Genomic DNA, 56,989 nt, shown 5'->3' with positions numbered 1-56,989 from the left:
GGCGCTGGGCCTCGGCCGGCTTCAGGGTGCTGATCAGCACATCCGGACCGCCGTGCGTCAGGGGCACGTTGGAGAGGTGGCTGAAGCGCTGGACCTGGTGCAGACCCGCGAACACGATCTTGAACCGGCGATCGGTGCGGTCCATCAGCCCCTTCAGGCGCAGCACGTTGGAGAAGGTGGCCTCCCCGCCCCGCCCGCGGACGGCCTTGGAGTCCGCGGTCAGGAAGGCGTCGGCCTCGTCGGCGAGCACCAGCACCCGGCGGTCGTGGCTCTCCTCCAGCCACTTCTCCACCTGGGCGAGCATCGCGTCCGGAGTACGGCCGGATTTCGGGGCCTCGCCCAGCACGCCCACCCGCTTCAGCTCGTCCTCGAGTACCGCCCAGATGCGTTCGGCCGGCTCGGCCTCGCCCACCCCGCGCGCCTTGAGGTCGACGTAGATGGCCTTGCGGCCGGGGGTGCCCGGGAACGACGCCTGCACCTTGCGCAGCAGAGCGGACTTGCCCAACTGGCGCCCGCCGTAGAGGAACAGGGCGCCGAGCGGGTCGGTGACGGCGGCGATTTCCTCCTGCCGGCCGTAGAAGACCTCCGGCGGTACGAGCCCGGCCACGAACGGCGTGTACGGGTTGTACGCGGTCCAGGGCAGGGTCACCCGCTGAGTGGCCCGGAAGGATCGCGGGGAGCGTGCCGCGACCCAGCCGAACACGGCCGGGTCCACCACCAGCGCCTGCTGGGACGAGGCGGTGCGTGCGCGGGCCGCCATCTCCCGGCGCCCGTTCAGGCCGAGCGGGTACAGATAGAGGATCAGACACGCCCCGGAGTCACTGCTGTCCAGCAGTTCCAGCGGGCTGCGGCCGCGCTGCTCGTCGGAGACCACGAGGATCGTGTACGAGGACGCGGCCGACCCGAGAGCGGCCACGTAACCGGGAGCGGTCTCGCTCGCCCGTGCCCGGGCGCTGAGCCGCAGAACACCGCGCACCTCGTGCTGCTGGTCCCGGACGGGCGTTTGCGAGCATTCCAGCCCGAGCACGCGCAGGACCGACGGGATGTGCCGCTGCCACTCCGAGCCCCGGGTGGCGGGGCGGCACAGGGCGTCCCACGACTCCAGCCCGCTCCGCGCGCCCTCGGTGAGGGGCTCCCCGTCCAGGTAGAAGTCCGCCCAGGGGCGGGCGGAGTACCCCTGGGCGCCGGCGGCCTTGCGCACCCCCGAGAGCTCGATGCCGGCGGTGAAGCGGTCCAGCTCCGCGCCCGAGTCCGTGCCGCTCCAGTCGGGGAGCGGCTTGCCCTCCCGCAGCAGCGCCAGGCACTCCTCGGCGGTGACCGTGTCGCCCGCGTCGAGCAGCGAGGTCAGGCGTTGCTGCTCCTCGGCCGTGGGGTTCAGCGCGGCCAGGCTCTCGTGGAGGTGTTCCACGTACTCCCGGACTTTCGCCCGCATCTCGGCCTCGAGGGCGGTGATCCCGGTGCAGGCGTGGCCGAACGCGCCTTCCGGCTCGGGCCGGCGCAGCTCCTCGAGGCGGCCGACGAGTTTGCGCTCCGTCTGCATGTCCAGCTGCTGGGTCCGCAGTTCGGCGAGGAGCGTGAACGCTTCGGCGTGGGCCTTGCGGTGTACGGCCGTCCAGCGCGCCCACTCGGGCTCGCGCAGCTGCCGCCAGTCGCGCGGCACGGCGTCGAGGCCCGCCGGGAGGGCGGGGACGCGGTCCTGTTCCAGCGCCGAGACGAGGGCGTCGGCGAGATGAAGGTCGCCCCGGTCGAAGTACCTCCGGAGCACCGTGCGGGCGTCGACGGGCTCCAGCAGCGTGAGTACCGCCCCGCCGAATCCCTCCTCGTCCGGCAGGGGCACGCCCTCGGCCGACCGCGGGAGTTCCGGCGCCGCGAGCAGGGCCTCCGTACCGGGCTGGTCCGTCACGCGCACGGCGTCCGGGTCGCGCGCCGGGACGGCGGTGCCGGGCGACCGGTCGCCCCCCAGCAGCCAGGTGCGCAGCCGCAGCAGCGCGGCCCCTTCGACGCCGGGCGGGGGCGCTTCGTCGCGTACCTGGTCCAGGGCGTGCCGCAGGGCGGTGGCGGTGTCCGCTCGTTCGTCGACGGCGGGGGCGGCCAGGGCCCGTGCGCGGGACAACAGGTCGGACACCTGCTCGATGCTGCGCAGCAGAGCGCGTTTGGCAGCGGCCTCGATCGGTTCCTTCGCCTGCTTCGGCGTGCGGATCTCGGCGTCGGCCTCCTCGATCATGCGTTCCGCCGAGCCGCGCTTGCGGAAGAGCTCCCAGATCCGGTCGAGGTCCGCAGCCCCGACGGTGCCGGAGGCCCAGGCGCTGACCCCGTCCAGGGCCTTGCCCAGGGGCTGGTCCGAGCCGATGAGCCGGGTTCTGACATGGGTCGCGCGGGTGTAGCCGATGCGCTGGCGGCGCAGTGCGTCCCGCAGTTCGGCGGCCTCGGAGGAGAGCTGGTCGGGGGTGAGTCCCGGGATGTTGTCGGTGGTCAGGCGGGTCGCACCGAGGTCGAGCCGGTGGTAGCGGCGCAGCGCGTCGACGGCCCGTTCCAGGAGCTTGCCCCAGTTCCCGGGCACGGCGGAGGAGAGGTCCGTCTGGATCAGCAGGTCGTTGGGCCAGCCCGCCAGCAGGCCGGCCCGCAGGGAGGCCACGGCGGCGAGCACCAGGGCGGGCCGGTCTGCCTGGAGCAGCTGGATCTCCGGGTCGAAGCCGGTCATCACGGCGACGGCCTCCTCCTCGTCGCCGCAGGCGAAGGCCGCCTCGGCGAAGGCGAGGCAGGCGCCCCGGTGCGGGGGCTCCGCCGAGCCGGCCGTCGTCCAGTACGCCTCCTGGAAGCGGCCCTGGGCGATGAGCCGGGCCACCGGGGCCTCGCTGTCGCCGTCGCCGGTCGTCGCCGGCGGTTCCCAGGGCAGGAAGTACGGCTTCGTAGCCGCAGCCGCAACGAGGTCCGGGGTCGTCGTGTCCAGCGAGATGTCCGGGGCATCCGGGGCGTCCGGGGCGTCCGTGAGGGTCTGTTCCGGCCGCGGGGCCGGCACCTCCGCCACGCGTGGCCCGGCTCCGGCCTTCAGGACCGGCTCGGGGTTTGCCTCCGGCGCGGGCGCCGGGGCGGATCCCACGGCCGGTGACGCGGCAGGTCCGGGCTCGGCCTTCCGGGCCAGGGCCGGCTCCGCATCGGGGGCGGCCTCGACGTCCGGCTCGGGAATCAGGCCGGGTGCGGGATTCGGCTCCGCCGCGAGAGCCGGCTTCGGCTCCCCGGCCGGGCCGGCTTCCGCGGCCGGCCTGGCTTCCGCGACCGGTTCGGGCGCCCGATCCGGTGCGGACACGGGGACGGGCGGGGCGACGTCCGGCGGCGCCGCGACGGGCCGGGACGCCCCCGCCCCCGCCGCCACGAGTTCACCCATGCGCGTCTCCACCATGGTCAGTGACTGCTGCAGCGGAATGCGGTGCGGCGCGTCGGGTGCGGCCTTGTCCAGCAGGGCCCGGAGCCCCTCGCGGTGCTCTTCCAGGCTGAGCAGTTCCTCGGCGTGCTCTGCCGCCGTGTCCCTCAACTCCTGCACGATCGCGTCGAGTTCGGCGAAGCCGGCATCCGCGGACCACTCCCGGCCGCCGACGGCGAGCCCGCTCGCGATCACGGACCGCGCCTGCTGCCATGCGTCCAACTGCTCGGCCAGCAGATCCGGAACGGCCCTTCCCGCTCGGACCTGTCCGCCCGCCGCCTCCAGCACCCGGCCCAGTTCCGCCGACCGCTCGCTCAGCACCCGCCGTGACGCGAGCAACTGTTCCTCGGTGATCCCCTCGGTCAACGGGTCGCCCCCTTCCCCTCGCATGGCATCCGTCTCGACTGCTTCCCCGTACGCATCGGATCGGGCATCGGATCCGGCATCGGCACCGTCCGCCGGACGGCACGGCCCCTCGCCCCGCTCGCACCTGCACGGTGTCCCGGGAGTCGAGGCCGCGGCCCACAGGTCGTCCCAGCGGTCCCCGACCAGCCCGCCGTCGGCGACGGGACGGTCGGAGAGGTCGTACAAGGTGATCTGCGCGAGCACCGGGTCGATCTCACCCAGCATCTGCCGCAGGTCGTCCGCGGCGGGCGCCGAGAGCCGCTCTGCCGGATGCCCGTAACACCGGTCCCAACGGTGCCTCGTCCAGTCCGACGCGTAGTGCGCGATCGCCGCGAGGTTGCCCGGAGTCGTGCGGTTCAGCCACGTGCGCGCCGCCAGGACCTCGCGGCGCCGCAGACGCGGCGTCGGACCCTTCAGGGTGGCGCCGATCCCCGGTATGTGAGCCAACATGCCCGGAATCATGAGCAGTTCTCGGAGCGCGCGGTCGTCCAGCCCGGTCACCCAGGCGTGGAGTCCGTCCCCCTTGGTGTACATGGAAGGATCTTGCCAGAGGCACGGGCGGCCGCATGGGGTTTCCGGCGGATTCGGCAGCTTCGGTGCAAACCGATGAGAGGCCGCCGTTCCTGTGGGGATCCCCGCCGTGGAGCGGGCGGCCTCATCGCGGCCGGTGATGCGGTTCGGGCAGGGTGAAGGAGCCGCCGACGTAGCGTGCGTCCACGTGGTCCGCAGGGAGCTCGCCGTGCGTGGCGAGCAGTGCCCGGGCGTGTACCTCCGCGTCGTCGCGGGGCTCGTAGCCCAGGGCGCGGGCCGCCGTGAGGTCCCACCAGGCGCGGGTGTTGGCGCTGATCCCGTTCACCACGGTGTGGCCGACCCCGGGCGCGGTCAGCGCGGCGTGGATCAGGCGGGCGCAGTCGGCGGGGCTGAGCCAGGTGGCCAGCATCCGCACGGTGCGGGGCTCGGCGAAGCAGGACCCGATCCGGATCGAGACGGTCTCCACCCCGTACTTGTCGGCGTACAGGGAGGCGAGGTTCTCCCCGAAGGCCTTCGACAGGCCGTAGTACGTGTCCGGCCGGGTGGGGATCGCGCTCGCTATCGGGGTCTCCCCGCCGAGCGGCACGTACCCGACGGCGTGGTTGCTGCTGGCGAACACGACCCGGCGCACGCCTTCCGCGCGCACCGCCTCGTACAGGTGGTACGTCCCGCGGACATTGGCTTCGAGGACGGCCTCGAAGCGGTCCTCCAGGGAGATTCCGCCGAGGTGCACGACCGCGTCGACCCCCCGGACCGCGGCGCGCACCGCGTCCGCGTCGGCCAGGTCGAAGACCAGGGACCCGGCGCCGTCGGGTCCTTCGACCGGCTTCAGGTCCGCGAGGCGCAGCGTGTAGCCGTAGCCGGGCAGGCTCGCGCGCAGGAAGGTGCCGATGCCACCCGCGGCGCCGGTGAGGAGGAGGGTGCGGGGCTGGTTCACGAGCGGAACTCCTTCGCCAGATCGGCCAGTAGCGGCAGCCGCCCTTCGGGCAGCAGACCGAGGTGGTACAGGCTCAGCCGGCTCGCCCCGGCGGCGCGCAGCCGCCGTACGTGGCCGGGCAGCAGGGCGGGGTCGGCCGGCGGCTGGGCGGTGACGTACGCGTCCACGGGCACCCCGTGCCCGGCGGCCCGGCGGACCAGTTCCGCGGTCGGGGGCCCGGTCGGCCAGCAGGGCACCAGCAGGGAGTCCACCTCCGCGGCGGCCCGGTCGGTGAGGCCCGGCGAGGGACCGGTGGCCCACGGGTCGGGATGCGCGTGCAAGGTGACGGACACCTCGGGGAGGGTTTCGCGCACGGCGGCCAGCACCGCACCGCGCAGCGCGTCCGCCGCCGCGTGCCGGAGCCGCAGCAGTGCCTGCGCGACCTCCCGCGGGAGGCCGGGGCCATCGGTGCGCGCCGTCCGCCGCAGCAGGACGAGCACCTCGTCCGCGTCCAGGCCGGCCTGCCGCCATCCGTCCCGGCACGCGCCGCAGCAGCACACGGACAGGGCCCGCAGCACCGCCGCCGGGTAGGCGCCGTCGGTCTTCTCGTGGCACCCCGCGTGCACCGCACCGAGCTGACCGGCGGACTCCAGCGACACCGCGTGCACGGCTCCCGGCGGCAGCCCGTGCAGCGCCTCGGCGGCGAGGGTCGCGCAGAACTCCCGTACCTCCCGTTGCCCCGGGCAGAGCGCGTAGGGGTAGGGCTCGCCGAAGCAGTTGGTGACGGCGAGGGCGGGGTGCAGGATGCCGAGCCGGGTGTTGTGGGCGAGCACCAGCCACGCGCTGACCGGGATGTCTTCGGCGGCCAGGGAGGCCAGGGCGGTCCCGGCCGGATCGGGCCCGTCCATCCAGTCGGCGCCCGCCGGCACCAGCCGCCGTCCGTGCCACGGTCCGGGCCGGACCGGCCGGTAGAGGGCCGCGTGGCGGGCGTGCACGAAGCGGCGATCGGGGTGGAGGGGGGTGGCGGCCCGGGTGGAGTGGTAGGTGACCGCCAGCGTCACGGAGTCGATGCGGGCGGCCCTCACCCGGTCCGCGAAGGCGGGGTCGCCCAGAACGTCCCAGGGGTAGGCGTGGGCCGAAACCGACGGGTCGCCCGTGTTCACCATCGGGGGCGCCTCTTCTCGTAGGAGGGGTCGAAGGTCCGCATGTACGCGGTGTCGTCGCGCTCCCGGACGCCGCAGCGCAGGTAGTTCTCGTGCAGCCGGGCCAGGGCATCGGGATCCAGCCGCACCCCGAGGCCCGGCCGGTCGGGAACCGCCACCGCGCCGTCCTCGATCTCCAGCGGCTCGGTGAGCACGTCCACCCCGCACTGCCAGGGGGTGTGGGTGTCCGCCGCGTAGGCCAACTCCGGTAGCGAGGCGCCGAGGTGGGTCATCGCGGCCAGGCTGATGCCGAGGTGACTGTTGGAGTGCATGGACACTCCTACACCGAACATCCCGCAGACGGCCGCCAGTTCGGCCGACCGGCGCAGACCGCCCCAGTAGTGGTGGTCGGCCAGCACGACGCCGGCCGCGCGCTTTCCGAAGCCCTCCGGGATGTCGCCCGGCCCCACCACGACCATGTTGGTGGCCAGCGGCATGGACGCCGAGCGGGCCACCTCCGCCATGCCGGGGATCCCGGGCGTCGGATCCTCCAGGTACTCCAGAAGGCCGGCGGTCCGCGCGGCCACCTTCACGGAAGTCTCCACACTCCAGGCCTGGTTGGGATCCAGTCGCAGGGGGTGCTCCGGGAAGGCGTCCCGCAGGGCCCGGACCGCCTCGATCTCCTCGCCCGGCGGCCGCACCCCGCCCTTGAGCTTGATCGAGCGGAACCCGTACGTCTCCAGCATCGCCCGGGCCTGCGCGACGATGCCGTCGGGGTCGAGCGCCTCCCCGTACGGATCGGAGCCGGCCCGCTTGTAGAAGAGGTACGCCGCGTACGGCACCCGGTCCCGCACCCGGCCGCCCAGCAGATCGACGACCGGCCGCCCGGCGAGCTGTCCCTGGAGGTCCAGGCAGGCCACCTCGAAGGGGCTGAGCACCCGCAGGGTGGTCTTCCGCGGGCTGGACCCGCCGGTCAGCCCGTGCCGGTCCGGGGCGTCGGCATCGCCCAGGACGGCCCGGATCCGGCGCAGCAGCCCGTGGGTGTCGTACGGGTCCAGCCCCACCAGGGCCGGGCCGGCGGCCCGGAGCAGGGCGAGGTGCGGCGCGTCCCCGTACGTCTCGCCGAGCCCGACCAGGCCGTCCCCGCAGCGCAGTTCCACGATCGTCCGCAGCGCCCACGGCTGGTGCACCCCGGCGGAGTTGAGCAGCGGCGGATCGGGGAACGCCACCGGGGTGACCCTGACCTCGGCGATCTCGGCCGTCCCGGCGGCCTCCTCGATCCGCATCACACCGCCAGCCCGGCGAGCGCGGCCCGGCCCCGGGCGATGATGCCGGCCAGCTCCCGCTCGTGCTCGGGGGAGGCGTCCACGAGCGGCGGCCGGACGGGGCCCATGGCCAGGCCGGCCAGCCGGGCACCCGCCTTGACCAGGGAGACGGCGTAGCCGGGGGCGGTGTCGCGCAGGGCGACGAAGGGCAGGTAGAACTCGGCGAGCAGCACCCGCACCGCCTCGGAGTCACCGGCGCGCACCGCGCGGTGGAAGGCGGTGGCGATGTCGGGGGCGAAGCAGAGGACGGCCGAGGAGTAGCACTCCACGCCGATGGCCGCGTACGCCTGGACGGACAGCTCCGCCGTGGGCAGGCCGTTGAGGAAGCCGAACTCGGCGGCGCGCGGGTGGCCGCTGCTGCGGATGGCGGTGATGAGCCGCAGCATGGCGTCCACATCGCCCAGGCCGTCCTTGATGCCGGTGACGGTGGGGATGTCGAGCAGGGCCAGGGCGGCGGCCTCGTCGAGGACGGCGTTGGCCCGCTGATAGACCGTGATCGGCAGCCCGGTGCCGGAGGCGACGTAGCGGATGTGGCCGACGAGGCCGGCGGGCGTGGAGGCGATGAGGTACGGCGGCAGCAACAGCAGCCCGTCGGCCCCGCATTCGGCGGCGGTCACGGCGAACTCGCGGGCCATCCGCGGCCCGCCGCCGCAGCCTGCCACGACCGGCAGCCGGCCGGCGGCCACCCGTACCGCGGTGGCGACCACCTCGCGGTACTCGTCGAGCGACAGCGCGGTGAACTCGCCGGTGCCGCAGGCCACGAAGAGGCCGGCGGGCCCGGCGGCGATCTGCTGCTCCAGGTGTGCGGCGAACACGGCCAGGTCGACCTTGTCGTCGTGCGCGTCGTGCGCGTCGTGCGCGGCTCGGGCGGCGAGGCCGTCGTGGCCGCCTTGGTCGCCGTCGGTGCCGGTGAACGGGGTCAGTGGAAAGGACAGCAGCCCGTGCAGGCGCATGAGTTCCCCTCGGGAGTGGGTGGGTGGGCAGGTCAGCCCTTGACGGCGCCGGAGGTCAGGCCGCGCATGAACTGCCGTTGCATGACGAGGAAGGCGATGACGCTGGGCAGCAGGGCGAGCAGCGCGGAGGCGAGCAGGACCCCCGTGCCGACCTGTTCGTCGGCGCGCAGGGTGCGCAGTGCGAGCGGCAGGGTGAACTGCCGGGCGTCGGTGGCGACGAGCAGCGGGAGCATGTACTGGTCCCAGATCATGGTGAAGCCGAAGATGCCGATCACCCCGAGCGCCGGGCGGCACAGCGGCAGGATCACCGACCAGAAGATCCGGAGGTCGCCCGCCCCGTCGAGGCGGGCGGCTTCCTCCAGCTCGACCGGGATCTCCTTCATGAACTCCGCGGTGACCAGGATCGAGAAGGCCCAGGCCCCGACCGGGACGATCATTCCCCAGAGGCTTCCGGTCAGGGACAGGTCCGAGAGGACCAGGGACAGCGGGATGGCGAGGATCTCCTCGGGCAGCATCATCGTGGAGAGGATCAGCAGCAGGACCAGCCGCAGCCCGGGGAAGCGTTTGCGGGCCAGGGCGTAGGCGGCCGAGATGCTGACCCCGATCTGGAGCAGCAGTCCGCCGCCCACCACGAGGAAGGAGTTGAGCAGGTACCGCAGTACGTCGCGTTCGAAGGCGGCCCGGAAGTTCTCCAGTGTCGGCCGGGTCGGCAGCAGGGTCAGCGAGGTGGGGTCGGTGGTGCGGTTGAAGGCGCTGGCCAGCAGGGCGAGCAGCGGCCCGGCGAAGACCGTCAGGAGCAACGCGTACAGCACCACCTTGCCGACGGCCGTGGCCGGGCCGCGCCGCTGCTCCAGGCCGAGGGCGGTGTCGAGGCGGCTCATCGGGTCGCCTCCTTCCCGGTTCCGGTCCGGGCCATCCGGACGGTGAGCGTCAGCGTGACCGAGCCGGCGAGCAGCACCATCGACCCGGCGGCCGCGACGCCCAGCTCGTTCCGCTCCAGGCCGAGCTTGTAGATCAGCGTCATGAGCACCTCGGTGGAGCCGTCGGGTCCGCCGTTGGTGAGCAGGAAGATCTCGGTGAAGACCCGCAGGGAGCGGATCGCCGCGAGGGTGAACAGGATGGTGAAGGCCGGGCGCAGGGCGGGCAGGGTGACGTGCCACAGCCTGCGCGGCACCCCGGCGCCGTCGGCGGCCGCGGCCTCGTAGAGGGTCCGGTCGACTCCGGCCAGCGCCGCGAGGAAGATCATCATGTCGTAGGGGGCTCCACGCCACACGCCGACCGCCATGACCGACCACAGGGCGCTGTCGGGACCGTTGAGGAACTGTGAGGGCCCCACCCCCAGCCACCCGAGCAGGGTGTTGACCGCGCCGTCGGCTGCCGGGTGGTAAAGGATCCGCCAGACCTCGGCGACCACCGCCATCGCGGTCACCGTCGGCAGGAACACGGCCGTCCGGAGGATCCACAGCCGGCGGGCCGTGCCCTCCAGGAGCAGCGCGAGCGCCAGCCCGAGCAGTACGGAGCCACCGGTCTGCCCGATCGCCAGTACGACCGTGTGTCCGATGGCGGCGAGGAAGGCCTCGTCCGTGACCACTTGTGCGTAGTTGGCCCCGCCCACCCACCGGTCGCCCAGGTAGGGGCGCACATCGTGGAAGCTCATCTCGACCGCCCGCCACATCGGCAGGAACTTGAAGAGCGCGAACAGCAGCAGCGCCGGGGCGAGGAAGAGCCAGGGAGTCGCCCGTCCCCGCCCCGGCAGCCGCATCAGGACCCCGCTCCCTGCTTCTCGAGCTCCGCGGAGAAGGTGCCGGCGAGCTTGCCGAGAACGGCCTCGGGGTGTGAACCGCAGTCGGCCACCATGCCGTTGAGGGCCTCGGCGGACGCCTGGCGGAAGGGCGTCCAGTCCTTCACGACGGGGGAGTAGCGGCCGGACTCGCGGTACACCTTGTCGAAGACCTGCCAGCGGGTGTCCTGGCGCACCGCGGACAGCTCGACGGACGGATTGACGGGCAGCCGGACCACGTTGCCCGCGGTGTCCCCGGCCATGCCGGTGGTCTGCCCCTCGGTGCCGATGAGGAACTCGGCGTACTTCACCTGCCCCTTGGGGTTCCCGGAGCCGGCCATCAGGTACGTGTTCTCGCCCTCGGCGAGTACGGAGCTCTTGCCGCCCGGTCCGGCCGGCAGCGGCAGGATCTCGTACGCGTCCTTGCCGAGCGCCTTGTCGAAACGGGCCATGTTGTAGGGGCCGGTGAGGTAGATGCCGCCCTTGCCGGATTCGAACAGCGGGTGGGCCTGGGTGGTTTCGGTGGTGACCGCGCCCGGGACGACGCTCTTGTCGGCGCAGAACTGGTCCTTGAGCCGCCGGGCCGCCAGCAGGGCGCCCGGACCGTCGACGGCCGGCTTCAGGTCCTTGCCCGTGCCGGTGAAGTAGTCGCCGCCGGCCGACCACAGGAAGCTGGAGAAGTACCAGTCCAGGTAGCCGCGCTTGGTGGTGCCGGGGATGACGTAGCCGTAGGTGTCGGCCTTGCCGTTGGCGTCCGGATCCCCGGTGGTGAAGGCGGCGGCCAGCGCGTCGAGCTGGTCCCAGTCGGCGGGGGGCGCGATGCCGAGCTTCTCCCGCCAGTCCTTGCGGACGAAGAGTGCGAAGGTCTGGGCGGAGAACGGCACGCCGTAGTACTTGCCGTCGGCGGCCTCGGCCGCCTCCCAGGAGCTGGGTATGAGCTGTTCGCCGCCCTTGATCTCCGACTTGCGCACCTCGCGGACGAGGCCCTGCTTGACGAGGGTGCCGAGCTGGGCGGTGTCGTTGACGATCAGGTCCGGGAGCCTCTTCTGCGCTGCCGCCTGCTGGAGCTTGGTCTCGAAGTCGTCGAACAGGGCGGTCACCTCGGCCTCGATGCCGGTGGCCTTGGTGAAGGCCGCGGCCAGGTCCTTGTGGGTCTTCTCGGTCGGGGAGCCGGGCGGCTTGCGGACCCAGATCTCCAGCGGTGCCTTGTCGTCGCCACCGCCGGAGGCGTCGGATCCGGAGTCCCCGCCGCAGCCGGTGAGGGTGGTCAGGGCGAGGAGGGCGGCCAGAGAGGCGGCCAGGGTGGTGGATGCGGCTCTGCGATGCATCGGATGATGATTCCCGTCTAGATATGTGGACAGGATCTGAGGATCTGGTTGCTCTGCAAGGGGAAGTTAGCGTCCGCTACCATGCCGGTCAACAGCCGCGCAGAATCTGGAGGGTTCACATGCCCGGACCCGCGACGGATGTCGCCACCGTCAAGTCCGCCGAGCGAACGGTGCGCATTCTGGAGGCACTTGCCTCCTCCGAGGACAAGCTCACGGTCACCGAGCTGCAAGAACGCCTGGGTTACCCGCGCAGCAGCCTGCACGCCCTCGTCCGCACCCTGCGCGAGCTCAAGTGGGTCGAGGCGGACGAGACCGGCTCCGCTTTCGGCGTCGGACCGCATGCGCTGCTCTCCGGCACCGCCTACCTCGACCGCGACCCGGCCCTGCCGTACGCGCACGCCGTGATGGAGGACCTGCGCGAAGAGACCGGCTACACCGTGCACTTCGCCCGCCTCGACGACGCGTACGTGCTCTACCTCGCCAGTCGCGAGGCCCGCGGCAGTGCCCGCGCCGTCTCCCGCGTCGGACGCAGGCTGCCCGCCCACCTGACCGCGCTCGGGCAGGCGCTCCTCGCCGACCTCACCACCGAGGAGGTGGACGGCGTACTGCCTTTGAAGCTTGAGGCGTTCACCCCGAACACGGTCACCGAGCGCGCCGCGCTGCACGAGGAGCTGGCGCGCGTACGGGACCGCGGCTGGGCGCTGGAGCGGGAGCAGGGCACCCCGGGGGTCGCCTGCCTGTCGGCGCCCGTCCACTACCGGATCCCGGCCTCGGACGCGATCAGCTGCTCGATGCCGGTGGACGCCGCCACCGAGGAGGAGACGGAGCGCGTGGCGCGGGCCGTGGTGGCGCACGCCACCGCCCTCGCCGCGACGCTCCGGCGCCACGGCATCAGATAGCCCCGCGCAAGCCCCACCCGGCCCGGTCCCCGTGGGGGGCCGGGCCGGGTGGGCCAGCGGATGGGCGTGCCGGTGGATCGGTCTGCCGGTGGATCGGTGTGTCGGTGGGGCGGCGGGTCAGGGGGTGACGGGAACGTTCGTCAGGCCCGTGCCCGCGTGGGTGACGGTATTGCCGGAGTGCACGACGTTCGGGTCGGCGGTGCACTTCGAGACCGAGGTGATCTTGATGGCGTAGGCGCCCGCGCCTCCGAGATCCGAGGTGTTGCCGCGCCAGACGTTGCCGCAGCCGTTGGCGAACGAAGGGGTCGTCGACGGGTTGTGCGTCTCGTAGCCGTTGGCGAAGGTGCCGGGCGGGGCGAAGGTCCCCGTGTTGTTCTCGATGAGGTACCCGATGCCCTTGGCGTCGACCCATGAGTCGGCCGAGTTCTCCCCCGAGATCCCGGTCCCGTCGAACCTGTTGCCGCGGATCACCCCGCCCGTGGTGCCCTCCTTGACGTCGATGTGCTCCGCGGCCACGTTCGGGCCGATCCGGTTGTTCAGCACTTGGACCCGGTCCGAGCGGTCCACCCCGCCCTGGTTGCCGTGGCAGCCCCAGTTGGAGCCGGCCGAACCGATGTAGACGGCCTCCCCGTAGCCGGGCTGGACCAGTCCTGTGTGCGTGATCGTGGAGTTCCGGATCACGCCGTCGGAGGACGAGCGCCGGAAGTGCACCGCCTCGTCCTCGACGTGGTGGACCGAGAGCCCGTCGAGGGTGACGTGGTGCGAGTTGTCGAGGACGATCCCCTTCTTGGAGTCCTTGACGGTGAAACCGGTCAGGTTCCAGTACGGGGCGTCGTACAGCCACAGTCCGTACCCCGGGTCCCAGCCGCCGCCGGGGGCCGGACAGGCCGGCGCGGTGCCGGAGGGACCGTCGTTCACCAGTACCGCGGCCGCCGGCCCGGTGAGCGTGACCCGCGCCGCGGACGTTCCCGCCCGCCGGGTCACGAAGGCGCCCCGGTACTCCCCGGCCGCGAGCCGGATCGTCTGCCCGGGCTGCGCCGCCGCCAGGGCGCTCTGCAACTGGGCCGCGGTCGACACGTCCACGACCGGCCCGCCCGGGCCCGACTGGGTGGTGGCGCTCACCGCGCCGCTCGCGCCGGAAACGTTCCCGGCCGCGTCGCGCGCCGTGACGGTGTAGCCGTAGGTGGTCGAGGCGGCCAGCCCGGAGTCGGTGTACGAGGTCCCGCCGACCGAACCGACGAACGTGCCGCCCCGGTGGATGTCGTATCCCGTCACGCCCACGTTGTCGGTGGAGGGGTTCCAGGCGAGCGAGACGCTGTTGGCGGTGGTGGCCGTCGAGCGCAGGCTGCCCGGGGTGCTGGGCGGGGTGGTGTCGGTGCCGCCGTTGGCGGGGTTGCCGTAGACCTCGAACTCCCAGAGGGAGTAGCCGTAGGCGGTGGCTCGTGCGGTTCCGTACATGCGGATGTGGCGTCCGGTTCCGGTGACGGTGAGGTCGTCGGTGGCGCCGTTGCCGGTGGTGGTGGAGTAGATGTCGGTCCAGTTGGTTCCGTCGTTCGAGGTCTGGATCTTGTAGGTCTTGGCGTACGCGGCTTCCCAGTTGAGCTTTACGCGGCTGATGGTGTGGGTGGCTCCGAGGTCGATGCGGACCCACTGCGGGTCCACCCCCTCCGCGCTGGCCCACCGTGTCGAGGCGTCGGCGTCCACCGCGAGCGAGGCCGGGAAGGCGCTCGTCTCCTGGGAGGAGGCCGTCGTGGGCTTGCCGGCCGAGACCAGGCCGTCGGCGGCCCGCGCCTGGGGGAGGGTGATCAGGGAGGCGGACAGGAGGCCGGACAGGAGCAGCAGGACCGTTCCTCTTCTTCGCATGGCAACTCCTTCTCGGGTTACGGGACCCAGTGGTTGCCGGAGGCGGTGATCATGACCTGGAGCTGGATGCTCGCCGAGAAGTAGCTGCTGGTGTCGATCGGGGCGGCCAGCATCTTGTTCCACAGCGCGTCCAGCCAGGCCTGGCTGCCCGGGTCGGTCATGGCCGCGAGCGCGAACGGGGCGAAGTACGCCGCCTCGCTCCCGGAGGAGAGCTGCGTGCCGTCGAGCTTGTAGCCGATGGCGATCTTGTTCGGGTCGCCGCCCGTCTTGCTCTTGATCCAGCTGTTGACCTTGCGGGCCGACGCGAGGGACTTGGCGTCTCCGCTGGTCACCGCGTCGTCCGCGATGCGCCACGGGGTCCGGCAGGCGTTCCACCAGTAGGCGCCGTCGTTGGGGTCCTCGAGGACCTGACCGGGGGCGGGCTTGGGGGTGGTGTTGGTGTTGACGACGAAGTCGGGCAGCAGCCCGGTGTTCGGCGCGTAGGAGGCCTGCAGGTTGGTTATCTGGTTCTGGTGCGCGCTGCGGACGGTGTCCCAGGCCGCGTCGCCGGTCGCGCTCCGGAAGGCCCGGAAGTGGTCGACCATCCAGTCCGAGGTGCGGGAGATGTAGTAGTACTGGTCGCCGGAGCTGCTCCAGTCGCCCAGCTTCAGCAGGTTGGTGGACGGGTTGAGCTCGTCCTTCTTGATCGCGTTGATGTGCTTGACCGCGAGCGCCTTGTAGTCGTACGTGCCCGAACTGCCCCATTGCTTGTCGGCGAGCAGCAGTCCGTAGGCGACGTCCATGTCGCCGTCGGTCGCGCCGTCACCGCCGTTGACGCTCCGACAGGCGGTGTCCTGCTCTGCCGCGAGCAGGTTCGGATTGACCGACGAAGGGTGGTCGATCATCCACTTGGTCAGCCCGTCGAAGATCTTCTTCGCGTCCGGGTCGGCGCCGGCCATCGTCGCGGCGATCACCATGCCGTACCCCTGCGCCTCGGCCACGTACGGGTGGTCGGCGTCGGGGGAGATGACCTGGTACCAGCCGTTGCCGCAGTTCTGGCGGACGAAGGCGGACTTCCAGTTGGTGTAGTAGTCGACGGTCTTCTGGTCGAGGGTGCCCTGGGTGCCGGTCGGCTTCAGCGTGCCGGGGGCGTAGGGCCGGGTGTGGCTGCCGAACGGGACCGCGGGACCCGAGCCGCTCGCGGGCGGGGTGGTGACGCCGAGCGTGTTGCTCGCCGCGGAGGCGTTGCCGGCCGCGTCCCGTGCCTTGACGGTGTAGCCGTAGCTGGTGGAGGCCGTGAGACCGGTGTCCGTGTACGAGGTCCCGGTGGCCGATCCGACGCGTGTGGCGCCGCGGTAGACGTCGTATCCTGTCACGCCCACGTTGTCGGTGGAGGGGTTCCAGGCGAGCGAGACGCTGTTGGCGGTGGTGGCCGTCGAGCGCAGGCTGCCCGGGGTGCTGGGCGGGGTGGTGTCGGTGCCGCCGTTGGCGGGGTTGCCGTAGACCTCGAACTCCCAGAGGGAGTAGCCGTAGGCGGTGGCTCGTGCGGTTCCGTACATGCGGATGTGGCGTCCGGTTCCGGTGACGGTGAGGTCGTCGGTGGCGCCGTTGCCGGTGGTGGTGGAGTAGATGTCGGTCCAGTTGGTTCCGTCGTTCGAGGTCTGGATCTTGTAGGTCTTGGCGTACGCGGCTTCCCAGTTGAGCTTTACGCGGCTGATGGTGTGGGTGGCTCCGAGGTCGATGCGGACCCACTGCGGGTCCACCCCCTCCGCGCTGGCCCACCGCGTCGAGGCGCTGGCGTCCACGGCCTTGCCGGCCTCGAACCCGCTCGCCTCGACGGAGGAGGCGGTCGCGGGCTTTCCGGTCGACACCAGCACCGGGGTGGCCTCGGCCGGGCCGGGGACCTTGCCCGCGGACTTCAGGAAGGGCGAGCCGGGGGCGTTCGCCGCGGCGGCCGCGGCGGCCGGGGCGCTGAGACCGGCGAGACCGGTGAGGCCCGCCATGGCCGAGGCGGCGGCGACGAAGCCCGCCAGCGGGCGGTGCCAGTGGGGGTGGCGGCGGTCTCTGTGGGTGGAACTGGGCTGGTGTGCTCGTGACATCGGGCGTCCTCGGGTGAGTGCTGCGCGAGTGGGGGGAGTGCTCGGTTCGAAGCATCGGCCAATGGTTAGGAACTATTCCTAACCATTGGCCGGGAGAGTAGGAACGGAACGGGGTATCGCGCAAGACCCTGGGGTCAATCCATCAATGCGATGTGTATCCACATATGTGGATGAAGGCCCTTGTGGGGGTGGGGAGTTCGAGGTGGGGCGCGCGATACCCGGTGCCGATCGGCGGGACTCCGGCCCGGGCCGTGGGGAATCCGGGCGCCCGGACCGCTGAGATCCATCGCCGTTCCTGTGCCGAGTCTGCGGGCTTCCTTAAGGGACCTTGAAGAACGCCTCCGGGCGGCCGTTTTCGCTGGTCATCAGCCTACGCTCGGGGGCCCGTCCTTCCTTCTCGCCGAGAGGTGCCACAGGCATGAGCCGCAGCCGAACCCCCGGAGCCCCGTCCCGCATCGAGGCGCGACGGAAGAAGACGGTGCGCACGCGCATCCTGCTGTCCCTCACCACGGCGGCCGCGGCGGTGGCGGTCGGGGTCGCGGTGGCCGACTCCGACGACGGCGCGCGTGCCACCGGGCCCAACTCCGCGGCGGCGGGTTCAGGTCGTGAGGAGGCGACGGCAAGCCCCTCTCCGGCGGATCCCACCCTCTCCGCCGACGCCGCGTCCGCGAAGGGCGCGATGCCGTCCGCGTCGCCCACTGCCGGAGCCACGGGATCCGCCGCCCCCACGAAGCCGGCGGCTGCGAACAGCCCGGCCCCCGCGGCATCGACCGGGGCCGCCAAGCCCAAGCCCCCGGCCCGTACGCCCGCCGCGACCACAGGAGGCGGTTCGGGTGGTTCCGGCAGTTCGGGAGGCTCGGGAGGCTCGGGCGGTTCAGGTGGTTCGGGCGGCTCCGCCGGTGCTTCCGGTACGGAGTCCGCGGTCCTGTCCCTGGTCAACAAGGAGCGCGGCGCGGCCGGTTGCGGAGCGCTGAAGGTGAACGCCAAGCTGAGCGCCGCGGCGCGGGCGTACAGCGACACCATGGCCCGCAGCGGGGTCATGTCGCACACCGGACCCGACGGTTCCACCATGACCAGCCGCGTGGAGGCCGCCGGATACGGCTGGTCCCGCCTGGGCGAGAACATAGCCCGCGGCCAGTCGGACGCCGCCGCGGTCATGAAGGCGTGGATGAACAGCCCCGGTCACAGGGCCAACATCCTCAACTGCGGGTTCCGGGAGATCGGCATAGGCTTCCACAAGGGCGACGGCGGCCCCTGGTGGACGCAGGACTTCGGAGCGCCGAGGTAGGAACTCCCGCCCGCCACTGCCGCGCACCCACACGCCGCGCACCCACACGCCGCGCCCCCACACGCCGCGCCCCCACACGCCGCGCCCCCACGCGTCCCCCACCCACCGTGCTCGGCACACGTCCTCCGGCTCGTACACGGGCCAGGAGGGCGTCGGCGTTTCCGGCGGATCGGGGTCGGAGGTCCGGGGGGCGGGGACCGGGCCCGGCCGGCATTCCGCGGTCCTTCGGGGGGAGCCGGTGACGCGCGGGCCGGAGGGTCGGCCACTATGGGGCCGTGCCAAGAATTCCGCGCTACCTGCTCATATGGCTGTCGTGCACGGCCGCCAGCGTGACCGCCGTGCTCGCCACGGTCCAGTTCGTGGTCGGTTCGACCAGGCATACGCCTCCGGTCGCGCGGTCCGCCCCCATGGTCGTCGACACGCCGCCGGCCTGGCAGGCGTCGCAGGGGCAGTCGCCGAGCCCGCAGTCCCCGAGCGCCACCCCGTCCGGTTCCCCCTCCGCGACCGAGCGGCCGTCACCCCCTGCCTCGGCGGCCCCTTCCGTGAAGGCCCCGACGGGAACGCCCCGGACGAAAGCACCCGCACCCCGCGTCGACTGCGAGGAGGGCGGACCGGGCCTGCACACCGTCCCCTCGGAGGGCGGCAAAGTCACCGTGCGCTACGGCAGTCGCGGCGTGTGCCTGATCTCGGCCGTACCCAGCCGGGGGTACAAGGCCGGCACGTCGCAGACCGCGGACGACACCCTGACCGTCACGTTCACCAGCTCGGACCACCGCTCGGTCATCACGGCGACGATCGACCCGTCGGCGAGGGCCAGCGTGCGCGAGACCTCCTTCTGACCGGTCCGCGCCACTCGCCCCCCTGATCCCCTTGACGCATTTCACCCCTTCTGCGCGCTCATCACCCGAACCCCGGTGAAGCGGAAGGTGAGCGGTTCCTTAGGGGAACCTCAAGATCACGCCGATCCGGTTCCGGCGGCCTCCGGCGGTCCTATGCTCGCGTCAGCCGAGCGGCCTCCGGCGCCCGGGCACGACTGCCCGGAGCCCCGTGGATCCGTCGCGCCATCGGCTCCACCGATCCGGAAGGCGTCTCGCGCCTCCCGTAGTCCGAACCGTGCCTTGGGGTGTCTTCGTCATGACTTCTCGCATACTCCGACCCGTCCTGGTGACCGCGGCCGTGCTCGCCGCCGGGCTGACCGCAGCGTGCGGTCCGTCCACCCAGGCCACCGGTGCCGCGGTGCCGACGCCGGCCGGACAGCCGTCGCAGGCCCTCCCGGCCGGTACGGAGTCCGCCTCCGCCGAGGCGTCCCCGTCCGCGTCCGCCACGCCGCCGCCGTCCCCGACGGCGTCCGCGTCCGCTTCGGCCCGCACCCCGGTCGGCGCCTCGCCCACCCCCTCGCGCACCCAGCCCGCCAAGCCCGCGCCCAAGCCGTCCCGTACCTCCGCCGCGCCCGCCCCGGCGGCCCGGATACCCGGCCCCGGCTACGACAGTTCGGCCGACGCGCGGAAGCTGATCGACGCGGCGCTGCGCACGGCCAAGGCCGACGGGCGGATGGTGCTGATCGACTTCGGCGCCAACTGGTGCGGCAACTGCAAGGCGGCCGACAAGGTGTTCGCGCAGCCGCAGACGGCATCCCTCCTCGGAGCCTCGTACCACCTGGTCAAGGTGGACATCGGCGGCAACAGCTCCGCCAACTCCGCCCTCTTGCGCAAGTACAGCCCCTCCGGCGGGACGTACAAGATGCCCGTCCTGGTCGTGGTCTCGCCGTCCGGCACCGTGCGCACCGACACTCACGTCACCGGCAATCCCGCCCTGACCTCGGACGGCATCGGCTCCTTCCTGCGCAAGTGGGCGTCATGAGACGGGCGGTCCGGCGCCCGGCCGCCCTGGCCGGTGCCGGCCTCGCGGTGGCGCTCGCAGGGTGCCTCTACGCCGCCGCGGGCGCCGCCTCCGACGGCGGCGGCAGGGACGGCAGGGACGGCGGGGAAGCGCCCGGCCGGGGGAGCGCCGCAGTCAGGCCCATGTCCGCGGCCGCGGTCGTGGATTTCGGCCTCCGGCCGCCCGCGCCCGCGCTGGCGGGCGCCGACCTGGACGGAAAGCCGGTCGGCCTCGCCGAGTTCCGGGGCCAGGTCGTGGTCCTGAACGTCTGGGGATCGTGGTGCGGCCCCTGCCGCGCGGAGGCCGACGACCTGGAGCGGCTCAGCGGGCAGACCCGTGCGCAGGGCGTCCGGTTCCTCGGTATCAACACCCGCGACCGGGACCGCGCGGCGGCGCGGTCCTTCGTGCGCGCGCACGGCCTGGGATTCCCCAGCCTCCACGACCCCGACGGCGAACTCCTGCTCCGCTTCCCGCCCGCGCTCCTCAACCCGCAGACCATCCCCTCGACGCTGGTGATCGACCGACGCGGCCGCATCGCCGTCAGCATCGGGGGCGCGGTCACCGACGAGGAGCTGAGGCCGCTGCTCACTCGTGTCGCGCAGGAGACGTCATGACGGTGCTGACCGGCGTGACGGCCCTCGCCGAAATGGCGGCGGTCACCGACATGGCGAGGGTCACCGACATGGTGGCGCTCGCCCCAGCGGACGCGGCGCCCTCCCTCCTCCACGGGACACCGGCCGTCGCCGCCCCCGTGGCGTTCTTCGCGGGACTCGTCTCCTTCCTCTCGCCGTGCGTACTGCCGCTCGTGCCGGGCTACCTGAGCTACGTGACCAGCCTGTCGGTATCCGACCTGGCGGCCGCCCGCGGCGGACAGCGCGGCCGCATGGCGACGGGCGCGCTGCTGTTCGTCCTGGGCTTCACGACCGTCCTGGTCTCCGGAGGCGCCCTGTTCGGGTACGCCGGCCGCACCCTGCTGGCCCACCAGGAGGTGGTCACCCAGGTGCTCGGCGTCTTCACGGTGCTGATGGGGCTGTCCTTCATGGGGTTCCTGCCGGGTTTCACCCAGCGGGAGTTCCGCAGCCACCGGCGGCCCGTGCTCGGTCTGGCGGGCGCCCCGCTGCTGGGGGCGGTGTTCGCGGTCGGGTGGACCCCGTGCATCGGCCCGACGCTGGCGGCCGTGCAAGCACTCGCCTGGAGCGAGGCGAGCGCGGCCCGCGGGGCCCTGCTGATGGCGGCCTACTGCCTCGGGCTGGGTCTGCCGTTCATCCTCGCCGCCCTGGCCTTCCGCCGGGCCCTGGGCGCCTTCGGCCTGGTCAAACGGCACTACCAGTGGGTCCTGCGGACCGGCGGCGGCATGCTCGTCCTCGTCGGCGTCCTGCTGGCCACGGGCGTGTGGAACGACCTGGTGTACCGGCTCCAGTTGTGGAGCGCGGCGTACACCACAGCCGTCTAGAGCCGGCCGAACCCCTGCACCGAACCCCTGCACCGAACCCCTGCACCGCCCCCCTCCCCGCATCCCTCCCTCCCCTGACGAAAGCACGGCCGATGAACGTGTCCCCGTACGCGCACCACTCCCGCAAGGCCCGCCTCGCCGCCGCCCTGCTCTCCCTGGCCGCGCTCACGGCCTGCGGCGGGCAGCCCGCCGAGACCGGCCCGGCGCCCACGACGAGCTTCACCGAGAACGGGGTCACCGTCACGCTCTCGGTCTCGGAGTGGCATCCGCCACGGGCCACCCTGACCGCGGTCTTCACCCCCGAGGAGAAGGGGTTCCACCTCTACAGCACCGAGCTGCCGGCCACCGGTATCGAGGGCGTGGGCCGGCCGACTTCGATGGCCGTCACCGGCGTCCTGCGGGCGGACGGGAAGCTGACGGCCGCGGCGGACGTACGGACGATCAGCGTGCCCGGCGTCGACGCCCCGGTCCCCGTCTACCCGGACGGGCCCGTCACCACGACCCTTCCCGTCCGCCTGGACGGCAGCGGGGAGGCGACCGTACTGCTCGGGTACGCGAGCTGCAGCACGGAGGAGGGCTGCACCATTCCGGTCTCCGACCGTCCCGTCCACCTGCACGTCGGCGACGGGGTGCCGGCCTTCGGCGACCGATAGGAACGAGCGTTCACCTAAGGTGTGCCCATGCCGAGCGTCCTGGTCGTCGAAGACGACCCCAGCATCCGCCAGTCACTGATCGAAGTCCTGGCGGAGCACGGGTATGCCGTGCGCAGCGCGGGCGACGGGTTCGGCGCCCTGCGCGAGGTCACCCAGTCGCCCGTCGACGCGGTGGTCCTCGACCTGGGGCTGCCCGACCTGGACGGAGGAGACGCACTGCGCATGATCCGGGGCATCTCCTCCGTTCCCGTTCTGGTGGCCACCGCCCGCGACGACGAAGCGGAAATCATCCGGCTCCTCAACGCGGGCGCCGACGACTACCTGGTCAAACCCTTCTCCGGGGGGCAGCTCGTCGCACGGCTCTCCGCCGTCCTGCGCCGCACCAGCCACCTGCCGCCTGCCCATTCCGCGCACGGCGCCCGGGGGCCGCGTCCCGCGGCGGCGGACGAACCGCTGCGCCCCACCACGGTGGGCGAGCTGGCGGTGGACCCCGGGGCGCGCACCGCGTACCTGTCCGGCCGCGAGCTCCGGCTCACCCGGCGCGAGTTCGACCTCCTGGCCTTCCTCGCCCACCACACCGGCCAGGTCGTCTCCAAACGGCGGCTGCTGACCGAGGTCTGGCGCGAGCCGTACGTGGACGACCAGACCGTCGACGTGCACCTGTCCTCGCTGCGCCGCAAGCTCGGCGAACGCGCGGCCGCCCCGCGCTACCTGCTGACCGTACGCGGCGTCGGCATCAAGCTGGTGGCGCCGCGGTGAGACGCTCCCTGGCCGGAGTGGCGCTCGCCGTCACGTCCATGGTCGCCCTGTCCTTCCTCATACCGCTGGCCGCCCTGGTGATGTCGCTCGTCAAGGAGCAGAGCGTCACCGCCGCCGAACAGCGGGCCGCCGCCCTGGCCCCCGTACTGACACTGACCACGGATCCGTCCGCGCTGCGGGAATCCGCCGCCAGCCTGGACGCGGCCGAGTACGTGGTCGTCCACCTGCCGCAGGCCCCCGCCCTCGGTACCTCCCGGGCCCCCGCGGCCCTGCTCGAACGGGCCCAGCAGGGCCGCGAGTCCATATCCGAGCGGATTCCCGGCGGCTGGATCTGCCTGCAGCCGGTGGTACTGCCCGGCGACCAGGTCGCCGTCATCGAGAACTTCGTCCCCGAACAGGAGCTGACCCGCGGGGTCACGGCCTCCTGGGCGGTCATGCTCCTCCTCGCCGTCGGGCTGGTCGGCGGTTCCGTACTGGTCGCGGACCGCCTCGGCGCCAAGGTCGTCAGGTCCTCCAAGAGGCTCGCCCATGCCTCCCAGGACCTGGGCCAGGGCAATCTGGACGCCCGCGTGGACCCCATGGGCCCCAGGGAACTGCGCGAGGCCGGCATCGCCTTCAACACCATGGCCCACCGGATGACCGAGCTGCTCGCCGTCGAACGCGAACTGGTCGCCGACCTCTCCCACCGGTTGCGCACCCCGCTGACGGCCCTGCACCTGGCGACGGAACGCATGGCCGGCTCACCGGAGTCGGCCAGGGTCGAGGCCGCCGTCTGCGCACTGGAAACGGAACTCCGGGCCATCATCACCGCGGCCCGGACCCCGCTCGCCGTTGGCCCGATGGGGCAGGGCATGCTCGGCGCGGAGGCGAGTACGGCCCACCAGGCCACGCGCCCGGGACCGGCCGGACCCCGCTGCGAGGCGGCGGACGTCGTACGCCGCCGGACCGCCTTCTGGGCCGTGCTGGCGGAGCAGCAGAACCGCCCCTGCTCCCTCGACCTCACCCAGGAGTCCGCGGCGGTGGGCCTTTCCGAAGACGACGTCGCGGCCGTGGTGGACGCCCTCATCGGCAACGTCTTCCGGCACACCCCGCCCGGTACTCCGTTCGCCGTACGGGTCGCCCGTACCGCCCAGGCCGTGGAACTGGTCGTCGAGGACGCCGGCCCGGGCATTCCGGAACCGGACCAGGCCCTCTCCCGCGGAAGCAGCACCGGCTCCTCGGGGCTCGGCCTCGACATCGCCCGCAGGGCCGGCTCCGTCACCGGCGGCTCGGTGCGCATCGCCCGGGGGCCCCGCGGCGGAGCCCGGATCACCGTGGTCTTCGGCCTGGCCGCATCCCAGCCGTCCCGGCGCGGGCCGCGCGCCTCCCGGCGCCGTACGGGGTGGCCGCGCGGCCGGTGAAGCTCGCGGACGTCCCGGACGCCCCGTGGCGGCTCGCGGCTGCCCGGCGCGGCCCGCGCCGTCAGACGGCCGGGCCGACCGGAGCGACCGCGGGGAAGACGGGGGCGATCCCGAGGGCCGGCGCGATCGCCCGCCAGATCGTCGACTGTGCCGTGTCGAGGTCGATCCGGGGGTCCTCCAGCATCAGACGGTTGCCGAGGCCGTCGCACAGCGCCAGCACCAGGTTGCCGACCTCGGCGACGTCACAGTCGGTGAACTCTCCGGAGGAGATGCCCCGTTCCACGACTCCGGCGACCCACGCGTGCAACTGGTCGTACAGGTCGACGGCGAGCTGCCGGGCCGTGCCGTCGCGCAGGGCGCGCACCCACAGCTCCTGCCAGAGCTTCCAGTCCTGGCGGAGCTCGGCGTCCGTGGGCAGCATGCTCCGTACGATCCGGGCCAGGACGGCGGCAGCCGGGAGCGAATCGTCCTCGCTGCCCGTGTCCGTGCCGGTCTTGGCGAAGGAGTGCGTCATCGCCTCGGCGAAAAGCTTCTCGCGGGTGTCGAAGTGGTAGTGGAGCAGGGCCTTCGAGACCCCGGCGGCCTCGGCGACCTTGCGCATGCTGACGTGCTCGAAACCGATGTCGGCGATCACTTCGCACGCGGCCGTGAGGATCCGCTCACGCGTTTCGAGTGCCTGCTCGGCCTTGGTCACGTGGGCTGCTCCCCGTGTCGGCACCCGTCGGTCGGGTGCGTGGGTGGGTGGAAGGGCCCCGGCGGCCCCGCCCGCCGGACCCCCATCCTCGCGCATGGGGACTGCGGGTTCCGGCCGCCGGGGCACCGAGGTCAGGAACGGCCGGCGGGCACGGCGGTCAGGAATAGGTGTGGAAGCCCCGGCCGGTCTTGCGGCCGAGCAGGCCCGCGTCCACCATCCGGGCCAGCAAGGGCGGCGGTGCGTACAGCGGTTCCCGGTACTCCGCGTACATCGACCGGGCGATCGCCTGGACGGTGTCCAGCCCGATGAGGTCGGCCAGGGCCAGCGGCCCGAGCGGGTGCGCGCAGCCCAGGGTCATGCCCCGGTCGATGTCCTCGGCCGACGCGGTCCGCGATGCGGCCATCCGTACGGCGGCCAGCAGGTACGGGACGAGGAGCGCGTTCACCACGAACCCGGCCCGGTCCTCGGCCTGGACGACCTCCTTGCCCAGCACGCCGGAGGCGAACTCCCGCGCGCGCCGGACGGTCTCCGCGGAGGTGAGCAGGGAGGGCACCAGCTCGACCAGGGGAAGTACCGGGACGGGATTGAAGAAGTGGAGGCCGACGACCTGCTCCGGCCGGGACGTGGCCGCCGCCAGCCGGATGACCGGGATGGAGGAGGTGTTCGTCGCGAACACCGCGTCCCTGCGCCCGACGGCCCGGTCGAGCCGGGCGAAGACCTCCAGCTTCGCCCGCTCGTCCTCGGCCACCGCTTCGACGACGAGGTCCCGGTCGGCCATCCGGTCCATGTCCGTGGTCATCGCGATCCGCCCCGCGGCGGCGACGCGTTCGGCGTCGGTGAGCTTTCCGGCGGCCGTGGCGCGGGCCAGGGAGCGGGCGATCCGCTCCAGGCCCGCGTCCGCGGCCCGCCGGCTCGTCTCCACCACCACGACGTCCCGCCCGGCGCGGGCGCAGACCGCGGCGATCCCGGAGCCCATCAGGCCGCACCCCACGATCCCGACGCGTTCGACATCGGTCATCGGCTCTCCTTCTTCGGACTCGGACGTTCCTCGTGCGGTTCTCTTACGGTTCGTTCTCGTACGGGTCGTTCCCGTACGGGTCGCTCCCGGACGGATGGACCGACTGACGGGCGGGCGGATCCGGCGGTGGTCCGGGCCGCGGACCGCGGACGCGGCCCGGACCGCCGCCCGGGGTCACACGGAGGACGGCATCCGCAGGACTCCGGTGCCGCGCTTGACGAGTTCGCCCGCGATGATCAGGCGCTGGATCTCGGAGGTGCCCTCCCAGATGCGGTCGACGCGCAGTTCGCGGTACAGCCGCTCGACGGGGTACGAGCGGTCGTAGCCGCGGCCCCCGAAGATCTGCAGGCAGCGGTCGATGACCCGGCCGGACGCCTCGCTCGCCGACAGCTTGGCGATGGCGGCCTTCGCGTGCAGCGTCTTGCGGTCGAGGACGCCCTCGTCGACCTCCCAGGCGACCTGGTGGGTGTAGGCGCGGTTGACGGCGATGTCGACGGCGCAGTCGGCGAGCATGCCCTGGATCAGCTGGAAGTCGGCGATGGGGGAGCCGAACTGGCGGCGCTCGACCGCCCAGTCGCGGGCGAGCTCCAGGGCCCGCTCCGCCGCTCCGATCGTGCGCGCGGCGATCATCAGCCGTTCCTCGGTGAACCAGGAGCGGGTGATGTCGTAGCCGGTGCCCACCTCCCCGAGCACGGCGTCCGCGGGCAGGCGGACCTCGGTGAAGGCGAACTCGGGGTGCTCGTAGACGAAGGTGTGCATCCAGCGGGGCACCCGGGTCATCTCGATGCCGGGGGTGTCCTTGTCGACGAGGAACAGGGTAGGTGCCCGCTCCTCACCGGCGGCCGCGAGGACGATCATGAAGTCCGCGTGGTCGCCGACGGTGACGAACCACTTCTCGCCGTTCAGCACCCAACCGCCGTCCCCGGTCCGCGTCGCCGTGGTCCGCAGGCTCTGCGGGTCGGAGCCGGCCTCGGGCTCGCTCACCGCGTAGCAGTCGCGGCGCTGTCCCCGGATCACCGGGACGAGGTACCGCTCGCGCTGTTGCGGCGTGCAGAAGGACAGAGCGTTGGCGGGTCGCCACACCATGTCCCACAAGGCGCCGGTGAGCCGTCCGAGTTCGGCCTGGACGGTGACCTGCTCCAGGATGCTCAGTCCGGCCCCGCCCCACTCCGCGGGCATGTTGACGGCCTGGAGGCCGCTGTCGAGGACGGCGTCGCGGATCTCGGTGTGGGCGTGCGCGGGGAGGCCGTTGTTCTCCTCGCAGTCGAGTTCGTACTTCATGATGAACCCGGTGAGGGCGCGCGCCGAGTCGCGGAGCTCTTCCTGACGGGTGGTGAGGCGGAAGTCCATGTGCTGTTCGTCCTCGTGATCGTGGTGGAGGGGGCAGGTGGTGGTGGCGAGGGGGCCCGTCAGGAACGGCCGGGCAGGGCGAGCGCCCGCGTACCCCGCTTGACGAGCTCGTTGGCGATGATCAGGCGCTGGATCTCGGAGGTGCCCTCCCAGATCCGGTCGACGCGCAGTTCGCGGTACATCCGCTCGACGGGGTACGAGCGGTCGTAGCCGCGGCCGCCGAAGATCTGCACGCACCGGTCGACGACCCGTCCCGCGGCCTCGCTCGCGGCGAGTTTCGCCGTGGACGCCTTGGCGTGCAGGGTCTTGGCGTCGGTGTGCGGCTGGTCGGCCTCCCAGGCGACCTGGTGGGTGTAGGCGCGGTTGACGGCGATGTCGACGGCGCAGTCGGCGAGCATGCCCTGGATCAGCTGGAAGTCGGCGATGGGGGAGCCGAACTGGCGGCGGCCGACCGCCCAGTCGCGGGCGAGCTCCAGGGCCCGCTCCGCCGCTCCGACGGTCCGTGCGGCGATCATCAGCCGCTCGTCCGTGAACCACTCCTTCGTCAGCTCGTAGCCGTTGCCGACCCCGCCGAGCACGTCCTCGTCGGCGACGAAGACATCGGTGAAGGTGAACTCGGGGTGCCCGTTCACCGCGGAGTGCATGAACCGGGGGACCCGGGTCATCTCGACGCCCGCCGCCCCCTTGTCCACGAAGAACAGGGTCGCGGCCCGCTCCGGGCCCGCATCGGCCTGCACCAGCAGGAAGTCGGCGATGTCACCGCAGGTCACGAACCACTTCTCGCCGTTGAGCAGCCAGCCGCCTCCGGTGCGGGTCGCCGTGCTCGTGCACGAGCCGGGGTCCGAGCCGGCACCGGGTTCGGTGACCGCGAACGCGTCGAACCGCTCGCCCCGGATGACGGGCAGGAGGTACTTCTCGCGCTGCGCCTCGGTGCCGTGGGCGAGGACGTTCGCGGGCCGCCAGGGGATGTCCCAGAGGCAGTTGGTGACCTTGCCGAACTCCTCCTCGACGATGACCTGGTCCAGCAGGGACAGGCCGGCTCCACCCCAGGCGGCGGGCATGTTGATCGCGTAGACCCCGGCGTCCATGGCGGCGCGGGTCAGCTCGCGGACCGTCTCGGCGGGCAGCGGGCCGCCCGCCTCCTCGGACTGGTCCTCGTACCCCATCAGGAGTCGTGCGTAGCCGGCGGCGCGGGCCTTGAGGTCGGCCTGCTCGGGCGTGTAGCGGAAGTCCATGGCGCTCTCCAGGGCCTAAGAAGCAGATGGGACAAGGGGGATGTGAGGTGTGGAAATGCGGCGCGGGGTCAGCCCAGGACGGCCCGTGCGTCCAGCGCCAGGGCGCCGTCCGGGCGGACCAGCAGTGGGTTGACCTCCAGCTCGGCGATCTCCGGATGCGCGGCGGCCACCGTCGTGATGCGTTCGATCGCGGCGGCCGCGGCGGCCACGTCCACGGCGGGCCGGCCGCGGACACCCTCGAGCAGGGCGGCGCTCCGCAGCCCCCGCAGCAGCTCCTCGGCCCGCCGCGCCGGTACGGGCGCCAGCGCGAAGGCCACGTCGCGCAGGGTCTCGGTGAGGATTCCGCCGAGCCCGACCATGGCCACCGGTCCGAAGCGGGGGTCACGGTTCACGCCCACGATCAGTTCGATGCCGTCCGAGAGGTCCGCCATGGCCTCGACCGAGTACGAGCCGGCGCCGAGCCGGGCGCGCATGTCCCGGTAGGCGGCGAGGAGTGCGTCCCGGTCGGCCAGGCGCAGCGCCACCCCGCCCGCGTCGGACTTGTGCAGCAGGTGCAGGGCCTTCAGCACGTACGGGCCCTCGAGCTCCCGTGCCGCGTCCCGTACTCCGGCCTCGTCGGTGACCTGGCGGGCGGCCGGGAACGGCACACCGGCGGCGCCGAGCAGTCCGCGCACCGCGTGGTACCCCGGATCCCGCAGCGGCACGGCGGCGGGGGGCAGCGCGGGGAGCGCGGGCGGCTCCGGTGCGCAGCCCGTCACCCGGCGGGTCATCGCCGACAGCGCGCGGGCCGCGTCCTCGGTGGCGGAGAACACCGGTATCCCGGCTTCGGCCAGCACCAGGCAGCTCGGCGACTGCGGATACATCGACTGCACCACCAGGGGTTTCGGCGACTCCGCGAGATGGGCGACGATCTTCTCGGCGGCCCTCGTCTCACCCTCCGCGAGCACGGAACCGCCCGCCTGACCGCCGCCCAGCCCGCCCCCGGACGCGGCGTACCCGCCGAAGTAGCCCGTCATCAGGACCGCGTCGACCTCCTCGGCGGCGAGGAGTTCCCGGGTCGTGTCGGCGTAGGAGAGGGGCTGTTGCTCGCCCATCCCCGCCAGGTCGACCGGATTGCCGACCGCGGACTGCCGCCACAGCACGGTCCGCAGCCGGTCCTGGGTCGCCGCGGCGAGCTCCGGCACCTGGAGACCGGCGTCCTCGGCGGCGTCGGCCGCGATCGCCCCGTGGCCGCCGCCGTCGGTGAAGACCGCGGTCCGGCGCCCTGTCGTACGAGGGCCGGGCCGGCTGCTCACCGCGGCCAGTACCACGGTCATCTCCCGTGGTGTGCGGACGAGTTCCACCCCCGCGTCGCGGCAGGCGGCGGCCACGACGTCGGCCGAGGTGGTGAGCGCCCCGGTGTGCGACCGGGCGCTGCGGGCGGACGCGGAGCCGCGCCCGGCGGTGAGCAGGACCACCGGTTTGCCCGCGGCGGCGGCGGCCCCGGCGAAGGCCCTGCCGTCGCCGAAGTCCTCGGCGTACACGGCGATCGCCGTGGTGGCCTCGTGCCGGGCGCAGTCCTCGACGAGGTCGACGAGGGTGACGTCGGCCTGGTTGCCGAGGGACACGAACCGGGAGAAGCCCAGGCCGTGCGGCGCGCCCCGGAGCTGGAGTTCGAGGGCGAGGTTGCCGCTCTGGCTGAGCAGGGCGGTGCCGCCGGGCGTGAAACCGTCCGAGGCGAGGTACAGCTCGGTCGTGTTGTCGGCGATGCCCAGGCAGTTGGGTCCGACGAGCACGGCTCCGGCCTCCCGGACCCGGGCGACGACCGCGCGCTGTCGGGCCGCGCCCGCCGGGCCGGCCTCCGCGAAGCCGGCGGTGATGCCGACGATCGCCTTCGCCCCGCAGGCCAGGGCGTCTTCCACGGCGGCTTCGAAGCCGCTGCCGGGGACGGAGATCACCACCAGCTCGACGGGTTCGCCGATGGCGGCGAGGGACGGGGCCGCCCGTCTGCCGAGGACGGTGCCGCCGCGCCGGTTCACCAGGTGCACCGGGCGCCGGCCATCGGCGCGCAGGGCCTGGGAGGCCACCGCGTGGCCGTACTTCGCCGGATCGTCGCTGGCGCCGACCACGGCGACCGAGCGCGGGTCGAAGAGTGCGGTCAGATCGCGTCCCATGTCACTTCTCCACTCGGAGGGCGGAGTTGGGGCAGCTCGCGGCGCAGTCACGCGCCGCTTCCTCGGTTCCGGGCGGGACGGCGACGGCGATGACCTTCGCGTAGCCCCACTCGTCGAGTTCGACCAGGTCGGGTGCGTGTTCCTGGCACAGTCCGTAGCCCTGGCAGCGGGTGGAGTCCAGCAGGAGTTTCACGGTGTTCCTTTCAGCACGGGCATACGGGGTACGGCCTTGTCGTCCAGGGCGGTGTCGTCCACGGCGGCCTCGGAGACCTCGGGTACGGCCACGGTGAGTCGGCCCCCGTGACCGCCCGCGGGCGGGGCGGCGGCGCAGCTTGGACAGGGCCCGCGCAGGTGGGACCGGACGGTTCCGGGGAAAGCGCGCGGCAGGCTGCCGGCGACGCTCGCGGCGGCGTCGAGCAGGCCGCACGCGCCGCGCCCGGGCAGCCCCAGCGACCACCGCTCCAACCGGGCGGGAGTATCGGGAGCGGCGGTGCCCGAGGCGAGGGCGTACACGGCATCGCGGACCGCGGCGGTGCCCGAGACGCAGACCCCGCACTGCCGTGCGCTTTCCGCCGCGAGGTGGCCGACGGCGTCGGCGGCGGTGCTCACCGGGCAGGCTCCGGCGGCGAGGAACCGGATGGCTCCGCAGCCCAGTGCCGTGCCCGCCGCGGCGAGCGCGCCCGGTTCGAGGGGGAGGTCCAGGGCGCGGGCGTCGATGAGCCCGCCGAACAGTCCGCCCATCAGGGCCCCGGCGGCGTCCGGGACGCCGAGCGCGGCGGCCAGCGTGCGCAGGGGGACTCCGTAGGGGACTTCGGTGAGGAGGGGGGCGGCGCTCCCGCCGGACAGGGTCACCAGGGTGGAGCGGGCGATCGCCTGCCGCAGGCCGGGGCGGGCGGCGGTGAGGGCGATGCGGGCGAGCGTCTCGACGTTGGACACCAGGGTCGGCGCGCCGCCGATCCCGCGCTCGAAGGGGCGGGGCGGTTTGGCGGTGGGCAGGGCGGGCCCGCCGTCGATCCGGCGGACGACCGCGCTCTCCTCCCCGGCGACGTAGGTGTGGGCGGTCTCGACGACCTCGACGGGCAGGCGCGGCTCCCGTTCGGTGAGGGCCCGGCGGACGCGGTCGGCGGCCACCGGGTCCGAGAGGTAGACGTAGCCGCGTACGGCGCCGGTGACCGCGGCGGCGCGGGCGAGGCCGTCGAGGACCAGATGGGGCCTGGCCCGCAGCAGCCAGCGGTCCTTGACCGAACCGGGCTCGCCCTCCTCGCCGTTCGCCACCACCACCGGGACGCCGCCGCGCTCGCGGACGGCACGCAGCTTGACGGCGGCCGGGAAACCGGCCCCGCCGCGCCCGCGCAGACCGGATGCGGCGAGGTGGCGCAGCAGCTCGTCCGGTCCGGTGGCGTCGGCGTAGCCACCGGTGGCGAGGTACGCCTCGGCGTCCTCCACCGTGTCCGGCGAGGCTCCGAACACGGAGCCCGGTGGCCGCCCCACCGGGATTCGGATCGTGGTCATCGGCTTTTTCCTGTCGGGGAGTTGGCGCGCAGGGTGCGTACGGCGCTTTCGAGTGCGGCGCGGTCCGCGGTGGTTCGGGCGTATCCCGTTCCCGGGAGGCCGATGAGCATGCGGTGGTGTTCGAGGACCACCTCGCCGGCGAGCAGGGCGGCCGGGTGGTTGGCGTGCCCGGCCCCGTCGGCGGCGGCGGTCACCAGCGCGGCGACCTCGGCCAGGTAGCGCAGCCAGCCGCGCCGGCCGCCCCGCAGGATCAGCCGCTCCAGGTGCCGCCGCTCGGAGGCGACGAGTTCCGCCGGGGGATGGTGCGAGGAGGCGCGCAGGGCGGCGACCGCAGCGGGCAGTTCCCGCTCCGGTTCGGGGGTGAGCCCGAGCCAGTCCAGACGCCGACGACCGCTCATGCGTGCCTCCGGTAGGGGTGGGGTGCCGTGAGAGACCGGGGCCGGTGACGGGGAGCCGGGGGCGGGGTGGGGATGCCCGGGGTTCACCGCGGGGGACGCCGGTGGCGTGCGGCAGGAAGGGATGGAGGAGGGTGCGGGCCCGGGCAGGTGCCAGGGCGGCGCGGCTGCGTCCGGCCCGACAAAAGGCCCAGAAGAGGAGGAACGCCGGTGCAGCGACGAGAATTACGCTAGCTGACCGATCGGTCAGCGTACAAGTCTTGACCCGGCGGAAATCAGCCAGCAATCTGACTGTCCAATCGGTCAGCAAGGCCTTGGCGTCCGCCGCGGCCCGCTGCCCGCCGCCGGGTCGTCTCGCCGCCCAACGCCGAGACCGATCACCGCACCGCCGGTACGGAGGAGTCACCCGATGCACTCCAGAGCCCCCGAAAAGCCCCCGTCCGACCAGCCGGTCCAGGCCGACCCATCGGTCCAGGCCGACCAGCCGGTCCCGGACGCCCCCGGGCCCGCCCTGTCAGCCCGCTACTACACCGATCCCGACCTGGCCGCCGAGGAGGTCGGCCGGGTCTTCGCCAAGGCCTGGCAACTCGTCTGCCACGAGTCCGACCTGCCGAACCCGGGCGCCCGGCTCGCCGCCACCGTCGCGGGCCGCGAGGTGCTCGTCGTCCGCACCGAGGACGGCGCCCTTGCCGCCCACCTCAACGTGTGCCGCCACCGCGGAACACGCCTGGTCACCGCCCCCGAACCGGCCGGGAAGGCGATCCGCTGCCCCTACCACGGCTGGACCTACCGCCTCGACGGAACCCTGGTCGGGGCCCCGGAGGCACGGCAGATCCCCTGCCTCGACAAGCCCGCGCTCGGCCTGTTCCCGGCCCGCGTCGAATCCTTCCTCGGCTTCGTGTTCGTCAACCTCGACCTCGAGGCCGTCCCCCTGGCACAGCAGTGCGCCGGGCTCGCCGAGGCCGTCGGCCACTACGCCGGGGCCGGCCTCGTACCGGTCGGCCGCGCCCGGATCCACGACCTGGCCGGAGCCGAGGTGCAGGAGGCCAACTGGAAGGTGACGGTCGACAATTACCTGGAGGGCTACCACGTACCGGTGGCCCACCCCGGCCTGATGCGGCTGCTCGACTACCAGGGCTACACCTGTGAGATCGAGGAGTCCTACGCACTGTTCGCCTCGCCCCTGCGGGACAAGCCGTCCTCGAACTGGGCCGAACGCCTCTACCAGCGCATCGCCGCCCCCATGCCCGGCCTCGCCGAAGCCGACCGGCGGGTCTGGCGGTACGCGGTCATCTATCCGAACACCCTGATCGACTTCTATCCCGACCACGTCCTGGCCTGGACCGCGATCCCGACGGCGGTGGACCGGGTGGCCGTCCCCGGCGCCTTCTACACCCGGCGCGGTACGGGCCTGCGCACCCGCCTCGCCCGCCGCCTGAACATCCACATCGGCTGGATCACCAACGACGAGGACGTCGAGCTGGTCGCCCGCGTGCAACAGGGGCTCTCCACCCCCGGATTCGAGCCCGGACCGCTGTCCCGCCGCGAGTCGGCGGTCGGCTGGTTCGCGGGCCGCATCCGGGCGGACCTGGACGCCGGCGACGAGCCCGGCGCGGCCGGCCCCGGGCGCTGAACCACCCCCGAGGCACCCTTCGTTCGCCTTCCCCCTCGCCCTCCACAGTCACACCCCTACGGAGAGGACCCGCATGTCCCCCGAGGCACACCCCCTGTCCAGACGTTCCCTCCTCCGAGCCGCCGGCGCCGGCGCCCTCGGCCTCGCGGCAACCGGCTGCGGGTTCGCGTCCGGCGACGACCCGGCAGGCAAAGCCGCCGGGGAGGCGCCGATCGACGTCAAGATCGATGGCGACCTCGTCTACTTCAACTGGGCCGACTTCGTCGACCCGGCCGTCTTCGAGGGCTTCGAGAAGGAGTACGGCGTCAAGGTCGTCCAGTCGAACTTCGACTCGATGGAAGGCATGGCCGCCAAGCTCAACTCCGGGAACCGGTACGACATCATCTTCCCCACGGCGAAATGGTCCCAGCGCCTCGTCGCCGGGGGGAAGCTGCGCACGATCGACCACACCCGGCTGAAGAACGCCGAGGCCGTGTTCGGCGGCTACGACTACTTCGCCGACCCCTGGTACGACCCCGGCTCCCGGCACACCGTGCCCTTCACCATGTACAAGACCGGCATCGGATGGCGCCGCGACCGGCTCGGTGATCTGACCGGTTCCTGGGGCGACCTGTGGAACGAGCAGGCCAAGGGCAAGGTCTTCGTACTCGACGACCGCGACGAGGTGCTCGGCCTGGGTGCGCTCAAGCTCGGTCTCGGCCTCACCACCGACGACCAGGACGACCTCGCGCGCGTCACCGACACCCTGCGCTCGCTCCGCCCCCGCCTGCGCGGCTTCTCCAGCGACAGCTACAACAACCTGCTCAACGGCAACGCCGACATGACCCAGGCGTGGAGCGGGGACATGGCCGCCATGCTCGCCCAGGCGCAAGACCCCACCGTGTTCGGCTTCGAAGTCGCCCGTGAGGGCGCCCCCCTCAACTCCGACTGCTACGCGATCCCCGCCAACGCGCAGCACCCGGGCACAGCGATGCTCTTCATCGACTACATGCTCCGTCCTTCGAGCGTGAAGAAGAACATCGAGTACATCGGCTACCCGATGCCGGTCCGCGGCACCGAGGACACGTACACCGCGCTGGTGGAGCCCTTCCCCCAGTGCCAGGTGACGGCGGCCGACCTCAAGGACGACCTCTACTTCCGCAACGCCACGGCCAAGGGCGAGCAGCACCGCGACGCCGCCTGGACCGACGTGAAGGCCGGCTGAGATGGGAGAACCCGATCTCCGGGATCCCCGGCGCCGATCCGGCCCGGCGCGGCCGCCGCGCGGGGGAAGGGCCGAGCCGGAGGCGAGGCTGTGGACCTGGTTCATGCTCCCCGGCACCCTGTGGATGACCGGCTTCCTCCTCGCCTCCCTGCTGCTCGTGGCCACGCTGGCCTTCGGCACCACCGACCCGCTCGGAAACCCGCGCTTCGGGCTCAACTTCGAGAACTTCGCCGCGCTCGCCGATCCGGCCTACCGCACCGTCCTGCTGCGCTCGCTCGGGTACGCGCTGATCACCTGCCTCGTCTGCCTGGCCGTGGGCTACCCCGTCGCCTACGCCATCGCCCTGCGCGGCGGCCGCTTCAAGAACCTGCTGATCGCCGCGATCGTGGTGCCGTTCTTCGCCAATTACCTGGTCCGGATGTACGGCTGGTCCGTCGTGCTCTCCGACGACGGGCCGGTGCTGAAGGCCCTGCGCGCGATCGGCCTGGCCGACGGCGACAGCAAGATCCTCCAGACCGCCCCGGGGGTCATCGCCGGACTCGTCTACGGATTCGTCGTCTTCATGATCATCCCGCTGTACGCGGCCATGGAGCGGATGGACACCTCGCTCATCGAGGCCGGACGGGACCTCTACGGCGGCCCCTTGAGGACCTTCCTCTTCGTCACCGTGCCCGCCACCCGCCAGGGCGCGGCCGCCGGCTGCGTCCTCGTCTTCCTGCCCGCCATGGGCGACTTCGTCAGCGCACAGCTCATGGGAGGCCCCGACCAGATCATGATCGGCAACCTGATCCAGGACAAGTTCTTCCAGGGCCAGAACTGGCCGCTCGGTTCGGCCCTGACCATCCTGCTGATGGCGGTCCTGCTGCTCGGGATGCTCGGCTACCTGAGGCGCACCCGCAAGGACGAGGCGGAGGCGGCCCGATGACCCCGCGCCCCGTTCCCCGTACGGCACCTCGCAGGCGGCGGCGCGGCGCCGACCGCCGGCCCCGGTTCGCCATCGCCGTCACCGCCGTCTTCTTCGTGCTGCTCTACCTCCCCGTCGGCGTCGTCGTCCTCTTCTCCTTCAACGCGCAGAAGTCCCTCACCGTCTTCGACGGCGTGAGTCTGCGCTGGTACCGCGCGTTCCTCCGCGACGACGCACTCATCGGCTCGCTCGGCATGAGCCTGCGGGTGTCCCTGGTCGCGATGGCCGTCTCGCTCGTCCTCGGGGTGCTCCTCGCCCTCGGACTGGTCCGCGGCCGCGGCCGCCTCGGCTCCTTCGCGGGCCTGGTCATGCTGGTACCGCTGATCACCCCGGAGATCGTCACCGGCGTCGCATCGATGATGCTCTTCAAGGGCCTCGGCATCAGCCTGTCCACCACCACCGTGATGCTCGCCGAGATCACCTTCTCCGTCTCCTACGTCACGGTCATCCTGCGCTCCCGCATCGCGGCCCTCAACCCGGAGGTCGAGGAGGCGGCGATGGACCTCGGAGCCACCCGCCGCCAAGCCCTGCGCCTGGTGACCCTGCCCGCGCTGCTTCCCGGCATCCTCGCGTCCGGGGTACTGATCTTCGCCCTGGTCTTCGACGACTTCGTCCTCGCCTACTTCACCACCGGCGTCGACCCGCAGCCGCTTTCCGTCCGCATCTACTCGGCGATCAGGTTCGGCGTCCAGCCCACCATCAACGCCGTCGGCACCCTGATGCTCGTCGGCTCCATCGCCCTCATCGCGTTCGCGCTCGCCATCCCGCGCCTCTTCGGCCGCCGAGGCGGCCTCGATCTGCTCCCCGGGAAGTGACACCGATGCACCACCCGAACCCTCAGCCCGCCGTCCGCCTCGACCGGGTCGCCAAGCAGTACCGCAACACGGACACTTACGCCGTCCACGACGTCACCCTGGACATCGCCCCGGGCGAGTTCTTCTCCCTCCTCGGCCCTTCCGGCTGCGGGAAGACCACCCTGCTGCGCATGACCGGAGGATTCACCGACCCCACGGAGGGCAGCGTCCTGCTCGGCGGCGAGGACGTCACGGGCCTGCCGCCCAACAAGCGCGACGTCAACACCGTCTTCCAGAGCTACGCCCTCTTCGACCACCTCTCGCTCGCCGACAACGTGGCCTTCGGCCTCAAGCGCAGCGGCGTGCCCCGCGCCGAGATCCGCCAACGGGTCGGCGACATGCTGGACCTCGTACAGCTCGGCGAACTGGCCGGACGCAAACCGCCCACCCTCTCCGGCGGCCAGCGCCAGCGCGTCGCCCTCGCCCGCGCCCTGGTCAACCGGCCCCAAGTGCTGCTCCTGGACGAGCCGCTGGCCGCCCTCGACCTGAAACTGCGCCGCCGGATGCAGGTCGAGCTCAAGCAGATCCAGCGGGAGGTCGGCATCACCTTCGTCTTCGTCACCCACGACCAGGACGAGGCCCTGACCATGTCGGACCGCCTCGCCGTCATGAACGAGGGCCGCATCGAGCAGTGCGGCACGCCGGAGGACGTGTACGAGCGCCCCACGACCAGCTTCACGGCCACCTTCATGGGCACCTCCAACCTGGTCCCGGGGACCTACCGCTCCGGCCGCGTGGTCCTCGACCAGGGACCGTCCCTGCCCGTCGGTCCCCGGTCCGGCGTCCCCGACGGCAGCCGGGTCAGCCTTTCGATCCGCCCCGAGAAGATCTGGCTCTCCGGGTTCGAACCGGGCATGGCCAAGGTCGGCGGAGTCGTCCGGGAGACCGTCTACTCCGGCCCGACCACCACCTACCTCATCGAACTGGCCCCCGGCGTCACGGTGTCCGTACTGGAGCAGAACACCGTCCGCTCCCGCATGGAGGACCGCTGGAGCGGCGGCGAGCAGGTCGAGATCGGCTGGAACCCCGAACACTGCCTGGTCCTCGACTGACCGGTCCTCCCGTCGCCCTCCCGCTGCCACCCGGCACCGACCGAAGGAAGCACACTCCATGAACCACGACGTCATCGTGCTCGGCGCCGGACTGGCAGGTCTCGCCGCCGCGCGCGACCTGGCCGCGGGCGGGGCCGACGTCCTCGTCGTCGAGGCCCGCGACCGTGTCGGCGGCCGCGTCGAGCAGACCACCCTCCCCGACGGCCGGCTGGTCCAGCTCGGCGGGGAGGTGGTGGGCCGGGCCCACACCGCCTACATCGGCCTCGCCGCGGAACTGGGCCTCACTCTGGTCCCCAGCTACGTCGCCGAGCCCGGCGCCCTCATCCGCGCCACCCCCGAAGGAGTCTCCGCCACGGACCCGCCCCACTGGTTCGGCCCCGGCGACGACGCCTGCCACGCGAAGGTCACCACGGCCTTCACCGCGCTCGCCGCCACCGTCGACCCGGCCGACCCCTGGTCCCACCCCGACGCCGCGCACCTTGACAGGCTGTCGGTCGGCGACTGGCTCCGCGCCCAGGGCGCCACCCAGGCCGTCGTACGCCTCTGGGAGATCGGCCAACTCGCCCTCGCCGACGGCTCCTGCGAACGGACCTCCCTGCTCGCGGCCCTCCGCAAACACGCCGCCGTACCCGGCGCCGGTCACTACGAGTACGAGGCGTGGGAGGGCCTGCGCGTCGCCGAGGGCTCGGCGACCTTGGCCCTGCGCATGGCCGAGGCCCTCGGCGGCCGGATCCGTACGGGCTCACCCGTCGAGCAGGTCGCGGTACGGCGGCCCGGCCGCAGCTCCGTACGCCTGGCCGGCGGCGAAACCCTCACCGCCGCCGCCGTGGTCAGCGCCCTCCCGGCCGGCCCGCTCCGCTCGGTCGCCGTCACCGGAGTCTCCGACGAGCGCCTCTCCTCCCTGCACCGCCAGCGCCACGCGCTCGCAGCCAAGTTCACCGCCGCGTACGCCCGGCCCTTCTGGCGCGACCGGGGCCTCAGCGGCCTCTCCGAAAGCGAAGGGATCCTCGGCAGCACCTGGCCGCAGAGCGAAGGCATCCTCTCCGCCCTCGTCCCGCCCGAACGCTACGGCGTGCTCCTCGGTACGCCCGTCCCCCTGCGCACCGCCGAACTGCTGGCCGACATCGCGCGCCTCTACGGCGACGAGGCGAACCGGCCGCTCGCCACGTTCACCCGCTTGTGGGGCACCGACCCGTGGACCCAGGGCTACGTCACCCAGTGGACCCCCGGAGACGTCATGGCCGTCGGCCCGCGGCACGGCACCCACGAACCCCCCTTCTACCTGTGCGGATCCGACCAGTGGGTGGCCGGCTACATGGAAGGCGCCGTACGCACCGGACGCGCCGCCGCCGAGGAGGCCCTGCGCCGTGGCTGACACCCCGCACGACCACATCGGGCCCCTGCACGATCACGTCGGGCCCCTGCGCAACCACATCGGGGGAGTGGACCGGCCGGCCGCCTCGGGTGCGGCCATGGCCCTCACCGACCCCGCCACCGGCCGCGTGCACCGCCACGCCCCGCGCTCGGGCCCCGCCGACACGGACGCGGCCTGCCTCGCGGCGGCGGCCGCGTACGGGCACTGGTCCACCACCACCCCGGCGGAGCGACAGCGCGCCCTCCTCGGCATCGCCGACGCCATCGAGGAGCACGCGGAGGCCTTCACCGCCGCCGAGACCGGGGACACAGGCAAGCCCGCCGGGCAGTTCAGGGACGATGAGCTCCCCGGGATCGCCGACAGCTTCCGCTACTTCGCCGGAGCCGCGCGGAACCTCCCGGGCGCCGCCGCGGGCGAGTACACCGAGGGCCGCACCTCCGTTCTGCGCCGCGAGCCGGTCGGGGTCTGCGCGCAGATCACCCCCTGGAACTATCCGCTGATGATGGCCGCGTGGAAGGTCGCTCCGGCCATCGCCGCAGGCAACACCACGGTGCTCAAGCCTGCCGACACCACCCCCTCCTCGTCCGTGCTGCTGGCCCGCATCGCCGCGGAACACCTGCCGCCGGGCGTGCTCAACGTCGTCTGCGGAGACCGCGACACCGGCCGCGCCCTCACCGCCCATCCGGCGGTCGCCCTGATCGCCGTCACCGGCAGCGTCCGGGCCGGACAGGAGATCGCGGCGGCCGCCGCGGCCGGCCTCAAGCGGGTCCACCTGGAACTCGGCGGCAACGCCCCCGTCATCGTCCACGAGGACGTGGACGTGAAGGCGACCGCCGCCGCCCTCGCCGCGGTCGCCTACTACAACGCCGGCCAGGACTGCACCGCGCCCACCCGGCTCCTGGTCCACCGCCGGATCCACGACGCGTTCCTCGCGGCCTTCGCCGCCGAGGCGGCCGGGCTCCGCGCCGGCGCCGACTTCGGCCCCCTCAACAACACCGCCCAACTCGCCTCCGTACGGGGACTGCTGGACCGCCTGCCGTCCCACGCCAGGATCGTCACCGGCGGCGGCCGGATCGCGCGCCCCGGCTTCTTCCACGAGCCGACCGTGGTCGCGGGCGTCCGCCAGGACGACGAGATCGTGCAGGAGGAGGTCTTCGGACCCGTCGTGACCGTCCAGTCCTTCGCGGACGAGCCCGAGGCCCTGCACCTCGCCAACGCAGTGCGCTTCGGCCTGGCCGCGAGCGTGTGGACCACCGACCACGATCGCGCGATGCGCGCCACCCGCGCCCTGCACACCGGCATCGTCTGGGTGAACACCCACGGCACGACGGTCTCCGAGATGCCCCATGGCGGAGTCAAGCACTCCGGCTACGGCAGCGACCTCTCCCTGTCCGGCCTCCTGGACTACACCCAGGTCAAGCACGTCATGCTGTGAGCGGGGCCGCCAGAGACGGGTAGTCCAGGACCAGTCCGTCGTCGTCGAAGCCGATGTCCGCGCGGAAGCCGTCGGATTCGTAGCGGACGCGCGCGCCGCGGTCGTCGCGCGCGAGAGGCGTGTACGTCTGCCGGTTCGCGCCGACGGCGAGGTCCGGGACCGAAACCCAGGCCATGAGGAAGTGGTGCGGTCCGGTTCCGGGCCGCCGGTGCAGGCCGTGGCGGAGGACGGGCATGGTGTTGGTCATCGGGCAGAGGCCCAGGTCGCAGTCGACGGCGCCGTCGAGATCGGGGCGGTGCGCGCCGTCCACGGTCCAGCGTCCGCGGTCGCCCCGAAGGTCCAGTTCCCGGGTCGACGCCGCGGTCTCGACCGTCACGTGGAGGCGCGAGGTCACGTAGCCATCGGAGGTTTCGAGGCTGTACGTCAGCCAGTACGGTTCGGGGTCCAGCCCGACGGAGCGCCCGCGCGCGGTCAAGGCGCCCTGGGTGAGGTCGACCCACGCGGTCGAGTAACCCGAGCCGGGGAAGACCTCCCAGGTGCGCACCAGGCGCCGGGATCCGCTCATGCCGTCACCGTACCGGCTGCTCAGGCCCCATCGGCGGACGCCGGGTCGTCCAGGGCCAGCAGGGTCAGCGGTACGTTGCCGCGTACGGCCTGGGAGTAGGGGCAGACCGCGTCCGCCCGGTGCAGCAGCGGCTGGAGGTCCGCGGCCCGCCAGCCGGGCAGGCTGACGGTCAGGGACACCGCGAGGCCGTAGCCGGCGGGCGTGTCCGTGGTGCCGAGCTGCACTTCGCACGCCACGCGCGCGGCGGAGGCGTCCGCCCCGAACTCGGCGGCGACCTCCGCCAGCGCGGAGGTGAAGCAGGCGGCGAAACCGGCGGCGAACAGCTGCTCGGGGTTGGTGGTGCCCGGGACCTTCTTGCGCGGCGGGGCGAGGCGGACGTCCAGGCGCCCGTCGTCGGTGCGGACGGTTCCGGTGCGGCCGCCGGCGGCGTGCGCGGTCGTCCGGTACAGGCTGCGGGTGAGTGGCACGGTCATGGCGTTCGGCCCATCTTGCTCGACGAGGACGCTGCCCGGGTGCGGACAGCGGAAGGCGCCGCTCGTGCGGCACCTCGCGCGTCGTCGTGCGTAACCGGGTACGGCGCATCTCGTCCGGGGCCATGGGTCGGCCGCCGGACAATCTAGCAACGGAGCCGGCCGGGCGGGGCGCCGCCCGCGGTGACCCTTCTCACCCGCGGCCGGCCCCCTCGGGATCCGCGGACACGGGCCGGTGCCGGCTCCTGTAGGCCCCCGGAGGCATGCCCTCCCACCGGTTGAAGGCACGGACCAGGGCCGTCGCGCCGCTCAGGCCGACGAGGGGGGCGACCCGGTCCAGCGGCAGGTCCGTGGTCTCCAGCAGCCGCCCGGCCCGGCCGTGGCGGGCGCTGTCGAGGAGCGCGCGCCACGACGTGCCCTCCGCCTGCAGGGACCTGCGCAGCGTCCGGACGCTGAGGCTGAGCTCCCTGGCGGGGCCCTCGGGGCCCGCGTCCTCGAGGGCGGCGACTTCCAGCCACTGCCGTACGCGCTCCGCGACGGTCACGGGCGCGGACAGCCGGTGCAGGAGCCGGTCGGCGTAGGCGCGGTGCAGGGCGTCGAGCGCCGGGTCGTAGAGGGGCCGGCGCCGGTCGAGGTCCTCGTCGGCGACCGTGATCGCGGTCTCCGGGGCGTCGAAGGAGACGGGGCAGCCGAGGACGCGGGCATAGGGCTCCGCGGAGCCCCCGCGGGGGTGGGTGAAGGACACGGCCAGGGGCGCCCAGCCGTCGCCGGCGATCCAGCGGCCCGCCCGCACCATGCTGCTGACGATCGCCTCCACCCGCTGGGGGTGCATGGCCGCCGGGTCGACGGCCGGCCGGTAGCGGACCCGGCCGACGCCGTCCCTGCGGTGCAGGGTCACCGTGCCCGACGGGCTCACCAGGGAGTGGTAGCGCTCGGCCGCCCGCGCGGCGTCCGCGAGGCTGGCGCAGGTGAGGACGAGGTGGCCCAGGATGTGCAGGCCCTCGGGCCGGATGCGGTCGCCCACGAGGAGCCCGGTGTGCGGGCCGGCGCCCACGGCGCCGAGCACTTCGTCCCACAGGGCGCGCATCTCGCCGACGGCGAGCCGGTCCGTGGGCGGGGTCCGGGGGCCCGGCCTGCCGGTGCCCTCCGCCGTGGCGCTCAGGACGGCGAGGGCGTAGCACGCGGTGACGGAGGGCGGCTCGATGGCTGACACATCGGTCAGTCAATGCGGGCGCGCGGTCCCCGTCAACACCGCCCGCGGGGCGGCGCCGGGGCCGGTCCGGAGAGTCAACGGGTTGGCCGCCGAAGTCAATGACGGCGCCGCGTGCGGCTCCTAGGGTCGTCCTCGGCCTTCGGCCTTGGTCCGCACCCACGCCATGTCATGGACGCGTCATGAAGAAGGAAGGGATGGGGATGAACCGACGAAGAGCCCCCGGGCGGAGCCGGTACCTGCTGACCGGCCTGGTCCTCGCACTGATCACCCTGCTGCTCGGCCCCCCTGCCGCCGGGGCGGCGGCCGGATCGCGATGGTGGGAGCCCGTGGCGCGCCCGGCCCCGGACTCGCAGGTCAATGTCTCGGGGGAACCGTTCACCGGGACCGATACCCAGGGCCGGGTCCGCGGATACGTCGACGGGCACGTGCACCTGATGTCCGACGAGGGCTTCGGAGGACGGCTGGTCTGCGGAAAGGTCTTCTCCACGGCGGGGGCGGCGGACGCCCTCAAGGACTGCCCCGAGCACTACCCGAACGGCGTCCTCGCCCTCTTCGACATGATCACCAAGGGCGGTGACGGCCGGCACGACCCGACCGGCTGGCCGACGTTCCGCGACTGGCCGGCCCACGACTCCGCCACCCACCAGCAGACGTACTACGCCTGGGTGGAGCGGGCCTGGCGGGGCGGCCAGCGGATCCTGGTGAACGACATGGTCACCAACGGCGTCATCTGCTCGCTCTACTTCTTCAAGGACCGCGGCTGTGACGAGATGTCCGCGATCAGGCTCCAGATCCAGAAGACCTACGAGCTCCAGGACTTCGTCGACGCCATGTACGGCGGCGCGGGCAAGGGCTGGTTCCGGGTCGTCACCGAGCCCGAACAGGCCCGCACGGTCATCCAGGAGGGCAAGCTCGCCGTCGTCCTCGGAGTGGAGACCTCCGAACCGTTCGGCTGCAAGCAGGTGCTGGACGGCGCCCGCTGCACCATGGCCGACATCGACCGCGGCCTCGACGAACTGCACCGGCTGGGCGTGCGCAGCATGTTCCTGTGCCACAAGTTCGACAACGCCCTGTGCGGCGTCCGGTTCGACTCGGGAACCCAGGGGATGGCCATCAACGTCGGCCAGTTCCTGTCGACGGGCACCTTCTGGAGTACGGAGCCCTGCCCCGGCGCCGAGCACGACAACCCGATCGGCTTCGGGCTGGCCGCCGGGGGTCACGAGGAGGCGGGCGCCGCCGTGACGGCCGGGAAAGCCGGCACCTCGACGGCGGATGCGGACGCGGACGCGGAGGCGGAGGCCCGGATCCGGGGCGCCCTGCCGGAAGGAGTCGAACTGCCGGATTACGGCGCCTCCTTGCGAGCCGCACAGTGCAACCGCCGGGGTCTCACCGCCCTGGGCGAGTACGCGGTGCTGGGCATGACCAGGCGCAACATGATGCTGGAGATCGACCACATGAGCGTCAAGGCGGCCGACCGGGCACTGCGCGTGCTCGAAGCCGAACGCTACTCCGGCGTACTGTCCACCCACGGCTGGATGGACGACAACTGGACCGAGCGGGTCTACCGCCTGGGCGGCTTCATCACGGGCCACATGTACGAGGCGCCCGCGTTCGCCGCGGAAGCGCGCAGGCACGCCGCCCTGCGCGCCGAGTACGGCGCCGGGTACGGCATCGGCACCGACATGAACGGCTTCGCCTGGCTCCCCGGCCCCCGGGCCCCGGCCGGGAACCCCGTCCGCTACCCGTTCCGCAGCCCCGACGGCGGATCGGTCCTCGACCGGCAGGTCACCGGCTCGCGCGTCTGGGACGTCAACACCGACGGCGGCGGCACCCACTACGGCCTCGTACCCGACTGGATCGAGGACATCCGGGTCACCGGCGGCCAGGACGTGGTGGACGAGCTCATGCGGGGAGCCGAGGGCTACCTGCGCACTTGGGAAGGGGCCGACGGTCACACCACCCCCTACGTCCCGATGGTCCGCGGCTACCGCCCCCACGCAGGGCACTTGGCGTCCTCGCGCTCCCTGCCCGCCGGGTTCACCCACGAGGGGGTCTGGAAGGTGCTGCGGGATCCCGCGCCCGGCACCGTCCGGCTCTACGAGTGCAAGGTGGCGAACCATTCGCTGCTGACCGCCGACGCGGGGTGCGAGGGCCAACAGCCCCTCGGCGCGGTCGGATACGTCTACGCCAAGGCGGTGCCGGGCTCGGTGCCCCTCTACCGGTGCTACGTGCCTTCCGTGTTCGACCACTTCGTCTCCAACAGGGCCGACTGCGAAGGGCCTTACGTGCGGGAAGGTCTGCTGGGCCACGTCATGCCGGTGGCCGCGTCTCCGTAGCGCCGGACGCAAGGGTGCCCCCGGCGCGTGCGACCCGGGGGCACCACCGCGGCGGTCCGGGCCCGGTGCGGCGGCCCGGTCCTCCGCGGCGACCGGCCCGTCAGGCCGGGGGCAGGTTCTGCTCGGACCAGACGGTCTTGCCTCCCACGGTGTAGCGGCTGCCCCAGCGGTGCGAGAGCTGGGCGACGATGTACAGGCCGCGGCCGCCTTCCTCGTGGCTCCTCGCGCGACGCATCCTCGGCTGCGTGTTGCTGGAGTCCGAGACTTCGCACGTCAGGGTGTCCGCCCGGATCAGCCGGAGCCGGACCTGGCCACCGGCGTGGCGAATGGAGTTGGTGACCAGCTCGCTGACGATGAGCTCCGTGCTGAAGGCGAGCTCGTCGAGGTCCCAGGCGGTCAGCTGGTCCAGGACGAGATGGCGCGCGTCGCCGACGACCGCCGGGTCGGCGTCGAGCAGCCACGTCGCGACGGAACCGTCGTCCACCACCCGGGTACGGGCCAGCAGGAGGGTGACGTCGTCCCGCAGCCGGCCCGGCGGCAGCCCTTCCACGATGTCGTGCCGGGCCTGACGCAGGGGCCGGCCGAGTACGTCCGCGCGCAGCAGCCGGTCCGCCAGGTCGCGCATCCCCTCGTCGATGTCCCCGGCTCCGCGTTCGATGAGGCCGTCGGTGTACAGGGCGAGGACGCTCCCCGGGGGCAGGTCGCGTTCCACCGGCTCGAAGGGCCAGCCGCCGACCCCCAGGGGCGGGCCGGGGCTCAGCTCGACGTACTCCACGGTTCCATCCGGGCCGACCACGGCCGGAGGCGGGTGTCCGGCACTCGCCATGACGCACCTTCGGGTGATCGGGTCGTAGACGGCGTAGAGGCAGGTGGCACCGGCCGGTCCGCCGCGCAGCAGCGTGCCCGCGTCGCCGTCCTCCGCGTCGTCGCTCTCCGCCTCGGCGGCGACCTGCAGGACCATGTCGTCGACGTGTGCCAGCAGTTCCTCGGGTTCCAGTTCCAGGTCCGCCATCGCGCGTACGGCGCTGCGCAGGCGTCCCATCATGGCCGTGGCGTGCAGCCCGTGACCGGCGACGTCCCCGACCACCAGGGCGACCCGGGCGGAGGACAGGGGGATGACGTCGAACCAGTCGCCGCCCACTCCGCTGTCCGCGTCGGCGGGCAGGTAGAGGCCGGCGGCTTCGAGGGCGGGGGTCTCCGAGGTGGCAGGCGGCAGGAGGCTGCGCTGCAAGCCCACGGCGGTGCGGCGTTCCTTGGTGTACCGCCGGGCGTTGTCCACGGCGACGGCCGCACGGGCGGCGATCTCCTCCAGAAGTACCAGGTCGTCCTCGTCCAGCGGGGGAGCGTCCCCCGTGCGCCAGAGCGTGATCCTTCCGAACCCGATGCCCCGCGCGGACAGCGGCGCCGTCATCGCCGAATGCGCGTCCGGCACGGCGGTCGCCCACTGGGGGGCGGCATCGTCCCCGGTCCCCGCGGACCTGGCTCCGAGCCCGGTGGCCAGTTCCCCCCGGCCCTCCCGCGCCGCGGGCGGGCCGGGCACGCCCGCCCCGAGAGGAGTGGTGAAGCGGGCCGTGCCCGTGCGCAGCACGTCCGCCGCCGCTCCCGCGACGGCCATCCGGATCAGGGGCGGAACGGGATGCCCGTCGGCGGCCGGCTCGCCGCCGGTCAGGACGGTCTCGGCGAGATCCACCGCGGCGCAATCGCCGAACGCGGGCGCCAGGATGGCGACCAGGTCCTCGACGGTGCGCAGGACGGACAGCGAACCGCCCAGCGCGCCCGTCGCGCGGTACAGCAGGTCCAGGCGCCCGCGCGACCGCTCGTGGTCGGTGACGTCCGTGAACACCGCCGCCACACCCATCGGACGTGCGTCGGGTTCCTGCAGCCGGAACGCCTGGATGGTCACGACCCGGCCGCCCCTCGAGTCGTCCAGGGTGCGCGCGGTCGCGTTGAAACCGATCAGGGGGTTCCCGCTGCGCAGCACCTCCCGCAGCCGGTCGTCGATGACCCGCGCGTCCTCGGCCCACAGGAAGTCGGCCAGGCGCCGGCCGGTCAGGTCGACGGGTACCCCGGTGTACGGCAGCAGGTGCGTGTTCGTCCGGAGCAGGCGCAGGTCCGCGTCGAAGACGGCCAGGCCCACGCGGCCCTGCAGGAACAGTTCGTGCGTGAAGGCGTGGTCCTGCCGCCATCGGGCGACGAGCTCCACGGGGGCGCCGAGTACGAGGAAGCGGCCCGGCGTCCCCCGCGTGCCGTCGTTCAGCGGAACGACGCGGAAGCCGATCTCCAGCTCGCCTCCCGAGCCGTGCCGTACCGCGGCCCGGCCCTCCCACCCCGCCTCGCCTCCCTCTCCGCCCCGAGCCAGAAGCGCTTCCCAGCTGCCCGCGTCTGCCAGGAGCTCCCGCGCCGGCCGGCCGCACACGTCTGCGGACCGGCGCTCCAGAAGGGCTTCGGCGGCCGGTGTCCAGGCGACGATCGTCCCGGCACCGTCCAACAGCGCCGCGGCCGTGTTGGTGACAGCGAAGGGATAATCCTGGTTGCCATCAGTGGCGCGCATGCGTGCCCATCTCGTCCGCCGGTCCCGCCGGTCCCGCTGGTCCCATGCTGGTCGATCTCCGGAACGAGAGCCAGAGGCGCTACGCCATCCGGTACCCGGTCAGCCCCCTTGACCCCTCGGGCCGCTTCGCCTTAGCGTGATCCACGGCCTGTAGAAAGCGCTTTCTATGCGGGGCTCTCCTCCTGCCGGAGCCCCATCGGCCGACGAGTCGAGCACCACCGGAAGTCACCGAAAGAGAGCGCACACGTGAAGCCACCCCACCCGCCGACTGCGGCGCCGACCGCGACGCCCGTCGCGACGTCGATCACGACGCTGGCCACGGACGAGACCGGCTTCCTGCGGAACGGCCGCCCGCACCGGATCGTTTCCGCGGCCATCCACTACTTCCGGGTCCACCCGGACCTCTGGGCCGACCGCCTGCTGCGCCTGCGCGCGATGGGCGTGAACACCATCGAGACCTATGTGGCCTGGAACGTCCACGAGCCCAGCCCCGGCGCCTTCAGCTTCGACGGGCCGAACGACGTGGCGGCCTTCATCCGGACCGCAGGCGACCTGGGCCTCGACGTCATCGTCCGGCCGGGCCCCTACATCTGCGCCGAATGGGACTTCGGCGGACTGCCCGGATGGCTGCTGGCCGACCGCACCATCCGGCTCCGCCGCCGCGACCCCGCGTACCTGGCCGCCGTCGACGCGTGGTTCGACACCCTGGCCCCCGTCCTGGTGCCCCTCCTCGGCAGCCGGGGCGGGCCGGTGGTGGCCGTGGGCGTCGAGAACGAGTACGGCAGCTTCGGCAACGACACCGGCTATCTGGAACATCTCCGCGACGGTCTGGTCCGACGGGGCCTGGACTGCCTGCTGTTCACCACCGACGGGGCCGACCACGGGTTCCAGCTCGGCGGGCGCATCCCCGGCGTCCTGACCACCGGGACCTTCGGCTCCCGCCCCGAGAGCTCGCTCGCGACCCTGCGCACCTACCAGCCGCAAGGGCCGCTGGTCTGCGTCGAGTACTGGCACGGCTGGTTCGACCACTGGGGCGAGCCGCACCACACGCGCGACGCGGAAGACGCCGCCGCCACCCTGGACAGCCTGCTCGCCGCGGGCGCCTCGGTGAACATCTACATGGGGCACGGCGGCACCAACTTCGGCTGGTGGAACGGCGCGAACCACGACGGCGCCTCCTACCAGCCCGACGTGACCAGCTACGACTACGACGCCCCCGTCGGCGAGGCGGGCGAACTCACCCGGAAGTTCCACCTCTTCCGCGAGGTCATCGCCCGGCACACCGGCCCCGTCACCCACGAACCCCCGGCTCCGCCCCCGCGCGCGGTTCCCCGGCTGCTCTCGGTGGACGGCCGCGTCTCGCTGGCCGACTCCCTGGACGCACTCGCCAAGCCCCTGCACCACGTCGAGCCGCTGACCATGGAGGAAGCGGGCCAGTCCCTGGGTCTGATCCACTACCGGACCCGCCTGCGGGGGCCCCTGCCCGAGGCGGCGCTGCGCATCGACGGGCTGGCCGACCGGGCCCAAGTCTTCCTGGACGGACGGGAGATCGGGCTCCTGGAGCGGGACGAGCCGCTCGCGGCCCTGCCCGTCGCCGTGCCCGACGGGGGTGCGGTGCTCGACATCCTGGTGGAGAACCAGGGGCGGATCAACTACGGTCCCCTGCTGGCCGATCGCAAGGGCATCCGCGACGGGGTCAGGCTGGACAACCAGTTCCAGTTCGGCTGGGAGGTCAGGCCGCTGCCCCTCGACGACCTGTCCGGACTCGGGTTCGGACACGGCGCGCTCCCGGACGGCCCTTCCTTCCACCGGGTCACCGTCGAACTGGACTGCGCCGCCGACGCGTTCATCGCCCTCCCCGGGTGGACCAAGGGCATGGTCTGGCTGAACGGCTTCGCCCTGGGCCGGTTCTGGGAGCGCGGCCCGCAGAAGACGCTGTACGCACCGGGTCCCCTGTGGCGCACGGGCGAGAACACCCTGGTGATCCTCGAACTCCACCGGTCCGGGGCCACCGTCGAACTCCGCGACGCACCGGACCTCGGCACGGAGGCGCCCGCGCCCATTCCCGTCTGGTAGGCGGGCGCCCGCGGCGACGGGGAGGCGGCGCGCAGGCGGCCGCGGTCAGGACAGCAGGTGCCCTTCCGCGGCATCGCAGCCCCGCAGCCCCGCCGCTGCGGGGCCCCGCGTGCGAGCGTCAGGGCCGGATGGACCAAGGCCCGCCGGTGCGTGGCCGTGTCGCCGCCGGTGCCGGCGGGGGCCCTGTCATCGTGGGCCACCGCGTCCGTCTTCCCCGGGAGGTACCTCCGTGTCCCGACGCCCGCACGGCCACTCCGGCCGGATCCGCCCGTCGCTGCGCCTGGCCGCCGCCACCGCCGCGTGCGGCGCCCTGCTCGCGGTCTCCGTGCAGCCCGCACAGGCCGGAGCGGACCGAAATCCGCCTCCCGGAGCCGCCCTCCAGCAGGAGCTGCGGGAGCTGGTGGAACGGCCGGACGGACCTCCCGGGGTCATCGCCGTCCTGCACGACGGCGGCCGTACCAAGGTCTACCGGGCGGGTGTCGCCGACGTGGAGAGCGGCCGGCCGCCGCGGGTCACGGACCACATGCGGATCGCCAGCGTCGCCAAGGCCTTCAGCGGAGCGGTTGCCCTCGGGCTCGTCGACCGCGGCCGGCTGCACCTCGACGACACGATCGGAGAGGTACTGCCAGGACAGCCGGCCGCCTGGCATCGAGTGACCCTCCGTCAACTGCTGAATCACACCAGCGGTTTGCCCGACTACTCCAACTCCCAGGGGTTCGTCGACATCGTCTCCGAGGACCCCCGCCACCGCTTCGACTCCCGCCGCCTGCTGGAGTTCGTAGCCGACGAGGACCTCGGGTTCCGGCCCGGCAGCCGCTACGCGTACTCCAACTCCGACAACATCGCCGTCGCCCTCATGGCCGAGGCCGCCACCGGACGCCGGTACGAGACGCTGCTGCGCGAGCTCGTCCACGAACCCCTCGGCCTGCGGGCCACCAGCCTGCCCCAGGGATACCGGCTGCCCGAGCCCTACCTCCACGGTTATCAGATCGATCCGCAGGAGGGGCCCGTCGACGTCAGCGAGGCCGTGGGCGCCTCGGGGGCCTGGGCGTCCGGAGGCATCGTATCGACGCCGAAGGACCTGACCGCCTTCATCCGCGGCTACGCGGGCGGCACCCTGATCTCGGAGCGCACCCGGCGGCAGCAGTTCACGTTCATCCCCGGAGCCCTGTCCCAGCCCCCCGGCCCCGGCCGCACCGAGGCGGGCCTGGCGATCTTCCGCTACACCACGCGCTGCGGAACGGTGTACGGCCACACCGGCAACACGCCCGGCTACACGCAGCTCGCGGCGGCCACGGCGGACGGACGGCGCTCGCTGACCTTCTCCATCACCACGCAGACGTCCCTGAGCAACAACCCGGACCTGCTCGAGCAGGTCCGGGAGGTCCAGGAGGACTTCGTCTGCGCCCTGCTGCGCAAGTGACCCGGCGCCCGCACCCGCACGGTTCCCGCGGGTGCGGGCTTCACCCCCATGGGGGAAGCTGGGAATACCCCGGTGGTGCCGGCGGCGCGCAGAGTGGCGAGGAAGGTCTTCCGTGAACGTTTCCGCAGGTGGCCGCCCCGGACACGCGTCCCGGCGCAAGGCGTCCCGGCGCAAGGCGCGGACCGCCACCCTGCTGTGCGCGGTGGCGGCGATGACGGCCGTCGTGCTCCCGGTCTCCGCGGCCCCTTCCTCGCACACGGGCGGCTCCGCCTCCGCCTCCCCGGCCCGGGCACCGGTCGCAGAGGATCCGGTCGTGGTCGTCGATTGCTTCTCGCAGGCCCAGATGCGCCCCCGGGAGTACCTCCTGGCCTGCGGCGACGGGAACAACCGGCTCGTCGGCCTCCGATGGGACACCTGGGGTCCGGGCAGCGCCACGGCCACCGGCACCGACATGGTGAACGACTGCCACCCGTACTGCGCCGCCGGCCGCTTCCACGCCTACCCGGTCACGGTGACCCTGAGCAACCCGCAGGCCTGGCCCGGGCACCCCGATCTCCGGCGCTTCACCACGATCCGGCTCCTCTACACCGACACCGCACCGGACCCGGTCCCCAAGGACGTCACCTACGAGTTGGTGTACTGACGCGGATTCCGGCCTTCCGGGTTACGGTCGGCGGCATGGACCTTGATCGACAAGGGTGGCGCAGGTGTCTGCTGGGCGGGGCCGTCTTCGCCGTCTGCATGGCCGGCACCACGCTGCCGACCCCCCTCTACGGGCTCTACCAGGAGAAGTTCGGCTTCTCCGCGCTGATGGTGACCGTGGTGTACGCCGTGTACGCCTTCGGGGTCATCGGCGTACTGCTGCTCGCGGGCAACGCCTCGGACGCGGTGGGCCGGCGGCCGGTGCTGCTGGCGGGGCTCGGGTTCGCCGGGGCGAGCGCCGTCTGTTTCCTGTGCGCCGACGGGATGCCCTGGCTGTACGCGGGACGGCTGCTGTCGGGTCTGTCCGCCGGCCTGTTCACCGGGGCCGCCACGGCGTACGTGATGGAGCTGGCACCCCCCGGCGGCGCCTCGCGGGCCACGCTCGTGGCGACGGCCGCCAACATGGGCGGACTGGGCTGCGGTCCGCTGCTCGCCGGAGTCCTCTCGCAGTACGCCTCCTGGCCGCTGTACCTGCCGTTCGTGGTGCACCTCGCGCTCGTGGCGGGTGCGGCGGTGGTCCTGATCCGGCTCCCGGAGACGGTCCGCGAGCGGCGGCCGCTGAATACCGTACGACCGCAGCGGCCCGCTCTGCCCCCACAGGTGCGGGCGGTGTTCGGACCGGCCGCGATCGCCGCGTTCGTGGGATTCGCCCTGCTCGGGGTGTTCACCTCCGTCAGCCCGGCGTTCCTCGCGCAGTCCCTGGACGTGCACAACCGCGCCCTGAGCGGGCTGGTGGTCGCACTGGCCTTCTTCGCCTCGACCGCCGGGCAGTCGGTGGTCGGACGCGTCGGCGTGCAGCGCTCGCTGCCGCTCGGGTGCGCCGCGCTCCTCGCCGGGCTGGCGCTCCTCGCGGGCGCGCTGTGGTGGGACCTGCTGGCGCTGGTGGTGCTGAGCGCCCTCGTCGGCGGACTCGGGCAGGGGCTGGCCTTCCGCGGGGCACTGTCCGCGGTGGCCGGGGCGTCCCCCGCGGACCAGCGGGCAGCGGTGATCTCCACGCTGTTCCTGGTGGCGTACACCGGCATCTCGCTGCCCGTGATCGGGGTGGGCGTACTGGAAGGACCCCTCGGGCTGGAAGGTGCGGGACTAGTGTTCATCGGGTGCATGGCGGTGCTCGTCCTGACCGCGGCCGGCTACCTGCTCAGGCGCCCGGCGCGGGCCGTCGCGCACTGAGCGCCACCTCGGGGATCGTGTCCGGAACCGGAACCGGAACCGGAACCGCGTCCGGGGCCGGAACCGCGTCCGGGGTCGGGACCGCCCAATGACGGTCCTGCTCGAAGGTGCGGAGCAGGTCCGCCGCGACGCTCACCGCGATCGTGGCGGGCTCCTTGCCCGTGATCTCGGTCAGCCCGATCGGGGTCGTGATCCGGTCGATGGTGCCGGCGTCGTGACCTCCCTCGGCGGCCAGGCGCTGCCGGAACCGCGCCCACTTCGCGGACGAGCCGATCAGCCCGATGGAGCCGAGACCGTCGGTGCGCAGGGCGGCGTCGCACAGCGCGGCGTCCTCGGCGTGGTCGTGCGTCATGATCAGGACGTGGGTGCCGGGCGGCAGCTCCCCGAGCACCGTCTCCGGCAGCAGCGGGGTGTGGTGCACGTGGACCTGCGCCACCGCGTCGCCGAGCACACCGAGCCGTTCCCCGGTGAGCATGTCGGCCCGGCTGTCGACGAGGTGCAGGTCGAGGTCCTGGCGGGCCAGGATGCGCGCCAGTTCCAGCCCGACGTGCCCGACGCCGAAGACGGCCACCGCCTGGACCACCGGCAGCGGTTCGAGCAGCACGGTGACGGCTCCGCCGCAGCACTGCACGCCGTGCCGGCTGGTGACCTTGTCGTTCAGGGCGAACTCCATCAGCTCCGGCTGCGGATCGGCCGCGCCGCTCAGTTCGCGCGCCCGGTCGATGGCGACGGCCTCGATGTTGCCGCCGCCGATCGAACCCCAGGTCCCGGTCCGTCCCACGACCAGCTTGGCACCGGCCCGCCGGGGCGCGTGGCCGCGCACGGCCGCGACGGTCACGAGCACACCGGGTTCCCGGCGTGCCCGCAACCGCGCGACCGCGGCGACCCAGCTCATGTCAGACATTGCTCGAAGCGCTTGCGTCGGCGAGGACCCGGCTGTCGTCGGGCGTCCGCCCGTCGCGGAACGCACCGCCCCGGCGGGCCCCTTCGATCGCCCAGTACACCGCCTCGGGCGTGGCCGGCGAGGCCAGCTCCACGCTGATCCCGGCGGGCCCGAACTCCGCGGCCGCCTGGCGCAGGGCCTCCCGTACGGAGAAGGCCAGCATCAGCGGGGGCTCACCGACCGCCTTGGACCCGTAGACCGCCCCCTCCTCGGTGGCGTTCTCCAGCAGCCTGACGTTGAACTCCTCGGGCATCTCCGAGAAGCTCGGCAGCTTGTACGTGCTCGCGGCCTGGGTCAGCAGGCGGCCGCGGTTCGGGCCGTCGCCGGAGTCCCAGCGCATGTCCTCCAGCGTCAGCCAGCCCGCGCCCTGGACGAAACCGCCCTCGACCTGACCGATGTCGATCATGGGGGAGAGGCTGTCGCCGACATCGTGGACGATGTCCACCCGCCGGATCCGGTACGCGCCCGTGAAGCCGTCCACTTCCACCTCGGTCGCGGCCGCCCCGTAGGAGAAGTACTTGAACGGCGAGCCGTGGAACGCCTTCGCGTCCCAGTGCAGGCCCTCGGTCCGGTAGAAACCGGCCGCCGAGAGCTGGACCCGCTGGAAGTACGCGGTGCGGACCAGGTCGTCCCAGGCCAGCTCCTTGTCGACGCCCAGGGCGCGCACGACGCCCTCGACGATGCGCACGTCCGAGGCGTTCGTACCCAGCTGCGTGCCGGCCACCCGGAGCAGCCGCTCGCGGATCTGCTCGCAGGCGTTCTTCACCGCCGCGCCGTTGAGGTCGGCCCCCGCACTGGCGGCGGTCGCCGAGGTGTTGGGGACCTTGTCGGTACGCGTCGGCGCCAGCCGCACCTTGTGCAGCGGGATGCCCAGCGTGGTGGCGGCCACCTGCAGCATCTTGGTGTGCAGGCCCTGCCCCATCTCGGTGCCGCCGTGGTTGATCAGGACGGAGCCGTCCTTGTAGACCAGCACCAGCGCACCGGCCTGGTTGAAGGCGGTGAGGTTGAAGGAGATGCCGAACTTGATCCCGGTCATCGCGAGCGCCCGCTTGGTGTTCGGGTGCGCGGCGTTGAAGGCCGCGATCTCGCGCTTCCGCTCGGCCAGGGCGGCGTCCCGGCGGACCTGCTGCCAGGTGACGGAGATCCGCTCGGGGTGGGGCACGGGCTGCCCGTACGGGGTCGACTGGCCCTGCCGGTAGAAGTTGCGCTCGCGCAGCTCCATCGGATCCAGGCCGAGCAGCGGCGCGCACCGCCCCATGATGTCCTCGATCACCAGCATCCCCTGGGGTCCGCCGAAACCGCGGAAGGCCGTGTTGGAGACCTTGTTGGTCTTGGCGATGCGGCCGGCGATGCGGGCGTTGGGAATCCAGTAGGTGTTGTCGATGTGGCACAGCGCGCGGGCCACCACGGGCTCGGACAGGTCCAGGCTCCAGCCGCCGTCGGCGGTCAAGGTGGCGTCCAGGGCCTGGATGCGGCCCTCGGCGTCGAAGCCGATCTTCCACGTGGCGTGGAACCCGTGGCGCTTGCCGGACATGGTCAGGTCCTGGGTCCGGTTGAGCCGTACCCGGACCGGCCGGCCGGTGAGCTTGGCGCCGAGCGCGGCGACGGCCGCGAACCCGTGCGGCTGCATCTCCTTGCCGCCGAAGCCGCCGCCCATCCGCAGGCACTGCACGGTCACTTCGTGGCTGTGCAGGCCGAGTACGTGGGCGACGATCTCCTGGGTCTCCGAGGGGTGCTGGGTGCTGCTCTGGACGAACATCTGCCCGTTCTCGTCGAGGAGGGCGAGCGCCGCGTGCGTTTCCAGATAGAAGTGTTCCTGGTCGGAGAACTGGAACTCGCCCGTGAACACGTGCGCGGAGTCCTCGAAGCCGGCGTCCGGGTCACCGGTCAGCATCAGGGGCCGGGCGCCGTGGAAGCTCTCGGTCTCGATCGCCTCCCGCAGGGTGATCACGGAGGGTTCCTCGTCGAGATCCACCTCGACGGCCGCCGCACCGAGCCGGGCCGCCTCCAGGCTCTCGCCCAGGACCCAGGCGACCGCGTGGCCGTGGAACATGACCGAGTCGGGGAAGAGGGGTTCGTCGTGCTTCATTCCGGCGTCGTTGACGCCGGGCACGTCGGCCCCGGTCAGTACGCGGACCACACCGGGCACGGCGAGCGCCGCCCCGGTGCGCAGCGCCGTGATCCTGCCGTGGGCCTTCATGACCTGGACCGGGTAGGCGTGCAGGACGTCCTTGGTGCGGTGGACCAGGTCGTCGGTGTAGAGCGCCGCACCGGTGACGTGTAGGTTCGCGCTCTCGTGCGGCATCGAAACCCCGACGACGGGCTTTTCGGGACGCTGGGACAACTGGCTCATGACTTCGCCGCCTCGGTGGTTTGCGCGTACAGCTTGAGCAGGCTCTGACCGAGCATCGCGGAGCGGTAGAGGGCGCTGGCGCGATGATCGTCCATCGGGGTGCCCTCGGCCCGCAGGATCCGGGCGGCGGCCTCGACGGTCTGTGCCGTCCAGGCCCTGCCCTCCAGGGCCGCTTCGGTGGCGAGCGCGCGGATCGGGGTGGCGGCCACGCCGCCCAGGCCGATCCGCGCCTTGCGGACGG

46 protein-coding genes and 1 riboswitch (2 of these 47 cut by a window edge) are annotated in these 56,989 nt (G+C 72.8%); of the genes, 21 read left to right on the top strand and 25 right to left on the bottom strand.

Annotated elements, in window-relative coordinates:
- The 8 genes from ACFYM0_RS12510 to ACFYM0_RS12475 all read right to left on the bottom strand — a co-directional run.
- Positions 1-4,360 carry the 5' portion of a hypothetical protein gene (locus ACFYM0_RS12510; protein ID WP_388499926.1) on the bottom strand. Its footprint begins 1,451 nt before the window's first position, so 4,360 of the gene's 5,811 nt are visible here — the first part of the coding sequence; its start codon is at positions 4,358-4,360; its stop codon lies off the left edge, out of view.
- Positions 4,361-4,481: 121 nt separating this feature from the next.
- Positions 4,482-5,294, bottom strand: a complete 813-nt coding sequence (locus tag ACFYM0_RS12505) for an NAD-dependent epimerase/dehydratase family protein (RefSeq protein ID WP_388499923.1) — start codon at positions 5,292-5,294, stop codon at positions 4,482-4,484.
- The gene (locus tag ACFYM0_RS12500; protein WP_388499921.1) at positions 5,291-6,439 is read right to left on the bottom strand and encodes a hypothetical protein; all 1,149 of its coding nucleotides are present in this window, start codon (positions 6,437-6,439) and stop codon (positions 5,291-5,293) included. Before ACFYM0_RS12500 ends, ACFYM0_RS12505 begins: the two co-directional genes overlap by 4 nt.
- Positions 6,433-7,701, bottom strand: a complete 1,269-nt coding sequence (locus ACFYM0_RS12495; protein ID WP_388499919.1) for a glucarate dehydratase family protein — start codon at positions 7,699-7,701, stop codon at positions 6,433-6,435. The genes ACFYM0_RS12500 and ACFYM0_RS12495 overlap by 7 nt, the downstream gene beginning before the upstream one ends.
- The gene (locus tag ACFYM0_RS12490) at positions 7,701-8,693 is read right to left on the bottom strand and encodes a 5-dehydro-4-deoxyglucarate dehydratase (protein ID WP_388499916.1); all 993 of its coding nucleotides are present in this window, start codon (positions 8,691-8,693) and stop codon (positions 7,701-7,703) included. The genes ACFYM0_RS12495 and ACFYM0_RS12490 overlap by 1 nt, the downstream gene beginning before the upstream one ends.
- Positions 8,694-8,725: 32 nt before the next feature.
- Positions 8,726-9,574 carry a carbohydrate ABC transporter permease gene (locus ACFYM0_RS12485; protein ID WP_388499914.1) on the bottom strand — a complete coding sequence of 283 codons (849 nt, stop codon included), beginning with the start codon at positions 9,572-9,574 and terminating at the stop codon, positions 8,726-8,728.
- On the bottom strand, positions 9,571-10,455 hold the full coding sequence (locus ACFYM0_RS12480; RefSeq protein ID WP_388499912.1) for a carbohydrate ABC transporter permease: 885 nt from the start codon (positions 10,453-10,455) through the stop codon (positions 9,571-9,573). Before ACFYM0_RS12480 ends, ACFYM0_RS12485 begins: the two co-directional genes overlap by 4 nt.
- Positions 10,455-11,801, bottom strand: coding sequence for an extracellular solute-binding protein (locus ACFYM0_RS12475; RefSeq protein ID WP_388499910.1), 1,347 nt, complete (start codon positions 11,799-11,801; stop codon positions 10,455-10,457). The genes ACFYM0_RS12480 and ACFYM0_RS12475 overlap by 1 nt, the downstream gene beginning before the upstream one ends.
- Before the next feature lie 119 nt (positions 11,802-11,920).
- On the opposite strand from ACFYM0_RS12475, the gene ACFYM0_RS12470 reads away from it, so the two are divergent.
- Complete coding sequence (locus tag ACFYM0_RS12470; protein WP_388499907.1) at positions 11,921-12,700, top strand: IclR family transcriptional regulator; 780 nt, start codon at positions 11,921-11,923, stop codon at positions 12,698-12,700.
- 117 nt (positions 12,701-12,817) lie between these two features.
- On the opposite strand, the gene ACFYM0_RS12465 is transcribed toward ACFYM0_RS12470, so the two are convergent.
- On the bottom strand, positions 12,818-14,563 hold the full coding sequence (locus ACFYM0_RS12465; RefSeq protein ID WP_388499905.1) for a discoidin domain-containing protein: 1,746 nt from the start codon (positions 14,561-14,563) through the stop codon (positions 12,818-12,820).
- Positions 14,564-14,580: 17 nt separating this feature from the next.
- Positions 14,581-16,641, bottom strand: a complete 2,061-nt coding sequence (locus ACFYM0_RS12460) for a glycosyl hydrolase family 8 (protein WP_388499902.1) — start codon at positions 16,639-16,641, stop codon at positions 14,581-14,583.
- A gap of 418 nt (positions 16,642-17,059) precedes the next feature.
- On the opposite strand from ACFYM0_RS12460, the gene ACFYM0_RS12455 reads away from it, so the two are divergent.
- The 8 genes from ACFYM0_RS12455 (at position 17,060) to ACFYM0_RS12420 (ending at position 24,072) form a co-directional block, all read left to right on the top strand.
- Entirely contained in the window at positions 17,060-17,929 is an 870-nt protein-coding gene (locus tag ACFYM0_RS12455) for a CAP domain-containing protein (protein WP_388499900.1), read from the top strand.
- Between the two features lie 275 nt (positions 17,930-18,204).
- Positions 18,205-18,768 carry a hypothetical protein gene (locus ACFYM0_RS12450; RefSeq protein ID WP_388499898.1) on the top strand — a complete coding sequence of 188 codons (564 nt, stop codon included), beginning with the start codon at positions 18,205-18,207 and terminating at the stop codon, positions 18,766-18,768.
- Between the two features lie 295 nt (positions 18,769-19,063).
- The gene (locus ACFYM0_RS12445) at positions 19,064-19,789 is read left to right on the top strand and encodes a thioredoxin family protein (RefSeq protein WP_388499895.1); all 726 of its coding nucleotides are present in this window, start codon (positions 19,064-19,066) and stop codon (positions 19,787-19,789) included.
- Positions 19,786-20,421 (top strand): TlpA family protein disulfide reductase, encoded by a 636-nt coding sequence (locus tag ACFYM0_RS12440; RefSeq protein WP_388499892.1) that lies wholly within the window; start codon positions 19,786-19,788, stop codon positions 20,419-20,421. Before ACFYM0_RS12445 ends, ACFYM0_RS12440 begins: the two co-directional genes overlap by 4 nt.
- A gap of 68 nt (positions 20,422-20,489) precedes the next feature.
- The gene (locus ACFYM0_RS12435; protein ID WP_388500221.1) at positions 20,490-21,260 is read left to right on the top strand and encodes a cytochrome c biogenesis CcdA family protein; all 771 of its coding nucleotides are present in this window, start codon (positions 20,490-20,492) and stop codon (positions 21,258-21,260) included.
- Positions 21,261-21,352: 92 nt separating this feature from the next.
- Positions 21,353-21,913, top strand: coding sequence for a hypothetical protein (locus ACFYM0_RS12430; RefSeq protein ID WP_388499891.1), 561 nt, complete (start codon positions 21,353-21,355; stop codon positions 21,911-21,913).
- A 27-nt stretch (positions 21,914-21,940) separates the two neighbouring features.
- Complete coding sequence (locus ACFYM0_RS12425; protein WP_388499888.1) at positions 21,941-22,672, top strand: response regulator transcription factor; 732 nt, start codon at positions 21,941-21,943, stop codon at positions 22,670-22,672.
- Positions 22,669-24,072, top strand: a complete 1,404-nt coding sequence (locus ACFYM0_RS12420) for an ATP-binding protein (RefSeq protein WP_388499886.1) — start codon at positions 22,669-22,671, stop codon at positions 24,070-24,072. The genes ACFYM0_RS12425 and ACFYM0_RS12420 overlap by 4 nt, the downstream gene beginning before the upstream one ends.
- Before the next feature lie 61 nt (positions 24,073-24,133).
- Here ACFYM0_RS12420 and ACFYM0_RS12415 read toward each other — a convergent pair whose 3' ends face one another.
- The 8 genes from ACFYM0_RS12415 to ACFYM0_RS12380 form a co-directional block, all read right to left on the bottom strand.
- Complete coding sequence (locus tag ACFYM0_RS12415) at positions 24,134-24,766, bottom strand: TetR/AcrR family transcriptional regulator (RefSeq protein WP_388499884.1); 633 nt, start codon at positions 24,764-24,766, stop codon at positions 24,134-24,136.
- A gap of 157 nt (positions 24,767-24,923) precedes the next feature.
- Entirely contained in the window at positions 24,924-25,784 is an 861-nt protein-coding gene (locus ACFYM0_RS12410) for a 3-hydroxybutyryl-CoA dehydrogenase (RefSeq protein ID WP_388499881.1), read from the bottom strand.
- A 174-nt stretch (positions 25,785-25,958) separates the two neighbouring features.
- Positions 25,959-27,134, bottom strand: a complete 1,176-nt coding sequence (locus ACFYM0_RS12405) for an acyl-CoA dehydrogenase family protein (RefSeq protein ID WP_388499880.1) — start codon at positions 27,132-27,134, stop codon at positions 25,959-25,961.
- A gap of 59 nt (positions 27,135-27,193) precedes the next feature.
- On the bottom strand, positions 27,194-28,369 hold the full coding sequence (locus ACFYM0_RS12400; RefSeq protein WP_388499877.1) for an acyl-CoA dehydrogenase family protein: 1,176 nt from the start codon (positions 28,367-28,369) through the stop codon (positions 27,194-27,196).
- Positions 28,370-28,437: 68 nt separating this feature from the next.
- On the bottom strand, positions 28,438-30,522 hold the full coding sequence (locus tag ACFYM0_RS12395) for an acetate--CoA ligase family protein (RefSeq protein WP_388499875.1): 2,085 nt from the start codon (positions 30,520-30,522) through the stop codon (positions 28,438-28,440).
- A gap of 1 nt (position 30,523) precedes the next feature.
- A complete protein-coding gene (locus ACFYM0_RS12390) occupies positions 30,524-30,715 on the bottom strand; it encodes a ferredoxin (RefSeq protein ID WP_388499872.1) in 192 nt (63 codons plus the stop codon).
- Entirely contained in the window at positions 30,712-32,034 is a 1,323-nt protein-coding gene (locus tag ACFYM0_RS12385) for an NADH-ubiquinone oxidoreductase-F iron-sulfur binding region domain-containing protein (RefSeq protein ID WP_388499870.1), read from the bottom strand. Before ACFYM0_RS12385 ends, ACFYM0_RS12390 begins: the two co-directional genes overlap by 4 nt.
- A complete protein-coding gene (locus tag ACFYM0_RS12380) occupies positions 32,031-32,432 on the bottom strand; it encodes a hypothetical protein (RefSeq protein WP_388499867.1) in 402 nt (133 codons plus the stop codon). Before ACFYM0_RS12380 ends, ACFYM0_RS12385 begins: the two co-directional genes overlap by 4 nt.
- Positions 32,433-32,838: 406 nt before the next feature.
- Between ACFYM0_RS12380 and ACFYM0_RS12375 the strand changes: the two genes are divergently transcribed.
- The 7 genes from ACFYM0_RS12375 (at position 32,839) to ACFYM0_RS12345 (ending at position 40,946) form a co-directional block, all read left to right on the top strand.
- Positions 32,839-34,062: an aromatic ring-hydroxylating dioxygenase subunit alpha gene (locus tag ACFYM0_RS12375; protein ID WP_388499865.1), complete on the top strand. Its 1,224-nt coding sequence runs from the start codon at positions 32,839-32,841 to the stop codon at positions 34,060-34,062.
- Positions 34,063-34,135: 73 nt separating this feature from the next.
- A complete protein-coding gene (locus ACFYM0_RS12370) occupies positions 34,136-35,266 on the top strand; it encodes a spermidine/putrescine ABC transporter substrate-binding protein (protein WP_388499862.1) in 1,131 nt (376 codons plus the stop codon).
- Between the two features lie 103 nt (positions 35,267-35,369).
- The gene (locus tag ACFYM0_RS12365; protein ID WP_327256606.1) at positions 35,370-36,191 is read left to right on the top strand and encodes an ABC transporter permease; all 822 of its coding nucleotides are present in this window, start codon (positions 35,370-35,372) and stop codon (positions 36,189-36,191) included.
- Positions 36,188-37,045 carry an ABC transporter permease gene (locus ACFYM0_RS12360; RefSeq protein WP_388499858.1) on the top strand — a complete coding sequence of 286 codons (858 nt, stop codon included), beginning with the start codon at positions 36,188-36,190 and terminating at the stop codon, positions 37,043-37,045. Before ACFYM0_RS12365 ends, ACFYM0_RS12360 begins: the two co-directional genes overlap by 4 nt.
- Positions 37,046-37,050: 5 nt before the next feature.
- Positions 37,051-38,136 (top strand): ABC transporter ATP-binding protein, encoded by a 1,086-nt coding sequence (locus ACFYM0_RS12355; protein WP_388499856.1) that lies wholly within the window; start codon positions 37,051-37,053, stop codon positions 38,134-38,136.
- A 58-nt stretch (positions 38,137-38,194) separates the two neighbouring features.
- Positions 38,195-39,511, top strand: a complete 1,317-nt coding sequence (locus ACFYM0_RS12350; protein WP_388499853.1) for a flavin monoamine oxidase family protein — start codon at positions 38,195-38,197, stop codon at positions 39,509-39,511.
- 97 nt (positions 39,512-39,608) lie between these two features.
- The gene (locus ACFYM0_RS12345) at positions 39,609-40,946 is read left to right on the top strand and encodes an aminobutyraldehyde dehydrogenase (RefSeq protein ID WP_388500219.1); all 1,338 of its coding nucleotides are present in this window, start codon (positions 39,609-39,611) and stop codon (positions 40,944-40,946) included.
- On the opposite strand, the gene ACFYM0_RS12340 is transcribed toward ACFYM0_RS12345, so the two are convergent.
- From ACFYM0_RS12340 to ACFYM0_RS12330, 3 genes are all read right to left on the bottom strand, one after another.
- Positions 40,936-41,511: a putative glycolipid-binding domain-containing protein gene (locus ACFYM0_RS12340; protein ID WP_388499851.1), complete on the bottom strand. Its 576-nt coding sequence runs from the start codon at positions 41,509-41,511 to the stop codon at positions 40,936-40,938. The two genes, ACFYM0_RS12345 and ACFYM0_RS12340, sit on opposite strands and share 11 nt — an antisense overlap.
- A gap of 20 nt (positions 41,512-41,531) precedes the next feature.
- Positions 41,532-41,984 (bottom strand): Ohr family peroxiredoxin, encoded by a 453-nt coding sequence (locus tag ACFYM0_RS12335; protein WP_388499849.1) that lies wholly within the window; start codon positions 41,982-41,984, stop codon positions 41,532-41,534.
- A 75-nt stretch (positions 41,985-42,059) separates the two neighbouring features.
- Positions 42,060-42,122, bottom strand: a riboswitch (guanidine-III (ykkC-III) riboswitch).
- Between the two features lie 52 nt (positions 42,123-42,174).
- On the bottom strand, positions 42,175-43,194 hold the full coding sequence (locus ACFYM0_RS12330) for an AraC family transcriptional regulator ligand-binding domain-containing protein (RefSeq protein ID WP_388499846.1): 1,020 nt from the start codon (positions 43,192-43,194) through the stop codon (positions 42,175-42,177).
- Between the two features lie 200 nt (positions 43,195-43,394).
- Here ACFYM0_RS12330 and ACFYM0_RS12325 point away from each other — a divergent pair, with 200 nt between their 5' ends.
- Positions 43,395-45,530, top strand: coding sequence for a hypothetical protein (locus tag ACFYM0_RS12325; protein ID WP_388499844.1), 2,136 nt, complete (start codon positions 43,395-43,397; stop codon positions 45,528-45,530).
- Between the two features lie 100 nt (positions 45,531-45,630).
- Here the strand turns inward: ACFYM0_RS12325 and ACFYM0_RS12320 are convergent, their stop codons facing one another.
- Entirely contained in the window at positions 45,631-48,081 is a 2,451-nt protein-coding gene (locus tag ACFYM0_RS12320) for a SpoIIE family protein phosphatase (RefSeq protein ID WP_388499843.1), read from the bottom strand.
- A 246-nt stretch (positions 48,082-48,327) separates the two neighbouring features.
- Between ACFYM0_RS12320 and ACFYM0_RS12315 the strand changes: the two genes are divergently transcribed.
- The 4 genes from ACFYM0_RS12315 (at position 48,328) to ACFYM0_RS12300 (ending at position 53,452) form a co-directional block, all read left to right on the top strand.
- Entirely contained in the window at positions 48,328-50,157 is a 1,830-nt protein-coding gene (locus ACFYM0_RS12315) for a beta-galactosidase family protein (protein ID WP_388499841.1), read from the top strand.
- A gap of 229 nt (positions 50,158-50,386) precedes the next feature.
- The gene (locus tag ACFYM0_RS12310) at positions 50,387-51,580 is read left to right on the top strand and encodes a serine hydrolase domain-containing protein (RefSeq protein WP_388499838.1); all 1,194 of its coding nucleotides are present in this window, start codon (positions 50,387-50,389) and stop codon (positions 51,578-51,580) included.
- Between the two features lie 112 nt (positions 51,581-51,692).
- Entirely contained in the window at positions 51,693-52,223 is a 531-nt protein-coding gene (locus ACFYM0_RS12305) for a hypothetical protein (RefSeq protein WP_388499836.1), read from the top strand.
- A 35-nt stretch (positions 52,224-52,258) separates the two neighbouring features.
- Positions 52,259-53,452, top strand: a complete 1,194-nt coding sequence (locus tag ACFYM0_RS12300; protein ID WP_388499834.1) for an MFS transporter — start codon at positions 52,259-52,261, stop codon at positions 53,450-53,452.
- Here ACFYM0_RS12300 and xdhC read toward each other — a convergent pair.
- The 3 genes in view from xdhC to ACFYM0_RS12285 are tightly spaced (at most 1 nt apart) and all read right to left on the bottom strand, a layout consistent with a single transcriptional unit that may run on beyond the window.
- Complete coding sequence (gene xdhC / locus ACFYM0_RS12295; RefSeq protein ID WP_388499831.1) at positions 53,421-54,347, bottom strand: xanthine dehydrogenase accessory protein XdhC; 927 nt, start codon at positions 54,345-54,347, stop codon at positions 53,421-53,423. The genes ACFYM0_RS12300 and xdhC overlap by 32 nt on opposite strands.
- Before the next feature lies 1 nt (position 54,348).
- Entirely contained in the window at positions 54,349-56,748 is a 2,400-nt protein-coding gene (gene xdhB / locus ACFYM0_RS12290) for a xanthine dehydrogenase molybdopterin binding subunit (protein WP_388499828.1), read from the bottom strand.
- Positions 56,745-56,989, bottom strand: the 3' portion of a protein-coding gene (locus ACFYM0_RS12285) for a xanthine dehydrogenase small subunit (RefSeq protein ID WP_388499825.1). 1,219 nt of this gene lie beyond the right edge of the window; the window shows 245 of its 1,464 coding nt (coding positions 1,220-1,464); the start codon falls outside the window, past its right edge; its stop codon occupies positions 56,745-56,747. Before ACFYM0_RS12285 ends, xdhB begins: the two co-directional genes overlap by 4 nt.

This window comes from Streptomyces sp. NPDC006487 (assembly GCF_042870555.1).
GTDB lineage: Bacteria > Actinomycetota > Actinomycetes > Streptomycetales > Streptomycetaceae > Streptomyces.
This window is presented reverse-complemented; position numbering and strand designations above follow the sequence as displayed.

Excerpts from the sequence above, each read along its gene's own strand:
- ACFYM0_RS12480 (WP_388499912.1), bottom strand. The coding sequence starts at position 10,455 with ATGCGGCTGCCGGGGCGGGGACGGGCGACTCCCTGGCTCTTCCTCGCC.
- ACFYM0_RS12400 (WP_388499877.1), bottom strand. The coding sequence starts at position 28,369 with ATGGACTTCCGCTACACGCCCGAGCAGGCCGACCTCAAGGCCCGCGCC.
- ACFYM0_RS12395 (WP_388499875.1), bottom strand. The coding sequence starts at position 30,522 with ATGGGACGCGATCTGACCGCACTCTTCGACCCGCGCTCGGTCGCCGTG.
- ACFYM0_RS12440 (WP_388499892.1), top strand. The coding sequence starts at position 19,786 with ATGAGACGGGCGGTCCGGCGCCCGGCCGCCCTGGCCGGTGCCGGCCTC.
- ACFYM0_RS12355 (WP_388499856.1), top strand. The coding sequence starts at position 37,051 with ATGCACCACCCGAACCCTCAGCCCGCCGTCCGCCTCGACCGGGTCGCC.
- ACFYM0_RS12325 (WP_388499844.1), top strand. The coding sequence starts at position 43,395 with ATGAACCGACGAAGAGCCCCCGGGCGGAGCCGGTACCTGCTGACCGGC.
- ACFYM0_RS12365 (WP_327256606.1), top strand. The coding sequence starts at position 35,370 with ATGCTCCCCGGCACCCTGTGGATGACCGGCTTCCTCCTCGCCTCCCTG.
- ACFYM0_RS12455 (WP_388499900.1), top strand. The coding sequence starts at position 17,060 with ATGAGCCGCAGCCGAACCCCCGGAGCCCCGTCCCGCATCGAGGCGCGA.
- ACFYM0_RS12345 (WP_388500219.1), top strand. The coding sequence starts at position 39,609 with ATGGCCCTCACCGACCCCGCCACCGGCCGCGTGCACCGCCACGCCCCG.
- ACFYM0_RS12385 (WP_388499870.1), bottom strand. The coding sequence starts at position 32,034 with ATGACCACGATCCGAATCCCGGTGGGGCGGCCACCGGGCTCCGTGTTC.
- ACFYM0_RS12485 (WP_388499914.1), bottom strand. The coding sequence starts at position 9,574 with ATGAGCCGCCTCGACACCGCCCTCGGCCTGGAGCAGCGGCGCGGCCCG.
- ACFYM0_RS12380 (WP_388499867.1), bottom strand. The coding sequence starts at position 32,432 with ATGAGCGGTCGTCGGCGTCTGGACTGGCTCGGGCTCACCCCCGAACCG.
- ACFYM0_RS12470 (WP_388499907.1), top strand. The coding sequence starts at position 11,921 with ATGCCCGGACCCGCGACGGATGTCGCCACCGTCAAGTCCGCCGAGCGA.
- ACFYM0_RS12445 (WP_388499895.1), top strand. The coding sequence starts at position 19,064 with ATGACTTCTCGCATACTCCGACCCGTCCTGGTGACCGCGGCCGTGCTC.
- ACFYM0_RS12500 (WP_388499921.1), bottom strand. The coding sequence starts at position 6,439 with ATGGTGAACACGGGCGACCCGTCGGTTTCGGCCCACGCCTACCCCTGG.
- ACFYM0_RS12435 (WP_388500221.1), top strand. The coding sequence starts at position 20,490 with ATGGTGGCGCTCGCCCCAGCGGACGCGGCGCCCTCCCTCCTCCACGGG.
- ACFYM0_RS12475 (WP_388499910.1), bottom strand. The coding sequence starts at position 11,801 with ATGCATCGCAGAGCCGCATCCACCACCCTGGCCGCCTCTCTGGCCGCC.
- ACFYM0_RS12495 (WP_388499919.1), bottom strand. The coding sequence starts at position 7,701 with ATGCGGATCGAGGAGGCCGCCGGGACGGCCGAGATCGCCGAGGTCAGG.
- ACFYM0_RS12430 (WP_388499891.1), top strand. The coding sequence starts at position 21,353 with ATGAACGTGTCCCCGTACGCGCACCACTCCCGCAAGGCCCGCCTCGCC.
- ACFYM0_RS12405 (WP_388499880.1), bottom strand. The coding sequence starts at position 27,134 with ATGGACTTCCGCCTCACCACCCGTCAGGAAGAGCTCCGCGACTCGGCG.
- ACFYM0_RS12465 (WP_388499905.1), bottom strand. The coding sequence starts at position 14,563 with ATGCGAAGAAGAGGAACGGTCCTGCTGCTCCTGTCCGGCCTCCTGTCC.
- ACFYM0_RS12360 (WP_388499858.1), top strand. The coding sequence starts at position 36,188 with ATGACCCCGCGCCCCGTTCCCCGTACGGCACCTCGCAGGCGGCGGCGC.
- ACFYM0_RS12335 (WP_388499849.1), bottom strand. The coding sequence starts at position 41,984 with ATGACCGTGCCACTCACCCGCAGCCTGTACCGGACGACCGCGCACGCC.
- xdhC (WP_388499831.1), bottom strand. The coding sequence starts at position 54,347 with ATGAGCTGGGTCGCCGCGGTCGCGCGGTTGCGGGCACGCCGGGAACCC.
- ACFYM0_RS12370 (WP_388499862.1), top strand. The coding sequence starts at position 34,136 with ATGTCCCCCGAGGCACACCCCCTGTCCAGACGTTCCCTCCTCCGAGCC.
- ACFYM0_RS12320 (WP_388499843.1), bottom strand. The coding sequence starts at position 48,081 with ATGCGCGCCACTGATGGCAACCAGGATTATCCCTTCGCTGTCACCAAC.
- ACFYM0_RS12410 (WP_388499881.1), bottom strand. The coding sequence starts at position 25,784 with ATGACCGATGTCGAACGCGTCGGGATCGTGGGGTGCGGCCTGATGGGC.
- ACFYM0_RS12350 (WP_388499853.1), top strand. The coding sequence starts at position 38,195 with ATGAACCACGACGTCATCGTGCTCGGCGCCGGACTGGCAGGTCTCGCC.
- ACFYM0_RS12300 (WP_388499834.1), top strand. The coding sequence starts at position 52,259 with ATGGACCTTGATCGACAAGGGTGGCGCAGGTGTCTGCTGGGCGGGGCC.
- ACFYM0_RS12460 (WP_388499902.1), bottom strand. The coding sequence starts at position 16,641 with ATGTCACGAGCACACCAGCCCAGTTCCACCCACAGAGACCGCCGCCAC.
- xdhB (WP_388499828.1), bottom strand. The coding sequence starts at position 56,748 with ATGAGCCAGTTGTCCCAGCGTCCCGAAAAGCCCGTCGTCGGGGTTTCG.
- ACFYM0_RS12490 (WP_388499916.1), bottom strand. The coding sequence starts at position 8,693 with ATGCGCCTGCACGGGCTGCTGTCCTTTCCACTGACCCCGTTCACCGGC.
- ACFYM0_RS12425 (WP_388499888.1), top strand. The coding sequence starts at position 21,941 with ATGCCGAGCGTCCTGGTCGTCGAAGACGACCCCAGCATCCGCCAGTCA.
- ACFYM0_RS12375 (WP_388499865.1), top strand. The coding sequence starts at position 32,839 with ATGCACTCCAGAGCCCCCGAAAAGCCCCCGTCCGACCAGCCGGTCCAG.
- ACFYM0_RS12340 (WP_388499851.1), bottom strand. The coding sequence starts at position 41,511 with ATGAGCGGATCCCGGCGCCTGGTGCGCACCTGGGAGGTCTTCCCCGGC.